This window comes from Pseudomonas sp. NPDC086112 (genome assembly GCF_044746425.1).
Lineage (GTDB): Bacteria > Pseudomonadota > Gammaproteobacteria > Pseudomonadales > Pseudomonadaceae > Aquipseudomonas.
Window position 1 is genome coordinate 275 of sequence record NZ_JBIVCD010000013.1, and the last position, 57,671, is coordinate 57,945.

General features: G+C 58.7%; 50 protein-coding genes (1 of these 50 cut by a window edge). 33 read left to right on the plus strand and 17 right to left on the minus strand.

The genetic code is table 11. The features are described from left to right. From metG to ACIPLA_RS11925, 8 genes are all read left to right on the plus strand, one after another. On the plus strand, window positions 1–1,488 hold a 1,488-nt coding region (metG, locus tag ACIPLA_RS11890; protein WP_401173243.1), incomplete at its 5' end, for a methionine--tRNA ligase. Between the two features lie 129 nt (window positions 1,489–1,617). Continuing rightward, complete coding sequence (locus tag ACIPLA_RS11895; RefSeq protein WP_401173244.1) at window positions 1,618–2,187, plus strand: Rnf-Nqr domain containing protein; 570 nt, start codon at window positions 1,618–1,620, stop codon at window positions 2,185–2,187. After that, window positions 2,184–3,191 carry an electron transport complex subunit RsxB gene (gene rsxB / locus ACIPLA_RS11900; RefSeq protein WP_401173245.1) on the plus strand — a complete coding sequence of 336 codons (1,008 nt, stop codon included), beginning with the start codon at window positions 2,184–2,186 and terminating at the stop codon, window positions 3,189–3,191. Before ACIPLA_RS11895 ends, rsxB begins: the two co-directional genes overlap by 4 nt. Next, window positions 3,178–4,170, plus strand: coding sequence for an RnfABCDGE type electron transport complex subunit D (locus ACIPLA_RS11905; protein ID WP_401173246.1), 993 nt, complete (start codon window positions 3,178–3,180; stop codon window positions 4,168–4,170). The genes rsxB and ACIPLA_RS11905 overlap by 14 nt, the downstream gene beginning before the upstream one ends. Then, entirely contained in the window at window positions 4,167–4,778 is a 612-nt protein-coding gene (locus ACIPLA_RS11910) for an RnfABCDGE type electron transport complex subunit G (protein WP_401173247.1), read from the plus strand. Before ACIPLA_RS11905 ends, ACIPLA_RS11910 begins: the two co-directional genes overlap by 4 nt. After that, entirely contained in the window at window positions 4,771–5,361 is a 591-nt protein-coding gene (locus tag ACIPLA_RS11915) for an Rnf-Nqr domain containing protein (protein WP_401173248.1), read from the plus strand. The genes ACIPLA_RS11910 and ACIPLA_RS11915 overlap by 8 nt, the downstream gene beginning before the upstream one ends. Window positions 5,362–5,386: 25 nt before the next feature. Continuing rightward, window positions 5,387–6,025 carry an endonuclease III gene (gene nth, locus ACIPLA_RS11920; protein ID WP_007938911.1) on the plus strand — a complete coding sequence of 213 codons (639 nt, stop codon included), beginning with the start codon at window positions 5,387–5,389 and terminating at the stop codon, window positions 6,023–6,025. A 108-nt stretch (window positions 6,026–6,133) separates the two neighbouring features. Further along, window positions 6,134–6,313, plus strand: a complete 180-nt coding sequence (locus tag ACIPLA_RS11925; RefSeq protein WP_007898493.1) for a PA3496 family putative envelope integrity protein — start codon at window positions 6,134–6,136, stop codon at window positions 6,311–6,313. A gap of 86 nt (window positions 6,314–6,399) precedes the next feature. Here the strand turns inward: ACIPLA_RS11925 and ACIPLA_RS11930 are convergent, their stop codons facing one another. Continuing rightward, window positions 6,400–7,026 carry a response regulator transcription factor gene (locus ACIPLA_RS11930; RefSeq protein ID WP_008069501.1) on the minus strand — a complete coding sequence of 209 codons (627 nt, stop codon included), beginning with the start codon at window positions 7,024–7,026 and terminating at the stop codon, window positions 6,400–6,402. A 549-nt stretch (window positions 7,027–7,575) separates the two neighbouring features. Here ACIPLA_RS11930 and ACIPLA_RS11935 point away from each other — a divergent pair. Beyond that, complete coding sequence (locus ACIPLA_RS11935; RefSeq protein WP_401173249.1) at window positions 7,576–8,157, plus strand: hypothetical protein; 582 nt, start codon at window positions 7,576–7,578, stop codon at window positions 8,155–8,157. A gap of 175 nt (window positions 8,158–8,332) precedes the next feature. Here the strand turns inward: ACIPLA_RS11935 and ACIPLA_RS11940 are convergent, their stop codons facing one another. After that, entirely contained in the window at window positions 8,333–9,550 is a 1,218-nt protein-coding gene (locus tag ACIPLA_RS11940; RefSeq protein ID WP_123358038.1) for an argininosuccinate synthase, read from the minus strand. A 129-nt stretch (window positions 9,551–9,679) separates the two neighbouring features. Next, on the minus strand, window positions 9,680–10,588 hold the full coding sequence (locus tag ACIPLA_RS11945) for an OmpA family protein (protein WP_123500686.1): 909 nt from the start codon (window positions 10,586–10,588) through the stop codon (window positions 9,680–9,682). Between the two features lie 157 nt (window positions 10,589–10,745). Here ACIPLA_RS11945 and pyrC point away from each other — a divergent pair, with 157 nt between their 5' ends. Continuing rightward, a complete protein-coding gene (gene pyrC, locus ACIPLA_RS11950; RefSeq protein WP_192345602.1) occupies window positions 10,746–11,792 on the plus strand; it encodes a dihydroorotase in 1,047 nt (348 codons plus the stop codon). Then, a complete protein-coding gene (gene rnt / locus ACIPLA_RS11955; protein ID WP_008069497.1) occupies window positions 11,789–12,466 on the plus strand; it encodes a ribonuclease T in 678 nt (225 codons plus the stop codon). Before pyrC ends, rnt begins: the two co-directional genes overlap by 4 nt. 119 nt (window positions 12,467–12,585) lie before the next feature. Here the strand turns inward: rnt and ACIPLA_RS11960 are convergent, their stop codons facing one another. Further along, complete coding sequence (locus ACIPLA_RS11960; RefSeq protein WP_007898510.1) at window positions 12,586–13,188, minus strand: peroxiredoxin; 603 nt, start codon at window positions 13,186–13,188, stop codon at window positions 12,586–12,588. A 325-nt stretch (window positions 13,189–13,513) separates the two neighbouring features. Here ACIPLA_RS11960 and ACIPLA_RS11965 point away from each other — a divergent pair, with 325 nt between their 5' ends. Both ACIPLA_RS11965 and bfr read left to right on the plus strand, forming a co-directional pair. Continuing rightward, window positions 13,514–13,732: a bacterioferritin-associated ferredoxin gene (locus ACIPLA_RS11965; RefSeq protein WP_123500682.1), complete on the plus strand. Its 219-nt coding sequence runs from the start codon at window positions 13,514–13,516 to the stop codon at window positions 13,730–13,732. 199 nt (window positions 13,733–13,931) lie between these two features. Further along, complete coding sequence (bfr, locus tag ACIPLA_RS11970; RefSeq protein WP_123500680.1) at window positions 13,932–14,405, plus strand: bacterioferritin; 474 nt, start codon at window positions 13,932–13,934, stop codon at window positions 14,403–14,405. Between the two features lie 240 nt (window positions 14,406–14,645). Here the strand turns inward: bfr and grxD are convergent, their stop codons facing one another. The 3 genes from grxD to ACIPLA_RS11985 all read right to left on the minus strand — a co-directional run bounded on the left by grxD (window position 14,646) and on the right by ACIPLA_RS11985 (window position 17,618). After that, the gene (gene grxD / locus ACIPLA_RS11975) at window positions 14,646–14,987 is read right to left on the minus strand and encodes a Grx4 family monothiol glutaredoxin (protein ID WP_007898513.1); all 342 of its coding nucleotides are present in this window, start codon (window positions 14,985–14,987) and stop codon (window positions 14,646–14,648) included. A 97-nt stretch (window positions 14,988–15,084) separates the two neighbouring features. Continuing rightward, window positions 15,085–17,193 (minus strand): molybdopterin oxidoreductase family protein, encoded by a 2,109-nt coding sequence (locus tag ACIPLA_RS11980; RefSeq protein ID WP_401173250.1) that lies wholly within the window; start codon window positions 17,191–17,193, stop codon window positions 15,085–15,087. Window positions 17,194–17,327: 134 nt separating this feature from the next. Continuing rightward, a complete protein-coding gene (locus tag ACIPLA_RS11985) occupies window positions 17,328–17,618 on the minus strand; it encodes a hypothetical protein (protein WP_007898515.1) in 291 nt (96 codons plus the stop codon). Between the two features lie 405 nt (window positions 17,619–18,023). Here ACIPLA_RS11985 and argF point away from each other — a divergent pair, with 405 nt between their 5' ends. Both argF and ACIPLA_RS11995 read left to right on the plus strand, forming a co-directional pair. Beyond that, window positions 18,024–18,944, plus strand: a complete 921-nt coding sequence (gene argF, locus ACIPLA_RS11990) for an ornithine carbamoyltransferase (protein WP_032830187.1) — start codon at window positions 18,024–18,026, stop codon at window positions 18,942–18,944. Next, a complete protein-coding gene (locus ACIPLA_RS11995) occupies window positions 18,941–20,050 on the plus strand; it encodes an ABC transporter ATP-binding protein (protein WP_218399014.1) in 1,110 nt (369 codons plus the stop codon). The genes argF and ACIPLA_RS11995 overlap by 4 nt, the downstream gene beginning before the upstream one ends. A 110-nt stretch (window positions 20,051–20,160) precedes the next feature. On the opposite strand, the gene ACIPLA_RS12000 is transcribed toward ACIPLA_RS11995, so the two are convergent. Further along, window positions 20,161–20,943, minus strand: a complete 783-nt coding sequence (locus ACIPLA_RS12000; RefSeq protein ID WP_401173251.1) for a PhzF family phenazine biosynthesis protein — start codon at window positions 20,941–20,943, stop codon at window positions 20,161–20,163. A 110-nt stretch (window positions 20,944–21,053) separates the two neighbouring features. Further along, entirely contained in the window at window positions 21,054–21,524 is a 471-nt protein-coding gene (ybaK, locus tag ACIPLA_RS12005; RefSeq protein WP_218399012.1) for a Cys-tRNA(Pro) deacylase, read from the minus strand. A gap of 370 nt (window positions 21,525–21,894) precedes the next feature. Here ybaK and ACIPLA_RS12010 point away from each other — a divergent pair, with 370 nt between their 5' ends. The 11 genes from ACIPLA_RS12010 to ACIPLA_RS12060 all read left to right on the plus strand — a co-directional run bounded on the left by ACIPLA_RS12010 (window position 21,895) and on the right by ACIPLA_RS12060 (window position 34,442). Further along, on the plus strand, window positions 21,895–22,746 hold the full coding sequence (locus tag ACIPLA_RS12010) for an MIP/aquaporin family protein (RefSeq protein ID WP_123500668.1): 852 nt from the start codon (window positions 21,895–21,897) through the stop codon (window positions 22,744–22,746). A gap of 76 nt (window positions 22,747–22,822) precedes the next feature. Further along, on the plus strand, window positions 22,823–24,328 hold the full coding sequence (glpK, locus tag ACIPLA_RS12015; protein WP_218399011.1) for a glycerol kinase GlpK: 1,506 nt from the start codon (window positions 22,823–22,825) through the stop codon (window positions 24,326–24,328). Between the two features lie 83 nt (window positions 24,329–24,411). After that, a complete protein-coding gene (locus ACIPLA_RS12020) occupies window positions 24,412–25,167 on the plus strand; it encodes a DeoR/GlpR family transcriptional regulator (protein ID WP_007898523.1) in 756 nt (251 codons plus the stop codon). Window positions 25,168–25,492: 325 nt separating this feature from the next. After that, entirely contained in the window at window positions 25,493–27,031 is a 1,539-nt protein-coding gene (gene glpD / locus ACIPLA_RS12025; protein ID WP_401173252.1) for a glycerol-3-phosphate dehydrogenase, read from the plus strand. A gap of 425 nt (window positions 27,032–27,456) precedes the next feature. After that, window positions 27,457–28,371 carry a glutamate/aspartate ABC transporter substrate-binding protein gene (locus ACIPLA_RS12030; RefSeq protein ID WP_123500663.1) on the plus strand — a complete coding sequence of 305 codons (915 nt, stop codon included), beginning with the start codon at window positions 27,457–27,459 and terminating at the stop codon, window positions 28,369–28,371. A gap of 193 nt (window positions 28,372–28,564) precedes the next feature. Further along, window positions 28,565–29,311 (plus strand): amino acid ABC transporter permease, encoded by a 747-nt coding sequence (locus tag ACIPLA_RS12035; protein WP_008069477.1) that lies wholly within the window; start codon window positions 28,565–28,567, stop codon window positions 29,309–29,311. Then, window positions 29,311–29,982 carry an amino acid ABC transporter permease gene (locus tag ACIPLA_RS12040; protein ID WP_008069476.1) on the plus strand — a complete coding sequence of 224 codons (672 nt, stop codon included), beginning with the start codon at window positions 29,311–29,313 and terminating at the stop codon, window positions 29,980–29,982. The genes ACIPLA_RS12035 and ACIPLA_RS12040 overlap by 1 nt, the downstream gene beginning before the upstream one ends. Continuing rightward, entirely contained in the window at window positions 29,979–30,713 is a 735-nt protein-coding gene (locus tag ACIPLA_RS12045) for an amino acid ABC transporter ATP-binding protein (protein ID WP_008069475.1), read from the plus strand. The genes ACIPLA_RS12040 and ACIPLA_RS12045 overlap by 4 nt, the downstream gene beginning before the upstream one ends. A gap of 164 nt (window positions 30,714–30,877) precedes the next feature. Then, entirely contained in the window at window positions 30,878–32,779 is a 1,902-nt protein-coding gene (locus ACIPLA_RS12050; protein WP_401173253.1) for an ATP-binding protein, read from the plus strand. Continuing rightward, entirely contained in the window at window positions 32,776–34,104 is a 1,329-nt protein-coding gene (locus ACIPLA_RS12055) for a sigma-54-dependent transcriptional regulator (RefSeq protein WP_401173254.1), read from the plus strand. The genes ACIPLA_RS12050 and ACIPLA_RS12055 overlap by 4 nt, the downstream gene beginning before the upstream one ends. Before the next feature lie 8 nt (window positions 34,105–34,112). Beyond that, complete coding sequence (locus ACIPLA_RS12060; protein WP_177318853.1) at window positions 34,113–34,442, plus strand: GlpM family protein; 330 nt, start codon at window positions 34,113–34,115, stop codon at window positions 34,440–34,442. A gap of 96 nt (window positions 34,443–34,538) precedes the next feature. Here the strand turns inward: ACIPLA_RS12060 and ACIPLA_RS12065 are convergent, their stop codons facing one another. Both ACIPLA_RS12065 and ACIPLA_RS12070 read right to left on the minus strand, forming a co-directional pair. Further along, complete coding sequence (locus ACIPLA_RS12065) at window positions 34,539–35,447, minus strand: hypothetical protein (protein WP_401173255.1); 909 nt, start codon at window positions 35,445–35,447, stop codon at window positions 34,539–34,541. Then, window positions 35,444–36,139: a hypothetical protein gene (locus ACIPLA_RS12070; protein ID WP_192345594.1), complete on the minus strand. Its 696-nt coding sequence runs from the start codon at window positions 36,137–36,139 to the stop codon at window positions 35,444–35,446. Before ACIPLA_RS12070 ends, ACIPLA_RS12065 begins: the two co-directional genes overlap by 4 nt. Before the next feature lie 618 nt (window positions 36,140–36,757). Between ACIPLA_RS12070 and ACIPLA_RS12075 the strand changes: the two genes are divergently transcribed. Beyond that, on the plus strand, window positions 36,758–37,114 hold the full coding sequence (locus tag ACIPLA_RS12075) for a DUF6124 family protein (protein WP_192345593.1): 357 nt from the start codon (window positions 36,758–36,760) through the stop codon (window positions 37,112–37,114). Between the two features lie 153 nt (window positions 37,115–37,267). Here the strand turns inward: ACIPLA_RS12075 and ACIPLA_RS12080 are convergent, their stop codons facing one another. Continuing rightward, the gene (locus ACIPLA_RS12080; protein WP_401173256.1) at window positions 37,268–38,302 is read right to left on the minus strand and encodes an alpha/beta fold hydrolase; all 1,035 of its coding nucleotides are present in this window, start codon (window positions 38,300–38,302) and stop codon (window positions 37,268–37,270) included. Window positions 38,303–38,554: 252 nt separating this feature from the next. On the opposite strand from ACIPLA_RS12080, the gene ACIPLA_RS12085 reads away from it, so the two are divergent. Further along, window positions 38,555–44,128, plus strand: a complete 5,574-nt coding sequence (locus ACIPLA_RS12085) for a hypothetical protein (protein WP_401173257.1) — start codon at window positions 38,555–38,557, stop codon at window positions 44,126–44,128. Window positions 44,129–44,342: 214 nt separating this feature from the next. Here the strand turns inward: ACIPLA_RS12085 and metE are convergent, their stop codons facing one another. After that, on the minus strand, window positions 44,343–46,655 hold the full coding sequence (gene metE, locus ACIPLA_RS12090; protein ID WP_401173258.1) for a 5-methyltetrahydropteroyltriglutamate--homocysteine S-methyltransferase: 2,313 nt from the start codon (window positions 46,653–46,655) through the stop codon (window positions 44,343–44,345). Window positions 46,656–46,775: 120 nt separating this feature from the next. On the opposite strand from metE, the gene metR reads away from it, so the two are divergent. Next, window positions 46,776–47,693 carry a transcriptional regulator MetR gene (gene metR / locus ACIPLA_RS12095; protein ID WP_007898547.1) on the plus strand — a complete coding sequence of 306 codons (918 nt, stop codon included), beginning with the start codon at window positions 46,776–46,778 and terminating at the stop codon, window positions 47,691–47,693. 122 nt (window positions 47,694–47,815) lie between these two features. Here the strand turns inward: metR and ACIPLA_RS12100 are convergent, their stop codons facing one another. The 4 genes from ACIPLA_RS12100 to ACIPLA_RS12115 form a co-directional block, all read right to left on the minus strand. After that, window positions 47,816–48,313, minus strand: a complete 498-nt coding sequence (locus ACIPLA_RS12100) for a GNAT family N-acetyltransferase (RefSeq protein ID WP_401173259.1) — start codon at window positions 48,311–48,313, stop codon at window positions 47,816–47,818. A 1-nt stretch (window position 48,314) separates the two neighbouring features. Then, a complete protein-coding gene (locus ACIPLA_RS12105; RefSeq protein ID WP_008072313.1) occupies window positions 48,315–48,953 on the minus strand; it encodes a LysE family translocator in 639 nt (212 codons plus the stop codon). A 23-nt stretch (window positions 48,954–48,976) separates the two neighbouring features. Beyond that, window positions 48,977–49,411, minus strand: a complete 435-nt coding sequence (locus tag ACIPLA_RS12110; RefSeq protein WP_218399001.1) for an NUDIX domain-containing protein — start codon at window positions 49,409–49,411, stop codon at window positions 48,977–48,979. 187 nt (window positions 49,412–49,598) lie between these two features. Then, on the minus strand, window positions 49,599–50,957 hold the full coding sequence (locus ACIPLA_RS12115) for an HD domain-containing phosphohydrolase (RefSeq protein ID WP_218399000.1): 1,359 nt from the start codon (window positions 50,955–50,957) through the stop codon (window positions 49,599–49,601). A 255-nt stretch (window positions 50,958–51,212) separates the two neighbouring features. Here ACIPLA_RS12115 and ACIPLA_RS12120 point away from each other — a divergent pair, with 255 nt between their 5' ends. The 4 genes in view from ACIPLA_RS12120 to ACIPLA_RS12135 are tightly spaced (at most 46 nt apart) and all read left to right on the plus strand, a layout consistent with a single transcriptional unit that may run on beyond the window. Next, window positions 51,213–53,519, plus strand: a complete 2,307-nt coding sequence (locus ACIPLA_RS12120) for an EAL domain-containing protein (protein WP_218398999.1) — start codon at window positions 51,213–51,215, stop codon at window positions 53,517–53,519. After that, window positions 53,516–55,390: a bifunctional diguanylate cyclase/phosphodiesterase gene (locus ACIPLA_RS12125; RefSeq protein WP_218398998.1), complete on the plus strand. Its 1,875-nt coding sequence runs from the start codon at window positions 53,516–53,518 to the stop codon at window positions 55,388–55,390. Before ACIPLA_RS12120 ends, ACIPLA_RS12125 begins: the two co-directional genes overlap by 4 nt. Before the next feature lie 46 nt (window positions 55,391–55,436). Then, complete coding sequence (locus tag ACIPLA_RS12130; RefSeq protein WP_218398997.1) at window positions 55,437–56,396, plus strand: cytochrome-c peroxidase; 960 nt, start codon at window positions 55,437–55,439, stop codon at window positions 56,394–56,396. Further along, a protein-coding gene (locus tag ACIPLA_RS12135; protein ID WP_218398996.1) for a DAHL domain-containing protein crosses the window boundary here: on the plus strand, window positions 56,393–57,671 show its 5' portion. It continues 533 nt past the right edge of the window; only the first 1,279 of its 1,812 coding nucleotides appear in the window; it begins with the start codon at window positions 56,393–56,395; the stop codon falls past the right edge of the window. Before ACIPLA_RS12130 ends, ACIPLA_RS12135 begins: the two co-directional genes overlap by 4 nt.

The window sequence follows — 57,671 nt, forward strand, 5'->3', positions numbered from 1 at the left end:
CACTTCTTCTTCAAGCTGCCGGACTTCCAGGAAATGCTGCAAGCCTGGACCCGCAGTGGCACGTTGCAAGAAGCCGTGGCCAACAAGATCGCCGAGTGGCTGGATGCCGGCCTGCAACAGTGGGACATTTCCCGCGATGCGCCGTACTTCGGTTTTGAAATCCCCGACGAGCCGGGCAAGTACTTCTATGTGTGGCTGGACGCGCCGATCGGCTACATGGCCAGCTTCAAGAACCTCTGCGCCCGCCGTCCGGAACTGGACTTCGACGCGTTCTGGGGCAAGGATTCCACCGCCGAGCTGTACCATTTCATCGGCAAAGACATCGTCAACTTCCACGCCCTGTTCTGGCCAGCCATGCTTGAAGGCGCCGGTTTCCGCAAACCGACCGGCATCAACGTACACGGCTACCTGACCGTCAACGGCCAGAAGATGTCCAAGTCCCGCGGCACGTTCGTCAAGGCGCGGACTTACCTGGATCACCTGTCGCCGGAATACCTGCGCTACTACTATGCCGCCAAGCTGGGCCGTGGCGTCGACGACCTGGACCTGAACCTCGAAGACTTCGTGCAGAAGGTCAACTCCGACCTGGTCGGCAAAGTCGTCAACATCGCCAGCCGTTGCGCCGGTTTCATCCATAAAGGTAATGCTGGTGTACTGGTAGCCGGCAACGCCGCGCCGGAACTGACCGACGCTTTCCTGGCCGCAGCGCCAAGCATTGCCGATGCCTACGAGGCTCGCGACTTCGCCCGTGCCATGCGTGAAATCATGGGCCTGGCCGACCGCGCCAACGCCTGGATCGCCGACAAGGCACCGTGGTCGCTGAACAAACAGGAAGGCAAGCAGGATGAAGTCCAGGCCATTTGCGCCCTGGGCATCAACCTGTTCCGCCAACTGGTGATTTTCCTCAAACCGGTACTGCCGCTGCTGGCCGCCGATGCCGAGGCGTTCCTGAACGTCGCCCCGCTGACCTGGAACGATCACGCCACCTTGCTCAGCAACCATCAGCTGAACGAGTTCAAACCGTTGATGACCCGCATCGACCCGGTAAAAGTACAAGCCATGACCGACGCCTCGAAAGAAGACCTGACCGCCAGCGCAACCGACACCGGCGACGCTGCGCCCGCCGGCAACGGTGAACTGGCCAAGGATCCGCTGTCGCCGGAGATCGAGTTCGACACCTTTGCCGCTGTAGACCTGCGCGTTGCGCTGATCGTCAAGGCCGAAGCCGTGGAAGGTGCCGACAAGCTGCTGCGCTTGACCCTGGACATCGGTGACGAGCAACGCAACGTGTTCTCCGGGATCAAGAGCGCTTACCCGGACCCGTCCAAGCTCAATGGTCGCCTGACCATGATGATCGCCAACCTCAAGCCCCGCAAAATGAAATTCGGGATCTCCGAAGGCATGGTGATGGCGGCAGGCCCTGGCGGTGAAGAAATCTACCTGCTGAGCCCCGACAGCGGCGCCAAGCCGGGTCAGCGCATCAAGTAAAGTTCTGCGGTAAACCGATCCCACAGTCGTGCCCGGCGCGACTGTGGGATTTTCATGTCTGGCCCACCCTCCTTCCTTGCCGGATAATGCCTAACCTTGTTAGACAGGCCTTCTTTTGCCGGCACGATCATGACCGAACTGCTTTTAACGCTTATCAGCGCTGCCCTGATCAACAACCTCGTGTTGCACTGGCCGCTGGGCGTCGATCCTGTGCTGGGCAGCGAGCGGCCGCAGGTCCATGCGCTGGGCATCGCGACGACGTGCCTGATGCTGATCGTCGGCGCACTTGGCTATGCGCTCTACCACTGGCTATTAGTGCCATTGGGGCTGACGTCGCTGCGTCTGTTCGTGTTCCTGCCGTTGAGCGTTCTGCTGATCGCCCCCCTGCTGAAGCTGCTTTCACGGTTATTGGTGAAGCTTTCATTTGATGGCCTCTGGCCCTTGCTGCTGGGGAATGCCGGGGTGCTTGGGCTGACGTTGCTCAACGCTCAAGACGACAAGGGAGTTTTCCACGCCATAGCCCTGAGCCTTGGCGCCGGATTGGGTTTCTGGCTGGTGCTGAGTCTGTTCAGCGACTTGCGCCAGCGCACACTCGACAACGATATCCCCCTGCCCTTTCGCGGCCTGCCGATCGAATTGATCGGCGCCGGATTGATTGCGGTGATTTTTCTCGGATTCAGCGGGCTGATCAAAACATGAGTCTGATTCAACGCATCGACGCCCTCTTGCCGCAGACTCAATGCGGCAAGTGTGGTCACCCCGGATGTAAACCCTACGCCGAAGGTATCGCCAGCGGCGAGCCGATCAACAAGTGCCCACCGGGTGGCAGCGAAACCATCGCGGCCCTGGCCGACCTGCTGAAAGTGCCGGTGCTGGAACTGGACGTCAGTCGCAGTTCGGCACCCGCGCAGATCGCTTACATCCGTGAAGCCGAATGCATCGGCTGCACCAAGTGCATCCAGGCCTGCCCGGTCGACGCCATTGTCGGCGCGGCGAAATTCATGCACACGGTCATCGTCGACGAATGCACCGGTTGCGACCTCTGCGTGGCGCCCTGCCCGGTGGATTGCATCGAGATGCATCCGTTACCGCTGGCCACGGTGCTGCCGATTGTCGGCGGGCTGGCGTTCAGCCCGGAGGAACAACAGGCCCGGGCCGCCAAGCGCAATCACGCGCGACGCCGATTCGAACAGCGCAATGCCCGTTTGCATCGCGAAGAGGAGCAGAAGCTCGCCGAACGCCAGGCCCGTGCCCAACGCGCCGTGCAGCACAGCGAAGTGACGCTCGACCCGGTTCAGGCCGCACTCGAGCGCGTCCGCGCACAGAAAGCCGCCAATGCCGATGCGGCACTGAAAAAGGCCAAGGTCGATCTGGCGATGAGTCGGGCGCAACTGAATAAATCGCTCAAGGCCTTCGGGCATCCGCCGACCTTCGAACAGCAATCGCAACTGATCGTGCTGCAACAGCAGTTCGAAGCCGCCGAACAGGCGCTGGCGCAACTGGAGAGCGGCGCACCGCCGGTTTCTGCGCCACCTGCCCCGGCAAAAGATGCCGAACTGAAACGGGCGAAGATCCAGTTGGCCATGCGCCGCGCCGAACTCAAGAAAGCTCAAACAAGCGAGGCGCCGGCCGAACAGATTGAAGCGTTGCAACATGCGCTCAGCGAAGCCGAGCGTCAGGTGGATGCCTATGCCGCCCCTTGAATCGGTGGACGAACGCCTTCAGCAAGCCATGAAGCTGGTATTGCTGGCCACCGTGCCGGGGATGCTGATGTTGTTCTGGCTGTATGGCTGGGGCGTATTGATCAACCTGATTCTGACGGCGGCAACCGCGTTGGCCGTTGAGGCCGCGGTGTTGCAGCTGCGCAAGCAACCGGTAAAACCGACATTGAGCGACGGCAGTGCGCTGGTCAGTGCGACCCTGTTGGCGCTGGCCTTGCCGCCTTATTGCCCGTGGTGGCTGACGGTCAGTGCTGCGGCGTTCGGACTGTTTTTCGGCAAGCACTTGTATGGCGGCGTCGGCAAGAATCCGTTCAATCCGGCGATGCTCGGTTTCGCGCTGGTCCTGGTGATGTTTCCCCAGCCAATGACCCATTGGCCGGCATCCCATGGCATGGATTTGTTCGGTGGGCTGCAACAGGTGTTCGGCTTCAGCTTCGGCCAGACACCCGATGCGTGGGCCCAGGCTACGGCGCTGGACAGTCTGCGAATCAACAAAAGCCTGACCATGGACGAACTGTTCGCCGGCAATCCGGCATTCGGCCGTTTTGGTGGCCGAGGCGTGGAATGGGTCAACTTGGCGTTTCTGGTTGGCGGTGCGTTTCTGCTACAGCGGCGGGTATTCAGTTGGCATGCGCCGGTCGGCATGCTCGCCAGCCTGTTCGTCATCAGCCTGTTGTGTTGGAACGGTACGGGCTCCGACTCTCATGGCTCGCCACTGTTTCATCTGCTCACCGGCGCGAGCATGCTCGGTGCCTTCTTCATCGTCACGGAACCGATATCCGGTGCAAAAAGCCCCACTGCCCGATTACTGTTCGGCGCCGGCGTGGGATTACTGACTTATCTGATCCGGACGTGGGGCGGGTATCCAGATGGCGTGGCCTTTGCGGTTCTGCTGATGAACCTCTGTGTACCGGCGCTGGAGCGGTTTGCCGCGTCCAGACAGGAGCAGGTTGCCCCATGAACCGAGCGACGAGCGTTGTGATCCTGGTAGTGCTGGCAGGCCTGGGGATGGGCGCGACTTACCTCGTGCAGCACACCAGTGCCGCGCGCATTGCCGCCGAACAACGCCTGATCGACAGCCGCCGGTTACTGGATCTGCTACCGCCCGACAGCTACGACAATCAGCCACTGGAACACCCCCTCGGTCTCGAAAACACTCGCCTGGCCAACAGCACACTGCTGGGTGGCTATCTGGCGTCCAAGGCCGACCAACCGAGCGCCGTGTTGCTGCGCAGCCAGACTCTGGGCTACGCCGGCTCCCTCGAATTGCTGATCGCCATCGACCGCCAAGGCCAGTTAGTGGGGGTCAAAACCCTCAAGCAATCGGAAACCCCGGGGCTGGGCGGCAAGCTCGCCGACTGGCCCAATGCCTGGCTTGAGGTGTTTACCGGCAAGTCTCTAACCGACCCCGATGACAATGGCTGGGCCTTGAAAAAGGACCAAGGGCAATTCGATCAGATTGCGGGCGCGACCATCACCTCAAGAGCGGTGATCAATGCTACCCATGACGCGTTACGCTACTTCGACGAACACCGGCAACCGCTGATCGGGAGCAGCGCCCATGAATAAGTCATCGACCCTGCAGAACTCGCTGATGCTTACGCCGTTGATCGGCGTTACGGATTCATTGGTAACGGCCCTGGGCCTGTGGCTGATGTTTGCTCTGGTATTCAGTGCTTACGGTGTGAGCATGGGCATCTTGCGCTCGCGACTGATTCCAGCAACACATTTGCTCGCCTGCCTCTTGCTGGCCGCCACGCTGACCAGTTGCGTGGAGCTTGCCACGCAAGCCTGGTCGCTCCAATGGCACCAGCATCTGGGTTTCTACACAGGATTGATCGCCTTGCAATGCGTCGTGCTTGAACACAACGGTTTTTTCCAGAGCCCACCGCGTGATCGACTGCGTCTGTGTGGCTTGTTCGGCGCCTTGATGGTGGGCTTGGGTCTGCTGCGTGAGCTTATCGGCAACGGAACACTCGGTAGCCATCTTTCCTGGATGGCCGGTGCCACGCAACCGGACTGGCAAGGCTGGACGCTGATCGTCGACGGTGGCCTGCATCTGGCCACACTGGCCCCTGGCGGGTTTATTCTGCTGGGACTATTGATCGCCGCACATCAAGCCTGGACCCGCCGCCCGGCGGCATCACATTGACCGCCTTCGAGGAAACGCATCGCCCATGAATGCCGCAAAACGTCTTGAAATTTTCCGCAGGTTTCACGAAGACAACCCTGAACCGAAGACCGAACTGGCCTACTCCTCACCGTTCGAATTGTTGATCGCCGTGATTCTCTCGGCGCAATCGACCGATGTCGGCGTGAACAAAGCCACCGCCAAACTGTTCCCGGTGGCCAATACGCCAGCAGCGATCCATGCCTTGGGCGTCGAAGGGCTGTCGGAGTACATCAAGACCATCGGCCTGTTCAACAGCAAAGCGAAAAATGTGATCGAAACCTGTCGCTTACTGGTGGAGCGCCATGGAGGTGAAGTACCGCAGACCCGCGAGGCACTGGAGGCTTTGCCCGGCGTCGGTCGCAAGACCGCCAACGTGGTGCTCAATACCGCCTTTCGTCAGCTGACCATGGCCGTGGACACTCACATTTTCCGGGTCAGTAACCGTACCGGCATTGCTCCGGGCAAGAACGTGGTCGAGGTGGAGCAAAAACTGATGAAGTTCGTGCCGAAGGAATATCTGCTCGACGCCCATCACTGGCTGATTCTCCATGGGCGCTACGTTTGCCTGGCCCGCAAGCCGCGGTGCGGCAGCTGCCGGATCGAGGATTTATGCGAATACAAGCAAAAGACCTCGGACGATTGAGGCTCTATTAGTTTTTTTGATTGATCGATTGAAAAAATCTTTTTTACCCGCCGGGAAATTGTCGATATAAGGAGCGCCAAAGGGCAGCCTTAGCCTGGAGTTAACCTTATGAGCACTGGCAAAGAGCAATTGGACGTAGAAGACGACTTCACCCCCGTTGAGGCCGATGACGCAGAGCCGGTAGTGGAAGTGGCAAAGACCAACCTGAGCAAACGCCGCACCATCGACAACCTGCTGGAGGAGCGCCGACTGCAGAAGCAATTGGCCGATTACGATTTTGACTTATGACACTTAAAAGCCTCCCGAAACGGAGGCTTTTTACTAAGTGCCGCCCCCTGACAAACACCTGTTCATCGCGCCAAATGCCGGCAGCTTCATACCAGGCCGTTGCGCTGGGCCAATTCAATCAGGTCGACCAGTGAGCGAGCATTGAGCTTTAACAGAAGACGAGTCTTATAAGTACTAACGGTTTTATTGCTGAGGAACATTCCGTCGGCGATCTCCTTGTTTGTCTTTCCTCGGGCCAATTGTTGCAGGACCATCATCTCTCGCCCGGACAAACGATCCACCATATCAGCTTCACTGGCATTCCCAAGACTGGAACGCACGGTATGCAGAGCCTGATTAGGAAAATAGCTGTAGCCTGACAGCACGGCTTTTATTGCACTGAGCAACTCAGTGAGATCCTGCTGTTTGCAAACATACCCGGCGGCACCCGATTGCATGCAACGCATGGAAAAATGCCCTGGCGCCTGGGATGTCAATATCAGTACTTTAAGAGGCATCGCCGTTGATGTCAGGCGCGCGATAACTTCCAACCCATCCAGTTTCGGTATTCCAATATCCAGTATGACAATATCCGGCATAAGATCACGGGCAAGTTGTAATGCGTCCACGCCATTATCTGTTTCTGCAATGACTTCGTAGCCATGACGTTCCATTAGCATACGTACCGCAAGACGAATGACGGGGTGATCATCCACGATCAGCACTTTATTCATGGGCAAGTCCAATTTTCGCTGTTCGAATTTTTAGAGCCCGCACCATAGCCTAGTCGTTTCACCCATGGCACACCGTCACCCTCGGCCACTCGCAGCGAGAGACATAGCCTACAAACAACACGGATTATTCCTACAAAAAATCATTGCCATACGAAGAAGCAGAGATTTTACTGACCGACTATTGTTCAGTGCTTCAGCAGTTTTTTTGTATCGACTTACAACCAAAAAACGACAAAAAAAACAGTATCGACGCATTAATCTACGATGCGCCGACTATTGAGCTACCCTTAAAAGTAACGGGTATTTTCCAGTACCTTCTTGCGCAATCTGGCTCAACAATCGAAAAAGCTCACACACCGTAACACTTGACCAATAACATAGCGCCATCAAAACAATTAAACAGCCATACCCGAACCTGCAACAATACAGCTACTATAACAACCTCACCACTCCAATAAAAACAGCTTAATACAACAGCAGAACAACCTGATATTAGTTATTACAACCATAAACCAATCGAGAAAAGACAATATTTAATGAGCATACAACATGATAAAACTCAAAAAAAGAATCACCAACCCCATGACAATTATTGCCCTATTTGCAGCACTGTCTGAAACATCGGCCGCCGTCTCCCTCCCCTTTCTCGACAATGAGGAGAGGGAACTCTATGTGTGGTTCCTGATCAGCTTTCCCTTTTACTTGCTTTTTCTTTTCTTCGTTACTCTCAACTTCAACTATCGATCGCTTTACGCGCCCTCCGATTTTATGAAGGGAAAGCATTTCATAAAAGCCATGGAGAACGTTCATCATCCGAGTAACAGCCCATCCAGCGTCGCGCCCGAAAGCTGGACCCGGCACCATGTAAACCTGCCTGACTCCCTAAAGGATCTGCACATCGTTGATGCACGGTGGATACACAAAAAAATGGCGTTCAGCGCCCTGATGGAGAGCATTCAGTACCCTGCGGACAATCCCGCACAAGTGATCGTATTTCTCACGTGTACCGATTCGGATAAATTGCTGAAGGCAAACACGCCCAAACATTGGAAACACATAAAGAAACGCAACAGCGCAACGTTCTGTATTTCTTACAATTTGAGCTCACAGGGCGTGACGATTATGGGCTAGGTATTGAACTGTCGCACATCAGAAAGGCAGCCCTTGAAGCAGATCAAGGACAGGAAGCAGAAGGAACGGTCAGCGGAAACAAGAAGAAAGCGAAACGCTATATGCAGCAGCCCCTCTTTCAAATTTGTGGCCTTGTCATCGACAAGGCCACAAATTCATTACCGACTCAAAGGTCTCAGAAAAGCTTGCGGCCCTTGTTCGCCGCGATACGCATACGCAGGGCGTTGAGCTTGATGAAGCCCGCCGCATCCGCCTGGTTGTAGGCGCCGCCATCTTCCTCGAAGGTCGCGATGTTGGCGTCGAACAACGACTCGTCGGACTTGCGGCCGGTGACGATCACATTGCCCTTGTACAGTTTCAGACGCACTACGCCGTTCACGTGGGCCTGGGAAGCATCGATCATCTGTTGCAGCATCAGACGCTCAGGGCTCCACCAGTAACCGGTGTAGATCAGGCTGGCGTATTTAGGCATCAGCTCGTCTTTGAGGTGAGCCACTTCGCGGTCCAGGGTGATCGATTCGATCGCGCGGTGAGCGCGCAGCATGATGGTGCCGCCCGGGGTCTCGTAGCAGCCGCGGGACTTCATGCCGACGTAGCGGTTTTCGACGATGTCCAGACGGCCGATACCATGTTCGCCACCGATACGGTTCAAGGTCGCCAGCACGGTGGCCGGGGTCATTTCGACGCCGTCCAGTGCGACGATGTCGCCGTTACGGTAGGTCAGTTCCAGGTACTGCGGTTTGTCAGGAGCGTTCTCCGGGGAGACGGTCCAGCGCCACATGTCTTCTTCGTGCTCGGTCCAGGTGTCTTCCAGCACGCCGCCTTCATAGGAGATGTGCAGCAGGTTGGCATCCATCGAGTACGGGGATTTCTTCTTGCCGTGGCGCTCGATCGGGATGTTGTGCTTTTCAGCATAATCCATCAGCTTTTCACGGGAGAGCAGGTCCCATTCGCGCCACGGAGCGATCACTTTCACACCTGGCTTCAAAGCGTAGGCGCCCAGTTCGAAACGAACCTGGTCGTTGCCCTTGCCGGTCGCGCCGTGGGAAATGGCGTCAGCGCCGGTTTCGTTGGCGATTTCGATCAAGCGCTTGGCGATCAACGGACGAGCGATGGAAGTACCCAGCAGGTACTCGCCTTCATAAACGGTGTTGGCGCGGAACATCGGGAACACGAAATCGCGCACGAATTCTTCACGCAAATCGTCGATGTAGATTTCTTTTACGCCCATGGCCTGTGCCTTGGCGCGGGCCGGTTCGACCTCTTCGCCCTGACCCAGGTCAGCGGTGAAGGTCACTACTTCACAGTTATAAGTATCCTGCAGCCACTTGAGGATCACCGAAGTGTCCAGGCCGCCGGAATACGCCAGAACGACCTTGTTTACGTCCGCCATGCCATCACTCCACGGGGTTCTACGGAAAGCCGTCAAGTCTACCGCTCATGCAGAATAATTTACAGAGGCGCGACAGCTTATGACGACGAAGCGACAGATTATGTCGAGCGAGCGACGGTTGCAGCGGGTTCAGGAGGTCTTCGCGCTGCCCGCGGAAGCAGTGGCTGGAGGCGCTGGTTGCTCGGTCGGCGCTACCCGTTCAAGGCGTACGGCGACCCGGCGGTTTTTCGCCCGATTGGCGGCAGTGTTGTTCGGTGCCAGAGGATAGCGCTCACCGTGAAAACGCAGGGTGATCTGCGATTCCTGGATACCATTGGCCTTGAAGAAATCCATCACGGCCAGCGCCCTGCGTCGCGACAGTTCGCGGTTGGTCAGGCGATTGCCGCTGTTGTCGGAATGGCCATCGAGTTCGATGTGGTTGACCGTCGGATCGGCTTTCATGAATTCCAGCATGACCTGCAAATGGGCCTTGGCTTGGGCGTCTAGATCAATGCCCTCCCCCGGAAAGCCGACTTCGGATTGCTTCACCTGTTCAAAATTCTGCGGCAGCAACTTGGCCACGCAACCCTGGTAGTCACTGTAGGCCTTGCTGAATTTGACCGGCAGCAGGCGGACTTCAGATACCCGCCCCTCGCCCGAGGAGTGTCGAACCACTGGGCTGCGACCGTCCAGTAACCCGCTGATCAAGCGCCCGGCCTGAACTTGCGAGCTGTTGAACAGCACGTTGCCACTGCCGATTCGTACCGACCCCAGGTTGATGTCGCCACGCCCCGGCTGCCATGGCGCAGCGGCCGCCAGCAAGGTCGCGGAACCGCCACCGATCATCGAGTTGTAGGCCTTCAAGCGAAATGTCGCCTGTTCGCCGGCACGACGCACGAACTCTCCCGAGCCGAAATCGGTGATGGGTTGAGTCAGGCGGCATTCGAACTTGTCACCTTCGACCGTCCACTCGATGCTCTCCAGACGGGTCTGGAAAGTGAGCGCCATCGCAGGAAGGCTGGCAAACACACTGAGCAAGGCTAAATAACGCTGGCGCACGGGAGGCTCCACTGGCTTGTGCAACAAAAAGACCGACACACATATTTACGGCATACCTGTTGGATATCGGAAGCTTGCCGCAAAACTTGATAGCGAGTGCCTGCAAGAGTCTTTTCCGGTAGCATTCCCCTGAGTTTGACCCGCCTGGAATCCCCTCATGTCCGACCGCCTGACCCTGCTGCGTCCCGACGACTGGCATATTCATCTTCGCGATGGTGCTGTGTTGCCCAATACCGTCGCGGATGTCGCGCGCACCTTTGGTCGCGCCATCATCATGCCCAACCTGGTACCGCCGGTGCGCAACGCGGCTGAAGCCAATGGCTATCGCCAGCGGATTCTCGCCGCGCGTCCGGCCGGCAGCCGTTTCGAACCGCTGATGGTTCTGTACCTGACCGACCGCACCCAGCCCGAAGAAATTCGTGAGGCCAAGGCCAGCGGTTTCGTTCACGCCGCCAAGTTGTACCCGGCCGGCGCGACCACCAACTCGGACTCTGGCGTCACCAGCATCGACAAGATTTTCCCTGCACTCGAGGCCATGGCCGACGTCGGGATGCCCTTGTTGGTTCACGGTGAAGTCACCCGTGGCGATGTCGACGTTTTCGATCGCGAAAAAATCTTCATCGACGAGCACATGCGTCGAGTGGTCGAGCGTTTCCCGACCCTCAAAGTGGTGTTCGAACACATCACCACCGCTGACGCCGTGCAGTTCGTCAACGAGGCTTCGGCCAACGTCGGCGCTACCATCACCGCGCATCACCTGCTGTACAACCGCAACCACATGCTGGTGGGCGGGATTCGGCCGCACTTCTATTGCCTGCCGATCCTCAAGCGCAATACTCACCAGGAAGCCCTGCTCGACGCCGCCACCAGTGGCAGCGACAAGTTCTTCCTCGGCACCGACTCGGCGCCCCATGCCCAGCACGCCAAAGAAGCGGCTTGCGGCTGTGCCGGTTGCTACACCGCTTATGCCGCAATCGAGATGTATGCCGAAGCCTTTGAACAGCGCAACGCGCTGGACAAGCTCGAAGCCTTCGCCAGCCTCAACGGCCCGCGCTTCTACGGCCTGCCGGCGAATACCGATCGCATCACCCTGGTCCGCGATGAGTGGACCGCCCCAACCAGCCTGCCGTTTGGCGAGCTGACTGTAATCCCGCTGCGCGCCGGTGAAAAACTGCGCTGGCGCCTGCTGGAGGAACACGCGTGAGTGAAGACCATTTCGACGACGAACAGGACGGTCAAGGCAACGGAGGTGGTCCTCGTCATCCAATGGCTGCCAGATTCCGTGGTTACCTGCCGGTTGTCGTCGACGTAGAAACCGGTGGCTTCAATTCGGCCACCGATGCCCTGCTGGAAATTGCGGCGACCACCATCGCCATGGACGAAAAAGGCTTTGTGTATCCCGATCACACCTACTTCTTCCGCGTCGAGCCATTTGAAGGCGCGAACATCGAAGCGGCCGCTCTGGAGTTCACCGGGATCAAGCTCGATCACCCGTTGCGCATGGCCGTGAGTGAAGAAGCAGCCCTGACTGATATTTTTCGCGGCATCCGCAAGGCCCTGAAAGCCAACGGCTGCAAACGGGCGATTCTGGTCGGGCACAACAGCAGCTTCGATCTGGGCTTCCTCAACGCCGCTGTCGCACGCCTGGACATGAAACGTAACCCGTTTCATCCATTTTCCAGCTTCGATACCGCGACCCTCGCAGGTCTGGCCTACGGTCAAACCGTATTGGCCAAGGCCTGTCAGGCCGCCGATATCGATTTCGACGGTCGCGAGGCTCATTCGGCTCGCTACGACACCGAGAAGACTGCCGAGCTGTTCTGCGGCATCGTCAATCGCTGGAAACAAATGGGCGGCTGGGAAGACTACAACGACTGATCTGTTACTAATCGATGGCGAGGGAGCTTGCTCCCTCGCCATCGATGAACAGCATGGGTTTATCCCGCCCATAAAAAAACCGGCCTTATCAGCCGGTTTTTTTATGCCTCGAACGTGCCTTACAGCGCAGCAGCGTTCTCGGTCAGGTAAGCCGCAACACCTTCGGTGGAAGCGGTCATGCCTTTGTCGCCTTTTTTCCAGTTGGCAGGGCAAACTTCGCCGTGCTCTTCGTGGAATTGCAGAGCGTCGACCAGACGGATCAGCTCTTCGATGTTACGGCCCAGCGGCAGGTCGTTGATGATCTGCGAGCGGACAACGCCTTTGTCGTCGATCAGGAACGCGCCACGGAAAGCCACGCCGCCTTCGGACTCAACGTCGTAGGCCTTGGCGATTTCGTGCTTCAGGTCGGCCGCCATGGTGTAGCGAACTTCGCCGATGCCACCATTGTTGACCGGGGTGTTGCGCCAGGCGTTGTGGGTGAAGTGCGAGTCGATCGAAACGGCTACCACTTCCACGTTGCGTGCCTTGAAGTCAGACATGCGGTTGTCCAGAGCGATCAGCTCGGACGGGCAAACGAAGGTGAAGTCCAGTGGGTAGAAGAACACCAGGCCGTATTTGCCTTTGATGGCCGAGGACAGGGTGAAGCTGTCTACGATTTCGCCATTGCCGAGTACGGCCGGTACGGTGAAGTCAGGGGCTTGTTTGCCTACGAGTACGCTCATTGGATATCTCCTGGTGTAATAACGTTGAAGAACAGGGTTCATGCCAGCCTGCCACCCTCGGGCGACAGCCCTGTGACACAAACCTGCTTCGCAAAAGGCCGACCATCATACACCGCGTTTTTCACCTGTCCTTAGCGCCTTAATGGTTTTTTTCCTGGAAGGTAAAAAGACCGCTGCTATATTTTTCTCCTGACAACGTGAGAAGAAACCGTTCGTCAGTCACATGCCCTTATGACGAAAACCTTTCAGAAACCACTTTGACAATCATTCTCGTTAACATTAAGATCCATCGCAATTGAGTCACAACCAGCGACGGTTTTCACTTATGTATGTCTGCCTCTGCACTGGCGTCACCGACGGTCAAATCCGCGATGCAATCTATGAAGGTTGCTGCAGCTATCGGGAAGTACGTCAAGCCACCGGCGTTGCCAGCCAATGCGGTAAATGCGCCTGCCTTGCCAAGGAAGTGGTCCGTGAAACCCTGGGCAAACTGCAATCGGCCCAGGCGTCGATCCCCTACCCCGCAGAATTTACCGCCGCATAATGACCGTATTACAAAGAACCGGACTTGATGTCCGGTTTTTTTATGTCTGAAAATCAACCGCTTAGGCACTAGACGCGGAACACAAACATTCTTATTCCGATTAATTTTCATTTAAGTTTCAATAACTTAGGTTTGACACTCTTAATTACGCGGCTCAAACTCTGCCTTATAGACAGCTAATACAGGGCAGGACCCCATCATGAAAGGCGACATTACAGTCATCCAGCATCTCAACAAGATCCTTGCCAATGAGCTGGTCGCGATCAATCAATACTTTTTGCATGCGCGCATGTATGAAGATTGGGGTCTGAACAAGCTCGGCAAGCACGAGTACCACGAATCCATCGACGAGATGAAGCACGCCGACAAGCTGATCAAGCGCATCCTGTTCCTTGAAGGCCTGCCGAACGTCCAGGACCTGGGCAAGCTGAACATCGGCGAACACACCAAGGAAATGCTTGAGTGTGACTTGAAGATCGAACGCGACGGCCATGCCGATCTGAAAGTCGCTATCGCTCACTGCGAAACTGTTGGCGACTTCGGTAGCCGTGAACTGCTCGAAGACATTCTTGAATCCGAAGAAGAACATATCGACTGGCTGGAAACCCAACTGGGCCTGATCGATAAAGTCGGTCTTGAGAACTATCTGCAGTCGCAGATGGGCGAAGAGTAAATGCTACGCCGCTAATCGCGACGCAATAAAAAGCCCCGCTCTCTTTTATAGAGGCGGGGCTTTTTTATGTGTGCTGTCTCGTCCTGAAACGGGTGTAAACCTATTTCAGGACGAGACACGCCTTTGTAGGAGCGAGCGGGCGGCGATCCGACTTGCCCGCGAAGAACGATAACGCGGTGTTACTGATAAACCGCATCATCGTTCTTCGCGGGCAAGCCTCGCTCCTACACAGGTACCGAATCAGGCGTCGGTCTTGTTGGCCGCAGCAGCTTCCACAGCGGCTTTGATCGTCGCTTGCAACGAACCGTCAGCAGCCATTTCAGTCATGATGTCGCTACCGCCGACCAGTTCACCACCGACCCACAATTGCGGGAAGGTTGGCCAGTTGGCGTACTTTGGCAGGTTGGCGCGGATTTCCGGGTTCTGCAGGATGTCCACATAGGCAAACTTTTCGCCACAGGCCATTACAGCCTGAGCGGCTTTCGCGGAGAACCCACACTGTGGGGCATTCGGCGAGCCTTTCATGTAAAGCAGAATGGTGTTGTTGGCAATCTGCTCTTTAATCGTTTCGATGATATCCATGGAGCACCTCGGCTGAACTTTCCGACTCAGTGGTCGGCACGGTGGCGCATTGTAACGGAAACCCGAGCGCCATGCTCGGCCTCCCCGACAGTCATGTTCACGCTGCCGCCACGGTCACCGGCACGCCGTTCAACGCCGCATTACCCGACAACTCATCGAGCTGACATTCGTCAGTCAGGTCATTGGCGCTGGAGCCGGGTTGACCGCTGGCAATCGTCATCTGCACACCCGGTCGCGCATGACCCCAACCGTGAGGAAGGCTGACCACACCTCTCATCATATCCAGGCTGGCGACCACTTCAACCTCGATCACCCCGACCCGCGAACTGACGCGCACTCGTTGCCCATCGTGGAGCCCGCGGCTGGCCAGGTCATCCGGGTTCATCAGCAGTTGATGGCGCGGTTTGCCCTTCACCAGACGGTGATAGTTGTGCATCCATGAGTTGTTGCTGCGCACATGGCGGCGGCCGATCATCAGCAGCTCATCGGCAGCCGGTGCTTGTAGCGCCGCGAAGCGCGCCAGGTCGGCGAGAATCTCGACAGGCGCTGCCTGGACTCGCTGATTGGCCGTTTTCAGGCGTGGCGCCAGGTTGGGTTTGAGCGCCCCGAGGTCGATACCGTGAGGATGATCGAACAAGGTCGCCAGCGACAGTTTGTGTTCCGAAGCGTCGCCATACAGGCCCATCCGCAGCCCTCGGTCGATCATCTGCGCTGGCGCGATGGTCGGTTTCAGTTCCTTGCCGGTCCTGGTCGCAAAGGCTTTGGCCAGCCCCACGAAAATTTCCCAGTCATGCAGCGCACCTTCGGGCTTGGCCAGGATCGCCCGGTTGAAGCGGGTGACGTTGCGCACCGCGAACATGTTGAACGTGGTGTCGTAATGATCGTTTTCCAGCGCCGAAGTCGACGGCAGGATCAGGTCGGCATAACGCGTGGTTTCATTGATGTACAGGTCGACACTGACCATGAACTCCAATCCGTCCAGCGCCTGTTCCAGTTGCCGGCCATTGGGCGTGGACAGCACCGGATTGCCCGCCACGGTGATCAGCGCGCGGACCTGCCCTTCCCCTTCGGTAAGCATCTCTTCGGCCAGCGCCGATACCGGCAGCTCTCCCGCGTATTCCGGACGCCCGGACACGCGACTCTGCCACCGGTTGAAATGCCCGCCCGAGGTCGATGCCACCAGATCCACCGCAGGCTCGGTGCACAACGCACCGCCCACCCGGTCGAGGTTGCCGGTGACCAGATTGATCAGTTGCACCAGCCAATGGCACAGGGTGCCGAAAGCCTGGGTCGAAACCCCCATGCGCCCGTAGCAGACCGCTGTCGGCGCTGCCGCGAAGTCCCGTGCCAGTTGGCGGATCTGCTCGGCGGGCACCGCGCACAGCGGGCTCATGGCCTCGGCGGTGAACCCTGCGATCGCTTCACGCACCTCATCCAGGCCATCGACCGGCAAATGACTGTCGCAGGTCAGACTTTCAGCGAACAAGGTATTGAGCAGCCCGAACAACAGCGCCGCATCGCCGCCGGGGCGTACGAACAGATGCTGGTCAGCCATCGCCGCCGTCTCGCTGCGACGCGGATCGACCACCACCACTTTGCCGCTCCGGGCCTGAATCGCCTTAAGGCGCTTCTCGACATCCGGCACGGTCATGATGCTGCCGTTGGAGGCCAGTGGATTGCCGCCCAGGATCAGCATGAAATCGGTGTGATCGATGTCCGGGATCGGCAGCAGCAAGCCGTGGCCGTACATCAAATGACTGGTCAGGTGATGGGGCAACTGATCGACCGATGTCGCGGAAAACCGGTTGCGGGTTTTCAGCAGGCCGAGGAAATAATTGCTGTGGGTCATCAACCCGTAGTTATGCACGCTGGGGTTGCCCTGATAGACCGCCACCGCGTTCTGCCCGTGACGCTCCTGAATCGCCGCCAGGCGTTCGGCTACAAGACTGAAAGCGTCTTCCCACTCGATAGGCTGCCATTCGCTGCCTGTTCGCAGCATCGGCTGACGCAGGCGATCCGGATCATTTTGAATGTCTTGCAGGGCAACCGCTTTGGGGCAGATGTGCCCACGGCTGAAGGTGTCCTGCGGATCACCCTTGATCGAGTTGATCTGTACGCCGCTGCCTTCGACCTCAGAGGTTTCGATGGTCAGGCCGCAGATGGCTTCACACAGGTGGCACGCACGGTGATGGAGAGTCTTGGTCATGGCCAGTCTCTGTTTTGTTCTGGGCGGGCAATAGCGGCCGCGGGAACAAAACTATGGCGCGCGATCCGCCCCTTTGCCAGCGACGTTCGTCTTGTGAATCGGCGACTATCAGGCCAGCCGATGGCAGCAAGGGATCAGTTCGATGGCAGACTCGGCGGCGCCTGCAACTGGATCTCCTCGATGGTTTCGATCTGCTCATGGGCAACATGCACGCCGGTGAGCTCGCCGATCAGTCGCCAATGTTCGTCGAGCCCGGCGCTGACGGTCGCCATGCGGTCGATCATGCGCCGGCCAGCTACCTTCGTGACTTCGTCTTCACTGCGCAACAGCTCGAAAGACATCGAGGTCATGGAAGCAGTGAGGTGGGTCAGGGAGCGGGCCGTAAGGCCGAGTAGCTCCATCAACAGCTGTTCTTTCGATTCCATTCCAAAGGCTTCCTGCGTCGCTCGTGCACTAGTTATAACCCAGCACTTTGCTTTAGCAAATGTTTCGGACAAGACACGTTGCCCACCAAAGGCCCGAATGACAGGTCAAAAACCGACCGTCAGCGTGTCGCCCGCGCCCTGTTTGATTGCCAAGCCCGGCGAGCCCGGTGTACAAATGGTTGGCTGCTGTCAGGAAACAGGCTTCAAAAGCGCTACTGCGGTCACCCGTAGCCCCTCTGAAATCCTCTAAACACCGTAGCCCATTGGAAAAACGCGACATTTAATGTCAATATCGCGCCTTCCCCTATTTCGTCGCCCCGTGCGGCTTACGCCGCAGGTCTCGCCCGTTTTTCAGTTAAACAAGGCTTTGAGTATCTGCGGTCTGTTGCAAAAAGGTAGTCAATGATGAGCGCAAGGCACTTTCTCTCCCTGATGGATTGCACGCCCGAAGAGCTGGTCAGCGTGATCCGTCGAGGCGTTGAGCTCAAGGACCTGCGTAACCGCGGCGTACTGTTCGAGCCTTTGAAAAACCGCGTCCTGGGGATGATTTTCGAGAAGTCCTCGACCCGCACCCGCATCTCGTTCGAAGCCGGCATGATCCAGCTCGGCGGCCAGGCGATATTCCTGTCGCCACGCGACACCCAATTGGGTCGCGGCGAGCCGATCGGCGACTGCGCCATCGTCATGTCGAGCATGCTCGATGCGGTGATGATCCGTACCTTTGCCCACAGCACCCTGACCGAATTCGCCGCCAATTCCCGCGTGCCGGTGATCAATGGCCTGTCCGATGACCTGCACCCCTGCCAATTGCTGGCCGACATGCAAACCTTCCTCGAACACCGTGGTTCGATTCAAGGCAAGACCGTGGCCTGGATCGGCGATGGCAACAACATGTGCAACAGCTATATAGAAGCGGCGATCCAGTTCGACTTCCAGTTGCGCATCGCCTGCCCGGAAGGTTACGAACCCAACCCTGAGTTCGTGGCTAAAGCCGGCGATCGGGTGACCATCGTCCGCGACCCGCAGGAAGCCGTGCGCGGCGCGCACCTGGTGAGCACCGACGTCTGGACCTCCATGGGCCAGGAAGAGGAAACCGCCAAGCGCCTGAAGTTGTTCGCACCGTTCCAGGTCAACCGTGCCCTGCTCGACCTGGCCGCGCCGGACGTGCTGTTCATGCATTGCCTGCCGGCCCACCGTGGTGAGGAAATCAGCCTCGACCTGCTCGACGACTCGCGTTCGGTGGCCTGGGATCAAGCCGAAAACCGTCTTCATGCACAAAAGGCCTTGCTCGAATTCCTCGTCCCGCCTTCGTACCACCACGCATGAGCCAGCCATTACTGCTGAACCTGCGCAACCTGGCCTGCGGTTATCAAAACCAGCGGGTTGTGCAGAACCTCAACCTGCATTTGAATGCTGGGGATATCGGTTGCCTGCTGGGGTCTTCGGGCTGCGGCAAAACCACCACCCTGCGGGCGATTGCCGGCTTTGAACCGGTGCACGAAGGTGAAATCCAGTTGGCGGGCGAGACCATCTCCAGCGCCGGCTTCACCCTTGCCCCGGAGAAGCGCCGGATCGGCATGGTGTTTCAGGATTACGCACTGTTTCCGCATTTGAGCGTGGCCGAGAACATCGCTTTCGGAATCCGCAAGCATCCGCAAAAGGATCGCATCACCGAAGAGCTGCTCGAACTGGTCAACCTGAAAAACCTCGGCAAGCGCTTCCCCCATGAGCTGTCCGGTGGCCAGCAGCAACGTGTGGCGTTGGCCCGCGCCCTGGCGCCGGAACCGCAACTGCTGTTGCTCGACGAACCGTTCTCTAACCTCGACGGCGAATTGCGACGCAAGCTCAGTCATGAAGTACGCGCCATTCTCAAGGCGCGCGGCACCAGTGCAATCCTGGTGACCCACGATCAGGAAGAAGCCTTCGCGGTCAGTGACCACGTGGGCGTTTTCAAGGAAGGTCGCCTGGAGCAGTGGGACACGCCCTACAACCTCTATCACGAACCCCTGACGCCATTCGTGGCCAGTTTCATTGGCCAGGGTTACTTCATTCGCGGCCAGTTGAGCAGCCCGGAGTCGGTGCAGACCGAGTTGGGTGAATTGCGCGGCAACCGTGCCTACACCTGGCCAATCGGTTGTGCCGTGGATGTGTTGTTGCGTCCGGACGATATCGTCTATGCGCCGGACAGCCCACTAAGGGCACAGATTATTGGCAAGAGCTTCCAGGGGGCATCGACTCTGTACCGCTTGCAGTTGTCTACGGGCGCGCAGCTGGAGTCGATTTTCCCGAGTCATGCCGATCATCTGGTCGGTGCTGAAGTAGGCATTCGGGTGGCGGCTGAACACTTGGTGCTGTTCCAGGCGAACGGCAGCACGGCGGCGCAGATACCGGTGATCGAATCCGGTGTTCGGCGGTACAGCACCGCCAGCTGACACCAGAATCTGTAGGAGCGAGGCTTGCCCGCGAAGGCGTCGTGCCAGTCAATGATGATGTCGACTGACACGACACCTTCGCGGGCAAGCCTCGCTCCTACAAAAAAAAATCATCCGAGCATTAATTTGCCGCTCGCAACCAGCGTTGCATTCCCGCCAATACTGACCCGATCCCCTTCCAGCTGGCAGAACAACTCCCCGCCTCGCGCCGAACACTGATAAGCCGTCAGACTCGACTTGCTCAAGCGTTCCGACCAATACGGAATCAGGCTGCAATGGGTCGACCCGGTCACCGGGTCTTCGTTGATGCCGATTGCCGGGGCAAAGTATCGCGACACAAAGTCATGCTTGCTGCCCTTGGCGGTCACAATGGCGCCCAGCCATGGCAGTTTTGCCAGCGCAACCATGTCCGGCTGACAATCGAGCACCGCTTGCTCGGACTCCAGTACCACGAACAATTCTTTCGAACCCAACACATCGACTGTTTTCACACCCAAGGCGCGCTCGACATCCAGGGTCACGCCCACTTCTGTCGGCACGATGGCCGGGAAATCCAGCCACAAGCGCTCGCCCTCACGGCTGACACTCAGCGGGCCAGACTTGCAGATGAAGTCCAGTCGCTCGACCGGTTCCTTATAGATTTCGAACAGAACATAGGCGCTGGCCAGGGTCGCATGGCCGCATAACGGGACTTCGGTGGTGGGGGTAAACCAGCGAATGTGCCAGACAGGACCCTCACGCACCAGAAACGCGGTTTCGGCGAGGTTGTGTTCGGCGGCGATTTTTTGCATTAACTCATCGCCGAGCCAGGTATCGAGCCGGTACACCATCGCCGGGTTGCCACTGAACGGCCGATCACTGAACGCGTCCACCTGATGAAACTCTAGCTGCATGCCATTTCTCCCTTTTTCAGGTCGACGAGCATGAAGCCACGAAGAGCCCTTCACCAGTGACAGAACGAATCAATTTCCACCATACAGGCTGAACGCCCGAGGCCTTCTGTTCAGGGGCGACCGATATCGGCGAACTTCGCCTGGGTGTGTTCGGCCAACACAGCGGGCGCCAGTTCCACTTCCAGTCCACGCCGTCCGGCGCTGACGAAGATGCTGGAAAAAGGCTGAGCCGAACGATCAATAAAGGTACGCAGACGCTTCTTCTGCCCGAGTGGACTGATGCCGCCTAACAGATAACCTGTCGAGCGCTGTGCAGCTGCGGGATCGGCCATTTCGACTTTCTTCACACCAGCGGCCTGGGCCAGCGCCTTCAAATCCAGACTTCCGACGACCGGCACCACTGCCACCAACAATTCCCCCTTTTCGCTGGCCGCCAGCAATGTCTTGAACACCTGCGCCGGGTCCAACCCCAGTTTTTCCGCGGCCTCCAGACCATAGGACGCTGCCTTCGGATCATGTTCGTAACTGTGCACGCGATGTTCGGCACGAACTTTTTTCAACAAATCCAATGCGGGGGTCATGGCAGCTCCAAGCTTGGCGGCAGAAGAAAAATACTGCGCAGGATTCTAGGTCATTGATCGATAAAAGGCTCTATTACAACGCTATTTCAAAAGCTTTGCCGGGCTACTGTGCCGTTCGTCCACGGTCGGCCTGCCTGATGAACGATGCGGTCATTCACGTGACTAATAGTTGAAATGTGACCGACAGTTCACTTTCGACCTTTGACAGCAGCGTTTCTTGTCTATATTTTTTCGAATCTGAATACTGTACGAATGTCTCACCGCAGCACTCAGCAGTAAGCCGAACACAGGATGGGGATCCTGCCTCGGTGAAAATCGCGCTTTGACTTTGATCAAAAAGCGCCAGACAACAACAAAAAAGAGGTTTTCAATGACAACTGCTTTACAACAACCGTCGCTCTCGAGCCAATGCATGGCCGAGTTTCTGGGTACTGCACTGCTCATCTTTTTCGGTACCGGCTGCGTTGCCGCGCTCAAGGTGGCGGGTGCCAGCTTCGGACTGTGGGAAATCAGCATCATCTGGGGGGTGGGCGTCAGCATGGCGATCTACCTCACCGCCGGCGTTTCCGGCGCGCACCTCAATCCTGCCGTGAGTATCGCGCTGAGCATTTTCGCTGACTTCGAAAAGCGCAAACTGCCTTTCTATATCTTCTCCCAGGTGGCCGGCGCCTTTTGCGGGGCCTTGTTGGTTTACACGCTGTACAGCAACCTTTTCTTCGATTTCGAACAAACTCACCAAATGGTTCGTGGCACCCAGGCCAGCCTTGAATTGGCGTCGGTGTTCTCCACTTTCCCGAACCCTGCCCTGACCACTGCCCAGGCCTTTTTGGTTGAAGTGATCATCACCGCCATATTGATGGGCGTGATCATGTCGTTGACCGATGACAACAACGGTCTGCCCAAAGGGCCACTGGCGCCGTTGCTGATCGGCCTGCTGATTGCCGTGATTGGTAGCTCGATGGGCCCGTTGACCGGTTTCGCGATGAACCCGGCCCGAGACTTCGGTCCTAAACTGATGACTTTCTTCGCCGGCTGGGGTGAAATTTCCTTCACTGGCGGGCGCGATATCCCGTACTTCCTGATCCCGATTTTTGCACCGATTGTCGGTGCCTGCCTCGGTGCTGCAGCTTATCGCGGGCTGATTGCCCGTCATCTGCCCAGCGCCATACCTGCTACAAAGGATGCAGTACCGGCCATTGACGGCAAACCAAGAACGTCTTGAAACCGTTGGCGCGTGATCCTGCCCATGGGGTGCCGCGCCTGACCTCACTTCCTAATTTTCGTCCAAGGCAATCGACATGACCGACATACAGAATAAGAACTACATCATTGCCCTCGATCAGGGTACGACCAGCTCCCGCGCGATCATTTTCGACCGTGACGCGAACGTGGTCTGCACCGCCCAGCGCGAATTCGCGCAGCATTACCCGCAAGCCGGTTGGGTCGAACATGACCCGATGGAAATCTTCGCCACCCAAAGCGCCGTGATGGTCGAGGCCCTGGCTCAAGCCGGCCTGCATCACGATCAGGTCGCAGCCATCGGCATCACCAACCAGCGCGAAACCACCGTGGTCTGGGACAAGACCACCGGCCGCCCGATCTACAACGCGATCGTCTGGCAGTGCCGGCGCAGCACCGAAATCTGCCAACAGCTCAAGCGCGATGGTCACGAGCAATACATCAGCGACACCACTGGCCTGGTCACCGATCCGTACTTCTCTGGCACCAAGCTCAAGTGGATCCTCGACAACGTCGAAGGCAGCCGTGAACGTGCGCGCAAGGGTGAACTGCTGTTCGGCACCGTAGACAGCTGGCTGATCTGGAAATTTACCGGCGGTAAAGTACACGTCACCGACTACACCAACGCCTCGCGCACCATGCTCTTCAACATCCACACGCTGGAGTGGGACGCGAAGATGCTGGAAGTCCTCGACATCCCGCGCGAGATGCTGCCGGAAGTTAAATCCTCGTCCGAGATCTACGGCCACACCAAAAGTGGCATCGCCATTGGCGGTATCGCCGGCGACCAGCAGGCGGCCCTCTTCGGCCAGATGTGCGTCGAGCCAGGGCAGGCGAAAAACACCTATGGCACCGGTTGCTTCCTGCTGATGAACACCGGCGACAAAGCGGTGAAATCCAAACACGGCATGCTCACCACCATCGCTTGCGGCCCGCGTGGCGAAGTGGCCTACGCCCTGGAAGGCGCGGTATTCAACGGTGGCTCCACCGTGCAGTGGTTGCGTGACGAGTTGAAAATCATCAACGACGCCCACGACACCGAATACTTTGCCAACAAGGTCAAGGACAGCAACGGCGTGTACCTGGTACCCGCCTTCACCGGTCTGGGCGCTCCCTACTGGGACCCGTATGCCCGTGGCGCATTGTTCGGCCTGACGCGCGGCGTACGCGTGGATCACATCATTCGTGCCGCGCTGGAGTCGATTGCCTACCAGACCCGCGACGTCCTGGACGCCATGCAGCAGGATTCCGGCGAACGCCTCAAGTCCCTGCGCGTGGACGGCGGCGCAGTCGCGAACAACTTCCTGATGCAATTCCAGGCCGACATTCTCGGGACGCAGGTCGAGCGTCCGAAAATGCGCGAAACCACCGCGTTGGGCGCGGCTTACCTGGCGGGTCTGGCGTGCGGCTTCTGGGGCAGCCTGGACGAGTTGCGCGGCAAGGCAGTGATCGAGCGCGAGTTCGAACCGACACTGGACGAAACCGCGAAGGAAAAACTCTACGCCGGCTGGAAAAAAGCGGTCAGCCGCACTCGTGATTGGGAACCGCATGAGGGTGCTGAATAAGCCAAGGTCGGGTTCTAACTGGTAGGGAGCAGATTCCTGCGGCATCATGGGCAAATTTTGCACGGCAGCCCAAAGGAAGCCCCATGAATCTGCCTCCCCGTCAGCAGCAAATCCTCGAACTGGTCCGCGAACGCGGCTATGTCAGCATCGAGGAAATGGCCCAGCTGTTCGTCGTTACACCGCAAACCATCCGCCGCGATATCAATCAACTGGCGGAAGTCAATCTGTTGCGCCGCTACCACGGCGGCGCAGCCTACGACTCCAGCGTCGAAAACACTGCCTACGCCATGCGCGCCGATCAGATGCGCGATGAAAAACAGCGTATCGGCGAAGCCATTGCCGCTCAGATTCCCGATCACGCCTCGCTGTTCATCAACATCGGCACCACCACCGAATCCATCGCTCGGGCGCTGCTCAACCACAACCACCTGAAGATCATCACCAACAACCTGCATGTGGCCTCGATGCTCAGCGCCAAGGACGATTTCGACGTGCTGCTGACCGGTGGCAACGTGCGGCGTGACGGTGGCGTGGTCGGTCAGGCGAGTGTCGACTTCATTAACCAGTTCAAGGTCGACTTCGCCCTGGTCGGCATCAGCGGCATTGATGAAGACGGCAGTTTGCTGGACTTCGATTATCAGGAAGTGCGGGTATCCCAGGCGATCATTGCCAATGCCCGGCAGGTGATTCTGGCCGCCGACTCCAGCAAATTCGGGCGCAATGCCATGATTCGCCTGGGGCCGATCAGCCTGATCGATTGCCTGGTCACCGATCAGCAGCCCTCGCCAGCCTTGGCGCAGTTGCTAAGCCAGCACAAGATTCGGTTGGAGGTTGTTTAACCCCGAAGGTGGTTAAACAACCTGTAGGAGCCAGGCTTGCCGGCGAAGGCACCCTTGAGTACGACTTCGCCGGCAAGCCTGGCTCCTACAAGGATTGCGTAAACCTTGTGGGAGCGGGCTTGCCCGCGATGACGGCCGCATTCGCCACACACCTCTAGCGCTCCGCCGCACGTCTAAATGTTCGTAAATTTTCCTTTAACCGCCTTTCGATCAGTATTTTCAATCGAAGTTGACTGGCTGTGCGCGTCTTTATGGGCTAGTATTTTCGTAAATGAACATTAATGTTCGAATTCCAATATAGAAAATCAAAGCCCGAGGCCAGCCGATGCCCACTTCTACCTTGCCTACGCCCCCTCTCGCCGAGGTTTACGATATCGCCGTCATCGGTGGTGGGATCAATGGCGTGGGGATCGCAGCGGATGCCGCCGGTCGCGGTCTTTCGGTATTCCTTTGCGAAAAGGATGACCTGGCCAGCCACACTTCGTCCGCCAGCAGCAAGCTGATCCACGGCGGCCTGCGCTATCTCGAACATTACGAATTTCGCCTGGTGCGCGAAGCCCTCGCCGAGCGCGAAGTGCTGCTGGCCAAGGCGCCGCACATCGTCAAGCAGATGCGTTTCGTGCTGCCGCACCGCCCGCACCTGCGTCCGGCCTGGATGATCCGCGCCGGCCTGTTCCTTTATGACAATCTGGGCAAACGGGAAAAACTCGAAGGTTCGAAAAGCCTGAAGTTCGGCCCGGACAGTGCACTGAAAAGCGAAATCACCAAAGGCTTCGAATATTCCGATTGCTGGGTCGATGACGCACGCCTGGTCGTACTGAACGCCATGGCCGCCCGCGAGAAAGGCGCCCACGTTCACACCCAGACCCGCTGCGTCAGTGCCCGTCGCACCAAGGGCCTGTGGCATCTGAACCTGGAGCGTGCCGATGGCAGCCTGTTTTCGATCCGCGCCAAAGCGCTGGTCAATGCAGCCGGCCCGTGGGTCGCCAAGTTCATCCGTGATGACCTGAAGATGGAATCGCCGTATGGCATCCGTCTGATCCAGGGCAGCCACCTGATCGTGCCGAAGCTATATGAAGGCGAACACGCGCACATTCTGCAAAACGAAGATCAGCGCATCGTCTTCACCATTCCGTACCTGAATCACTTCACCCTGATCGGCACAACCGACCGTGAGTACACCGGCGACCCGGCGAAAGTCGCGATCACTGAAGGCGAAACCGATTACCTGCTCAAAGTGGTCAACGCCCACTTCAAGAAGCAAGTCAGTCGCGGCGACATCCTGCACAGCTATTCCGGTGTTCGTCCGCTGTGCAACGACGAATCCGATAACCCGTCTGCCGTCACCCGCGACTACACCCTGGCATTGTCGGGCAGTGGCGAAGAAGCGCCGCTGCTGTCGGTGTTCGGCGGCAAACTGACGACTTACCGCAAACTGGCCGAATCGGCGCTGGCGCAACTGGCCCCTTACTTCGCGCACATCAAGCCGAGCTGGACGGCCAGCGCCACCCTGCCCGGCGGCGAAGACATGACCACCCCGCAGGCCTTGAGCTCGCGGATCCGCGACAAATTCGACTGGGTGCCCACCGAGATCGCCCGACGTTGGGCCACCACTTACGGCAGCCGCACCTGGCGCATGCTCGAAGGTGTAGAAAGCCTTAATGATCTGGGCGAACACATCGGCGGCGGTCTCTACACTCGCGAAGTTGATTACCTGTGCAGCGAAGAATGGGCGACCACCGCCCACGACATTCTGTGGCGCCGCACAAAGCTTGGGCTGTTCACTACCCCGGCGGAACAGCAGAAGCTCGAAGATTACCTGAACAAGCTCGAACAGAACCGCAGCAAGATCGAAGCGGCCTGATCGGGAATCCGGTGAAACGAAGCCCCTGAATCTCATGATTCAGGGGCTTTTTCATAACCCGCAAGACTGTAGGAGCGAGGCTGCCCGCGAATGGATCACCGCGGTCTGCCTGGAGCACCGCGTTATCGTTCTTCGCGGGCAAGCCTGGCTCCTACAGGTTGAGGGGGATTCATTCGGTTTTCCGAACGCGACTTGCCAGTCGATTCGGTAAACCGGATCGCCCAATAGAAAATTCAGCGCCATAAATATTTAATAGCCTTATAAATCAATAGCTTGATCTATATCGCCTGGCCTGGCACGAGTCATGCTCTACACTCTTGGACGAATGTTCGTTGCGCCACCCCTTCAGGAGCCGGCAAGCATTCGAAGCACCAAAAAGGGCCGATGAACTGGCTCCATATAAAAACAATGTCGAGGAAAATTTGATGCGCATCGTTCCCCATCTCCTGGGCGCAGCCATTGCTGCCGCTCTGATTAGCACTCCAGTTTTCGCCGCCGAACTCACCGGCACACTGAAGAAGATCAAAGAGTCCGGCACCATCACCCTCGGGCATCGTGACGCTTCCATTCCGTTTTCCTACATCGCGGACGCTTCCGGCAAACCGGTTGGCTACTCCCACGATATCCAGCTGAAAATCGTCGAAGCCATCAAGAAAGACCTGGACATGCCCAACCTCCAGGTCAAATACAACCTGGTGACCTCGCAAACCCGTATCCCACTGGTGCAGAACGGCACCGTGGACGTCGAGTGCGGTTCCACCACCAACAACGTCGAACGTCAGCAGCAAGTTGACTTCTCCGTTGGCATCTTCGAAATCGGCACCAAGCTGCTGGCCAAGAAAGATTCCCCATACAAAGACTTCGCCGACCTCAAAGGCAAGAACGTCGTGACCACCGCCGGCACCACGTCCGAGCGCATCCTCAAGTCGATGAACGCCGACAAGCAGATGGGCATGAACGTGATCTCCGCCAAAGACCATGGCGAGTCCTTCCAGATGCTGGAAACCGGCCGTGCCGTGGCTTTCATGATGGACGACGCCTTGCTGGCCGGTGAAATGGCCAAGGCCAAGAAGCCGACCGACTGGGCCGTGACCGGGACTGCGCAGTCCAATGAGATTTACGGTTGCATGGTTCGCAAAGGCGACGCGCCGTTCAAGAAAGCTGTCGACGACGCCATCATCGCGACCTACAAATCCGGCGAGATCAACAAGATCTACGAAAAATGGTTCATGCAGCCAATTCCGCCAAAAGGCCTGAACCTGATGTTCCCGATGAGCGAAGAGCTCAAGGCCCTGATCGCCAATCCGACCGACAAAGCGGCTGACGAAAAGAAATCCTGATTTCTGACTAACCTTATCCCCTGAGAGAGCCTTTGCCCTTTCAGGGGTTGTCACTCCCTGCTGGCATTTTCTGGAAACACTCGAACCGGTGGCTGTCGAGCCGCTCGTGTGTGCCCGACCGTCACGGTTGGGCGGGAACGGAGCTTCCCCAGGCGGGCATTTGTACATCGAACGAATCCGAGGGGAGACCCTAATGAATTACAACTGGGACTGGGGCGTGTTCTTCAAGTCCACCGGCGTGGGCAGCGAGATTTATTTCGACTGGTACCTCTCCGGTTTGGGCTGGACCATCGCCATTGCCGTCGCAGCCTGGATCATCGCGCTGCTGCTGGGCTCGATTCTGGGCGTCATGCGCACGGTACCGAATCGCATCGTATCGGGCATCGCGACCTGCTACGTCGAACTCTTCCGTAACGTGCCGCTGCTGGTTCAGCTGTTCATCTGGTACTTCCTGGTGCCCGATCTGCTGCCTGCGGACATCCAGGAGTGGTACAAGCAGGATCTCAACCCCACCACTTCGGCGTTCCTCAGCGTCGTCGTGTGCCTGGGCCTGTTCACCACCGCTCGGGTTTGCGAACAAGTGCGCACCGGTATCCAGGCGCTGCCCCGCGGCCAGGAAGCCGCCGCTCGCGCCATGGGTTTCAAGCTGCCGCAGATCTACTGGAACGTGCTGCTGCCCCAGGCTTACCGCATCATCATTCCGCCGCTTACCTCGGAATTTTTGAACGTATTCAAGAACTCCTCCGTCGCGTCGCTGATCGGCCTGATGGAGCTGCTCGCGCAGACCAAACAGACCGCCGAGTTCTCCGCCAACCTGTTCGAAGCCTTCACCCTGGCCACGCTGATCTACTTCACGCTGAACATGAGCCTGATGCTGCTGATGCGTTCGGTCGAGAAGAAAGTCGCCGTACCGGGCCTGATTTCCGTAGGGGGTAAATGATGGAATTCGACTTCTCGGGCATCATTCCGTCCCTGCCGGGTTTGTGGAACGGCATGATCATGACCCTCAAGCTGATGGCCCTGGGCGTGATCGGCGGGATCATCCTCGGCACGCTCCTGGCGCTGATGCGCCTGTCCCACAACAAACTGCTGTCGAACATCGCCGGCGCCTACGTTAACTACTTCCGCTCGATCCCGTTGCTGCTGGTCATCACCTGGTTCTACCTGGCGGTGCCGTTTGTATTACGCTGGATCACCGGCGAAGATACCCCGATCGGCGCGTTCGCCTCGTGCATCGTGGCCTTCATGATGTTCGAAGCCGCGTATTTCTGCGAAATCGTCCGGGCTGGCGTGCAGTCGATCCCCAAGGGTCAGATGGGCGCTGCCCAGGCGTTGGGCATGGAATACGGCCAGATGATGCGACTGATCATCCTGCCGCAAGCGTTTCGCAAGATGACCCCGCTGCTGCTGCAACAGAGCATCATCCTGTTCCAGGACACCTCGCTGGTGTATGCGGTGGGCCTGGTGGATTTCCTCAATGCCTCCCGTGCCAGTGGCGACATCATCGGTCGCTCCAATGAGTTCCTGATCTTCGCAGGTCTCACGTACTTCACAATCAGCTTTGCCGCCTCGCTGCTGGTCAAGCGTCTGCAAAAAAGGTTTGCCGTATGATCTCTATCAAGAATGTCAACAAGTGGTATGGCGACTTCCAGGTACTGACTGACTGCAGCACCGAGGTCAAAAAAGGCGAAGTGATTGTGGTGTGCGGGCCGTCCGGTTCCGGCAAATCCACCCTGATCAAATGCGTCAACGCCCTGGAACCGTTCCAGAAAGGCGACGTGATCGTCGATGGCACATCCATCGCCGACCCGAAGACCAACCTGCCGAAACTGCGCTCGCGCGTGGGCATGGTGTTCCAGCATTTCGAACTGTTCCCGCACCTGAGCATCATGGACAACCTGACCATCGCACAGGTCAAGGTGTTGGGTCGCAGCAAGGAAGAGGCTTCCAAGAAAGCCCTGCAACTGCTCGAACGCGTCGGTCTTTCGGCCCACGCGAAAAAGCATCCAGGCCAACTCTCCGGTGGTCAGCAACAGCGTGTGGCGATTGCCCGTGCGCTGGCGATGGACCCGATCGTCATGCTGTTCGACGAACCGACCTCGGCGCTGGACCCGGAAATGGTCAACGAAGTACTCGACGTGATGGTGCAACTGGCCCACGAAGGCATGACCATGATGTGCGTGACCCATGAAATGGGCTTTGCGCGCAAAGTGGCCGACCGGGTGATCTTCATGGACCAGGGCAAGATCATCGAAGACTGCAAGAAAGAAGAGTTCTTCGGCGACATCACCGCCCGCTCCGACCGCGCGCAGCATTTCCTCGAGAAGATTCTGCAGCACTAAGAAAGGCACCGCTCCCCAACTGTGGGAGCGGGCTTGCTCGCGAAGGGGCCATTACATTCAACAATGATGTTGGCTGACACACCGCTTTCGCGAGCAAGCCCGCTCCCACATTGGGCCGGTGGTGTCTTGGATATTTGTGTTGTGGTTGACCCAAGGCATCTGTGATGAAATGCGACTCCACTCTCTATCGCGCCGCGCCGCCATCACTCGCCGTGAAACCCCGTTTGATTCGCCATCTGTTCCTGCCGCCGCTGGTCATCGCCCTGATGATCGGATTGGGTTACATCGGCTTCTGGGTCAGTGAACACTACGGAATTCGCAGCCTTAGCGAGAATGGCCAGCGTCAGTTGGAACTGCACGCCCGCGCCGTCGAAAGCGAAATCAGCAAGTACACCTACCTGCCCAGTCTGCTGGAACTCGAATCCAGTGTTTCAAAGCTGTTGGCCGACCCGTCTCCGGAACTCCGGCAGACGGTCAACGAATACCTTGAAGGCCTGAACCGGCGCAGCCGCAGTCGGGCCATTTATGTGATGGACACCACCGGTCGCGTACTGGCCACCAGCAACTGGCGCGATGTCGACAGTTATCTGGGTGAAGACCTGTCCTTCCGCGCCTATTTCCAGAATGCCGTGCGCGGTCAGCCGGGGCGTTTCTACGGCATCGGCAGCACCAGCGGCGAACCCGGCTATTACCTGGCGCATGGTCTGGAAGAGCACGGCAAGATCATCGGGGTCGCCGTGGTCAAGGTCCGCCTCGAAGCCATGGAAGAACGCTGGCAGCGTGCGCGCCTGGAAGCCTTCGTCAGCGACGAGAACGGCATCATCATTCTCTCCAGCGATCCGGCGCGGCGTCTTAAGTCGGTTGTGCCATTGAGCGAGGAAACCAAGGAAAAACTGGCCCGTAGCCTGCAGTACTACTGGTTTCCGCTGAACGAGCTGCAACCGCTGGCGCGGGAGAAACTGGCTGAAGGCGAGGAAAAACTGACCTTCCCCGCCAACAGCGAATTGATGTCCGAAGAAGAGAACATCAGCTACCTCTCGCAAACCCGGCCGCTGAGCGACACCCCATGGAATTTCACCCTGCTCACCCCCCTGCAGGATTTGCGGCGTGAGGCGATCAATCAGGGGATTCTGGTGGCGGTGGCGTTTGCCCTGGTGGCGTTTCTGCTGATCGCCTGGAACGAGCGGCGCAAGGTGATCGCCACCCGCCTCGCAGCGCGGGAAGCCTTGCAGGAAGCCAACAATCAACTGGAGCGTCGGATTACCGAACGCACCACCGACCTGCGCGCCAGCAACGAACGGCTCAAGGGCCAGATCCGTGAACGCCGGCAGGCGGAAGAGACGTTGCGCCGCGCCCAGGATGAACTGGTCCAGGCCGGCAAACTGGCGGCCATCGGTCAGATGTCCACCAGCATCGCCCACGAATTGAACCAGCCACTGGCCGCCTTGCGGACCTTGTCCGGCAATACCGTGCGTTTTCTGGAACGCGGCCAGCTGGATGTGGCCAGCACCAACCTCAAGACCATCAATGAACTGATCGACCGCATGGGCCGGATCACCGCCAGCCTGCGTTCCTTCGCCCGGCGCGGTGATGACAAGGGCCAGGCCAGTTTTGGCAAAGCCGTGGACGCTGCCCTGCAATTGCTGGGCAGCCGGATGGAAAGCGCGCACCTGCAATTGCACCGCGACCTTGAAGACGTACAGGTGCAGATCGACCAGACCCGTCTGGAGCAGATCCTGGTCAACCTGATCGGCAACGCGCTCGACGCCATGCAGTCGCAGCCCCTGCCGGCGTTGTGGCTCGAAGGCGAGGAGTTCGATGGCAAGTATCGTCTGCGGGTACGCGACAACGGCCACGGCATCGATGCCGAAGCGCGCAAGCATCTGTTCGAACCATTCTTCACCACCAAACCCGGCGAACAAGGCCTGGGCCTCGGCCTGACGCTTTCCGCCAGCCTGGCCGCCGCCACTGGCGGGCATCTGGGTGTCGAACACCCGGCCAGCGGTGGTACCACCTTCGTTCTCAGTTTACCGTTGGTAAGCCCCACTCCCGCCGAGCCAATATGAACAACGACCTTAGTGTGCTGATCGTCGAAGACGACCCCCATGTCCTGCTCGGCTGCCAACAGGCGCTGACCCTGGAAGACATTCCCTGCGTGGGCGTCGGCAGCGCCGAAGAAGCGCTGGAGCGGGTCGGCGATAACTTCGCCGGCATCGTCATCAGCGACATCCGCCTGCCGGGCATCGATGGCCTGGAATTGCTGACCCGGCTCAAGGCCCGTGATCGCAGCCTGCCGGTGGTGCTGATTACCGGCCATGGCGACATCTCCATGGCCGTCGGCGCGATGCAAAAAGGCGCCTACGACTTCATGGAGAAACCCTTCTCCCCGGAGCGTCTGGTGGACGTCGCCCGCCGTGCGCTGGAGCAACGCAGCCTGGCGCGGGAAGTGTCGTCGTTACGTCGACAGCTGTTCGAGCGTGACTCCCTCGAAGGCCGGATCATCGGGCGCTCGCCGGCCATGCAGAACCTGCGAGAACTGATCGCCAACGTCGCCGACACCTCGGCCAACGTGCTGATTGAAGGCGAGACCGGTACCGGTAAAGAATTGGTTGCACGCTGCCTGCACGACTTCAGCCGTCGGCACACCAAACAGTTCGTCGCGCTGAACTGCGGTGGCCTGCCGGAGAACCTGTTCGAAAGTGAAATATTCGGCCACGAGGCCAACGCCTTCACCGGTGCCGGCAAGCGGCGGATCGGCAAGATCGAGCACGCCGACGGCGGCACGCTGTTCCTCGATGAAGTGGAAAGCATGCCGCTGCCGTTGCAGATCAAACTGCTGCGGGTGTTGCAGGAGCGCACCCTCGAACGCCTCGGTTCGAACCAGAGCGTCGAGGTGGATTGCCGGGTGATCGCCGCGACCAAGTCCGATCTGGATCAATCGAGCAAGGCCGGCGAGTTTCGCAGCGACCTGTATTACCGCCTGAACGTGGTAACCCTGGAACTGCCGCCGCTTCGCGAACGCCGCGAAGACATCCTGCAATTGTTCGAACACTTTTTGCAGCAGTCATCCCTGCGCTTCGACCGCGCGGTGCCGGAACTGGACAACCAGACCCTGTCGAACCTGATGAGCCACGACTGGCCAGGCAACGTGCGCGAATTGCGCAACGTCGCCGAGCGTTTCGCATTGGGCCTGCCGGCCTTCAAAAAAACCGGCGCCAGCGGCAGCAACCAGGGCCTGGCCTTCGCCGAAGCGGTGGAAGCCTTCGAACGCAACCTGCTCAGCGACGCCTTGCAGCGCAGTGGCGGCAACCTGACCCAGGCCAGCCAGGAACTGGGGATGGCCAAGACCACGCTGTTCGACAAAGTGAAGAAATACGGGTTGAGCCACTGATGGACCTGATGTTCAAAGCAACCCTGGGCGCGGCGGTGGTAGTGATCCTCGCCATGTTGGCCAAGACCAAAAACTATTACATCGCAGGCCTGGTGCCGCTGTTTCCGACCTTTGCGCTGATCGCTCATTACATCGTCGGCAAGGGGCGTTCGCTGGATGATCTGAAAACCACCATCGTGTTTGGCATGTGGTCGATCATTCCGTACTTCGTCTACCTGGCGACCTTGTATGTGATGGTCGACCGGATGCGGCTGGAGGCTTCATTGGCGGTGGCGGCGGTGGCGTGGTTGATGGCGGCAACGGTGCTGGTGACGGTGTGGGTGCGCTTTCAATCCTGACCACAATTCCCTGTAGGAGCCAGGCTTGCCGGCGAAGGCGTCCTTGAGAGCGCCTTCGCCGGCAAGCCTGGCTCCTACAGAAAAGCGCATTGGGCATTACTGACCGTAAACCTTCTGCAACTGCGCTTGTGTCAATGCATCTTCAAACGGCACCGGCACTGACTTCACCGCCCCGTAAAGGTTGCGATAACGCCAATAGTTACCGTTGTTGGCCAGTTGATAACCACGCTCGACCACTCGCTGGCCATCAAGCACATATCGCAAGGTTTCCTGGGCTGCCGCTGGCGGTGCCGGCTGCATCAGGTCGGTGGACAAAACGCGCATCGATTCGTCGATACACTCGTCGAGCACCGCCGTGACCTTCGCCAGATCGAGGCTGCCGTCGTCGATGCATTGCTTGCCGCAACGCCGAATCGGCTGGCTGACCACTTCGATCCGCATGCGATACAACGCCGAACCGGCAATGTCCTGGACTTGCACCTGGTTGACCAGCACGAAACTGCCGCGATCGGGAGTAAGCATCAGTTTGGGCTCTATCACCAGGCGCGCGGTGACCTGCCCTTCTCCCTGTTTGAACCCGGCCACTTGCGAAGCCTGTTGATAGCGCTTTTGCAGACGCTCCTGCAACGGAACGCCTGCAAGTAAGTCGGCCATCGGTCGCGCCTCCTTGAGCGCGGTTTTTTCCGCATCGTGCTGCAAGCTGCCGCTGCCCATTTGGGTGTTGATCAGGCTGGCGACCAACAGGCCGGCAAGCCCGGCAGTATTGCCCGAACTCGCCACCAGATTATGACTCGACGACGCAGCCTTCAAAGCCGCCTGGGAGTCGATCACGGTGCTGGCACCGACAAAGGATGGCGGCAACTGCACATCGACCTTAAGCCCGTGGGCCTGGACGTAAGGCAAGGCACTCTGGTCCTTGAAACCGGCCTCGGGAGCCGGTTTTTGCGCACACCCCGTCAGCACCAGCAGGGCCAGCGCACCGGCCACTGTGGGTAAGCGCTTCATTGCGCGAACGGGGTAATCATTTGCTGACGGCTATTGTCCACAGCCTGATAAAACGCGTTGGACAGGTTGGTATAGGTCGGCTCGTCCCACTCGCCCTGGGCGGCTTGCGTAGCGACAAAGGGTTTGAACCACAGCAGTTTGTTGTCTGCCAGATCGATCACCATGCCCTGCCCGCCCACCTGCGCCATCGGCACGCTGGTCGGCACGATGCTGTAGTAGCTGCGGGTAGCGCCGGTGGCGTAAACATTCACCAGCAGCAGACGATCGACACCGTAGGCGGCCTTGACCGGGGTCATGTCCCGCGTCATGTAACCTTCGCGGAAACTGGTTTCCTTATACATCTTCAGGTCGAACGGCTCGTTGATCCGCTTGGCTTTGTAACCCTTGGCCTGCAGCTTGGCGACAAGGACATCGGGCAAGGTATTGAGGTCGCCCACTTGCCATTTTTCGACGTTGTCACTGAGCTTGTTGTTAACGCCCTTGTTGATGGCGTAATCGAGAATCCCCTGATTGCCGGTCAACGCCAGCACCGGTTCCGGCACCACGGTGATCGCCACGCCGATAGTCGGCTCCTTGGCATCCCAGAATTGATGGTCCAGCGGTACGGGAGGTTGCACGTGAGCACAGCCAGTGAGGGCCAGGCAGGCGAGCAATGTCAGTGCCGCCCAAGTGCGTAGAGCGTGAAGAGTCATGGATCAAGTCCCTATGATTATTAACGATGTTGCCTATGTCGGCAGCGTCGGCAAAAACCGTAGTGGCACATTGATATATTTTTCGATTCGGCGGTTCTCAGTGGATTTCGAACGATACACTTGCAGGCACCGGGGTAGCAGCTATTGCAGTGTTCCCCCTGTGGGAGCGGGCTTGCTCGCGAAGGCGTCGTGTCAGTCGATATCTGCATTGACTGAAGCACCGCATTCGCGAGCAAGCCCGCTCCCACAGGGGATTTCGGGTGTTTGGGAGGGCGTGTTTAGTTTTGTTTAGTGTTACTTCCTGAAAGCTACAGCGTCTTGCGCCGTCGCCTACAACCACGTCAGAATCCGCCGGCTTGTGCGCCTGGAGGCCCGTCGGTAACTTGGTTCGTGTCACTGATTCCCAGTGATCGGGTTTAGTAGCCCGGCATTTCTTTCCGGTCGCATAAGTGTCATCCAGTCAGGCATTCGCCTGCACTTGATGGTGGCTGTGCGCATGGTGCCCTCGGGCGCGCCGGTTTTGACTGGTGGCCGGTCTACTAACTTGCGCACAGCTGCCTCCCCATTCCGTTTAGTAGCGAGATGAGTTGCAGCTCTACTAACAGGAGTACCAGTTCAATGTTCAAAATCACTCCAAACCCACCGGAAACCGACGACGTTTCCCCATACGAAACCCCAGGCTCCAAAAAGCTCAACGAAGCCGCCGACCGCGCCCTCGATTACTACCTCAAACCGGTCATCCCCAAAGACACCCCACGCAAACCCAGCACCCTTTACTTGGTCGCCCCCGACGCCAATGACGAAACCCTGCTGGTCAACGCCTGCGAATCGCTGGCGGCGGCGAGCGTGATGTTGAGTGATTTCGCGGGGCAGCTGAACGGCCCGCAACGCAACACCGTGCTCGGCATTCAGAACTCCGTCATGCTGGGTGAACTGGCGGTGAACCGGATGCTGGATAACTTCGTTCCAACGTAATTGGCGACCTGACTGACCAATGAGGTTCAACTAACACAGAAGCTCAAATGTGGGAGCGGGCTTGCTCGCGAAGGCGGTGTGTCAGTCGACATCTGCTTTGACTGATACACCGCCTTCGCGAGCAAGCCCGCTCCCACAGTTTGGATTTGGGTGTTACAGAAGATTGTGTTCGGCCACTGGATCGATTTGTGCCCAGTGTGAGGTGTCTTCGCGGTGGGCCTGCAAATACGGCAACACCGCCGCCAGCAACGGCGCCTTGAACGCCTCCTGAAAACGATGGGCCAACCCCGGGATCAGCTTCAACTGACTGCCGCGAATGTGCGCCGCCAGGTGTACGCCGTGCATCACCGGCAACAACGGATCGGCGGTGCCGTGAACCACCAGCGTCGGCACTCGCAGTTGGTTAAGCAACGCCACGCGGCTCCGTTCAGCGAGGATCGCCATGATCTGGCGCTTCACGCCCTCCGGGTTGAACGCCCGGTCATAAGACTGCGCCGCCTGCTGCAACAACGCCTGCCGGTCATCGCTCACCGCCGGGCTACCCAGTGCCGCCAGCAAGTCGGCCTGTTGCTCCAGCGCCACGTCACGATTCGGCGCACCACGTCGCGCGAGCAACTGCACCAGCGCCGCACTCGGCGCCGGCAAACCTTCGGCCCCCGAGCTGGTCATCAGCAGGGTCAGGCTCTCGACACGCTGCGGTGCCATGGCCGCCATATGCTGAGCGATCATCCCGCCCATGCTGGCGCCCAGTACGTGGAATTGCTCGACGTGCAAGGCATCCATCAACCCAAACGCATCGTCTGCCATGTCGGTCAGGGTGTACGGCGCCGATACCGGCATGCCGAGTTTGTAGCGCAGCACTTCGAACGTCAGGTTGGCGTCGACCGGCGCCTGCCGCCAGGTCGAGAGGCCGACATCGCGATTGTCATAGCGGATCACCCGAAAACCCTGCTGACACAGCGCAACCACCACCTCGTCCGGCCAGTGAATCAACTGCCCGCCCAGGCCCATCACCAGCAACAACGCAGGGTCCGAGGCACGACCAATGCTCTGGTAGGCCAGGCTCACCTGCTCCAGATCGACACGCTCGGTCGGAACATTGACATCGCACCGCGAAGCCGCCAGGGACGACAGGCTGAACAATAAAGCGGCCAGAAAAGTGGCCGCCGATAACAATAAAGCACGCATGAAAAACACCGAAACGCAGAACTCCAGTAGAGCGCGAGTCTGATGAAGTTTGTTCAAGCGCGCTGCCACAGTTACGTGACAGTTTGATGAAGATTGCCGAGCGGTCATCGCGACAGGTCGATTGCATGAGGTGCGTTCGATCACATCCGCCTCTGATGCGATAACTATTTACCGCCACCGTCCCCGAGAACTTTCCTTAAATGGCTCGCAAATGGAGTGGAACCGCCGCTCCTCGCACCGAGCCATGTTGATATGACCGATAGACTTCTTTTCGACCTCCCCAACCCGGCACCGATCCTCATACCTACCCCATCCGCGCTGCCGCCTCTCTACGATGAAAGCCTGTTTCTGCATGCTTCGGCACGCTGGCGCGAAAGCAGCGAGGGCTTGCGCGAGCTTCTTGCCGCCAGTCCGGGAATGCGTGAGACGCTCACTCAACTGTTGAAACAGAAACTCGATCTGGCCGGGCAACAAGCTGGCTTGCTCTTCGTCGCCACACAGGAGCATCCGCAACGGTTTGTCAGCTTCACCGATGCCTGCGCCTTCGTCCTGCAACACCCGACCCTGGAGACGACGCTCGATGAGCGCTGCCACGTGACCGGTCTGAGTCAGACTCATCCCCTGTCGAACCTGACGCCACTGCAATTGCTCGAACGACTCAAGACACTCAACCCTGAACAGTCGCACAGCGAACGCTGGGCAACCTACTGGGACACGCGCGCCCCCGGCACTGCGGTATCGCGCAAACAACGGGCAATACAACTTTACCGTCAGCATTTCGAAGCGAGCCTTCAACTGGCATTCGCCCAGAGAACCCTGACGGCGGAACAGCTCAAACCCCTGTTGTTGATCATCGATCCGCCCCTCGGTGCTCTGACGCTGGACGGCCAGCCTGTCCATACCGAGCAATTGGTCCTGGTATTGAGCAACCTCAGCAGAGTCGAACTCCCAGGCGCATGGGTCATCACCACAGGCGAGGCGGCCAGCGGCAGTCAATGGCTGTATCTGCCTTGCCGGCCCGTCGCAATTCAACTTTTCAGTCAACGCAGCGACATGGAGGCCTGGCTTCTCCGACAGGCACTCGTCCCGCCCGGCTTGCCCACCGATAACGTTCGCTTTGAATACACCGCCAAAACCGACCCCATGGGCGTGGGCGCAAGCGACCTGTTTGCGGCGTGCCAGCCGGCTCAGGTCAGCGCGTTACGCCACGCAACCCGCGACAAGCCCGGGTTGGCCGAGCACGGTGCGCAATCCCTCGCCCTGGCTGACCAGGTTGACCAAGAGCGCGGCAAGACTGCCATTCTCGCCTCACCCCCCAAGCTGGAAACCGCCGATGGCGACACTGTGGCCGGTGAACAGCCACTGTTTGGCAGCCTATATGCGGACATCCCCTTGTCACTGCGCAGGGCCGCGCTGAACAAGCAGCGCGATGCGCTCGAAACATTGGTGGCAGAGGTAGGAGATGGCCAGGGCCTGCAACCGTTCAAGGACTCGCTCAAAGCGTTGGAAACCGCCGAAGAAGCCGCAGACAAGGCCGCCTCTGCGTTGCTTTATCGATCGCGCCCACTGGATGTGGTCACGTTCCAGCAGGCGTTCACCGCCCTGCACAGCGCCCATAAGGCTGGACTGCACGCAGAAGCCAGGCTCCAACTGGCGCTTAAACAACTCAGTGAGGAGGAGTGCAGCCTGCTCAAGGCCTTGCTGGACACTCCCGATCATCCAGGTCCGGACCCGGTCGCGGCCAGCCTGACCCTATCGATGACCGAACAGAGCGGTGACGAAACCACGGTCACCGCCCAGGAACTCAACGGCGCATTTATCGTCACCCGAGCGGATGCGCTGACCGATGCCAATTCGCCGCACAGCGTGCTGCTCTACTGGTCTGGCACCGGCGGTGGTCTGCAACGATTCGCCAACCGTCGTGAGCTTGAACGCCAGGTATTGCAGATTCATCAGCAGGACAATGCACTGACGTTGCATCTGAATAAAATTCCTGGCGACGCGCTGACGTACGGGCTGAACCAACTGACCAGCGACTTCGAAGAACAGGCCGGCGCGCTACGCCAGCGTCACGCCGAGCCGGCCAAGGCCGCGCAGCGTGCCAAACGACTGGAAATCTTGCGTAAACACGCCCGCGCCACGTTGCAGGTTCCGGTGCATGCCGCCAGGAACCTTGCTTTCGCCCACCTGCAAGAGCAAGACCGCAGCAATATCCTCGCCTCCAACCTGCCAAATTGGCTCAGTGCACTGCCCGAGATGGACCGTACCAGGCTCAAGCGACTGATCGAGGCGTACATCACGGCGATGCAACGCAGCCACGAACTGCTAACAGTCGCCCTGGAACCCCGTGACGACTTCACCCGCAAACACTTGCACGCCCGTCTGCGCAAGGATTTCGCGATCAAGGGCCGTTTCGACGTGAAGCTCGACTTGCCCGATTCGGTGAAATGGGCAAAGCATCTCGATGCCGCTCCCGGAGCGCCAGGAACCCCGCAAAAACTCGTGCTGATTCCAAGTGTGACGCGCAGCAGGATGTCTCTCGAGGACCTGGCCCAACACAATATAGACAACACACCGTCGATGAACCTGGAACCCCTTTCCCTGCGATTGAGCTTCATGCAGGTGGAGGTTACTGCGGCGAACATGTCAGAAGCCCAAGCCCTGAAAAGCGGCATCACCCGTGATTATCTGATGAGGGTCCTGCCGGAACTCGACTTGCCCAAGGCATACGAAACGCTGATCCGCGACGCGTTCACAGGGGCGGCCACCGAGTCCGTCTTCAGCAAAGAGCATCGCCGCGAGAGCCTGATCGAGCCCTGGGCTCTGATGCTCAAATTGCAGGGTGAGACCGCCCTCTTGCAAAAGCAGATCGACCAAAACGACCTGCAAGTCCTGAACATCGCCATCGACGCCGACACTCCCCAAGCCTGGCGCACCGATGGCAAGCGCATCGTATTGCTGCCGGCCCACTTGAGCGTGGGTGGCAAGGACACACCCAATGAAGGCCCCGTGACTCTGTCTGGCGTGAACTTCATCGAGGAACAGGTCAGCGGGGTCACCCTGCTATACCTGCCCGACAGCCCCGATGGCCAATTCCTGCGCCGTTACGACAGCCTGGAAACCGCTCGCAAAGCCCTGTTCAACCTGTGTCTGCATGACAAATGGGTCGGCTACCTGGCTGGCCGGGCCTTACAGGGCGACGTACGAGCCCACGAAATCCGCATCAAGCAGAGCATGCTTAAACACTTCGACGCGTTGATCGGAGTCGGCTTGCGTTGGCCGGCGACCACCTCGTTGGCGGCCCACCTGGTCAATGCTCATATGGGTCGCCTGATCGAAACTCATCGCGGCACCTCCCGCGCCAACGACGCGCTGTACATGGAGCGTTACGCACTGAAAGGCCCGCGCGCCTTCAACTACATAAAAATGGCTTTTGGACTGGTGCCTTTCGTCGGGACCGCTATCTCACTCTACGATGTCTGGATCGCCGCGAACCAGGCGGTGGCGGCCTTTTTACGCGCAGACGTGGGTGACGGCCTGGCGGAGGTCGAATCGGTGCTGTTGTCATTGATTGACGCGGCCATGGATCTGCTCCCCGGTGAAGTTGCAGCCTCGGCGCTTTCCCGGACAGCCCGCTCCGTCACGCGCGCGCGCCAGCTGCATAAGTTGGGCACAACGGCGGCCGCGATACAGGTGCCCTCGATGCGTCAGGCCCGGCATGTGGCCGAACGCTTCGCCGGTTACGAGTATGAGCAGCCAGTCTCCCTGTCGGGACTGCAGCCGGCAACCCAGGGGACCTATCGCAATATCTACCGCCATGCCGAGGGTGATTTTATCGTGCGTCAGGGACGGATTTTCCAGGTCGAGCGCAGCAAGGACTCACGCAACTGGCGCTTGAGCGGCAATAGTCAAAAAACCTACAAACAGCCCATCGCGCTCGATGAAGCAGGCCACTGGGATACTTATTTCGGCGTTTATGGCGTTACGTTCGAAGGCGGGGGACTCGGTGGCGGCAACATGCTTGGGCACTTGGCGGATACGCTTGATCCGGTATGGCCTCAGGCTCTGCGCGAACGGTTGCCTCGCTGGTGGAGCGACCATGCTTATCGTCGCCATCATGCATTGACCGTAGAGGCCGACAGACTCGCCTTGCAATTCGATACCCAGGTAAAGCGCACCAAAGCCGCCCTGCAAGCCTACAACGCCAATCTAGAGCGTCCCAAGGCGCTGATGCGCGAAGCTGAGACAGCCTGCATCGCCGATATCGAGTTAGCCAAACAGCACTACCAGACGCTGGCAGATCTGTTTCCACTCAGCCACGGCAACAAAAAGCGCGCGCTTGTGCAAATCCAAAGCGATGACGCGGCGTTACTGACCGACAGGTACAAGCAACAATTGTTCTTTGCCAATCATCGAATCGATCCCCTGCTGAACAGCATTGATGCGCTGATAGAGAGCCTTGACACATTGCCCGCTACAGCGCTCTCCGACCGGCTGCGGGTGCTGGGGGATATCCGGAAGCTGCGGCTGGAAACGATTAAACAACTCGACACCATCAAGGCCCAAATGGGGGACCTTAACTATTGGTACGAGAAAATTACCGTCAAGGCACACAAAGCCCAACTGACCCAGGAAGTCACAATGCTGAACGGGCGTCTCAGCGAGGCAAATCTCCTTTACTTGAGAACCGGTAACTTGCTGGAAATGGTGACACGCTATGACACCGCCAACGATGTGTCCTGGTTCTGGCTCCAAAGCCAGGCGCAAGTGAAAAGAGCCCAAGTCGACCGCGCCCTGTTCACCCAGTTCAGTCTGCCGGAAGTCAATGTTACCAAGGCTCAGCGTAACCAGATCCTCCAAGAGTGCATCGAGTACTACAGTCAATTTCGTCGGGATATGAATGCCTGGACTGCCAGCTATCCTCAGCATTTTCATCTGGATGACGTGCCGTCATTGATGGACGGCATCGCGAAAATGGCCGAGAGAGCGCGCAAGGCGCTTGATTTGCCTGCCCCGACTATTCCAGGGCGCAGCAACAAAAAAGTGTTCACCACTGAAGGCGACCAATTGTTGATCGGGGTGGAGCGCTGGGAAACGACTACACAAAAGCGGCAATACATCCTGACGGGACGAAGTGGGTACATGGAAATCTGGGAACAAGGGAGCAACGGCAAATTCCGCCTCTTGAACCCACAGCCACAGCCATCTCACTCCATTCGCAGAGAACTTGAACCGTTAGTGGCAGATGCCCGACACCGATTGCAATCGCAAGCAACCTACCAGGCCAGGGTTCAAGCCTACGCGGATCAAGACATGCTCCCGGTGGACCTCGAGCACATGATGGTCAGTGAGGCGAATGAACTCACACGCCGCGCTCTTGGCATCGAGGACATTGCCCCAGGCAATGCCCTTGTCCAGCAGCTACGCGACAAGGCCACCGAATTGATTGCCACCGGTCGCGCACTGCGAACCCGTCAGTCGCTGCTGATTAAAAAACCAACCGATGGCATGCTCGACGACCTCGTCACGCACCACGTGGTAGATATCCGTAAAACCAGCCCGATCAAAAACCTGGGCAAACGCTCGAATGGTCGAATTGACTATATGCAGGAATACGAAGTCTGGGACTTGACGCAAACACCAGCGAAAGTGCTGTGGTACGCCCACTTCCATTACAACAAGGCCGCACCTGCATTCGGCGCATTCGAGAAAGCCCACTTGAAATTACCGGAACATCGGTTTCTCACCCACGCGGACAACGCCGACCTGCCTTACGCCGATATCGGCAAACAATCTGCCGCGCTGCCACACTTCGAAAACCTCTGATGAAAAAAAAGGAGCGGGATTACCCCCAATGCCAGTCAGTTAAGGCGCAATCCATGTGGGAGCGGCGGTGCGACGATTCGACTTGCTCGCGAAGACGGCGGCACAGTCAACATTGATGTTGCCTGATACACCGCTTTCGCGAGCAAGCCCGCTCCCACAGGTTCCGCGCATTAACTGACTGGCATTGGGGATTACCCCGCTTCTTCCTGGGGCTTCACGCCAGCTGGCTACGCAACTGCCGTGCTGCCGCGACCATGTTTACCAGCGCTGCTTCGGTTTCCGGCCAGGCGCGGGTTTTCAAACCGCAATCGGGGTTGACCCACAACCGCTCGGCCGGAATGCGCTTCACGGCTTTGCTCATCAACTTGACCATCTCGGCCGTGTCCGGCACCCGTGGCGAGTGGATGTCGTAGACGCCCGGGCCGATGTCGTTGGGGTAGTCGAACGCTTCGAAGGCTTCCAGCAGCTCCATGTCCGAGCGCGAGGTTTCGATGGTGATCACGTCGGCGTCCATGGCGGCGATGGACTGGATCACGTCGTTGAATTCGCTGTAGCACATGTGGGTGTGAATCTGGGTTTCGTCGCGCACACCCGATGCACTCAGGCGGAAGGCTTCCACCGCCCAGTCGAGGTACTCCTGCCATTGCGCCCGGCGCAGTGGCAGCCCTTCACGGAACGCGGCTTCGTCGATCTGCACGATCTTGATGCCGGCGTTTTCCAGATCCACCACTTCATCGCGCAAGGCCAGGGCCAGTTGCTGCGCCTGAATTTTGCGCAAGACGTCTTCGCGCGGGAATGACCACATCAGCATGGTGACGGGACCGGTGAGCATGCCTTTCATGACTTTGTCGGTGAGGCTCTGGGCATAGGTGATCCAGTCGACCGTCATCGGTTTCGGACGGCTTAGATCGCCGTAGATGATCGCCGGTTTGACGCAGCGCGAGCCGTAGCTCTGGACCCAGCCGAACCGGGTGAACAAGTAGCCGTCCAGTTGTTCGGCAAAGTACTCGACCATGTCGTTGCGCTCGGCTTCACCGTGCACCAGCACGTCCAGGCCCAGGCGTTCCTGGATTTGCACGGCGTGGCGGATTTCGCTGTGCATGGCATCGGTGTAATCGTTGGCCGACAGCTTGCCTTGCTTGAAGGCCTGGCGCGCCAGACGGATCGATGCGGTCTGTGGGAACGAGCCGATGGTGGTGGTCGGGAACGCCGGCAGTTTCAGCCGTGCCTGTTGTTGTTCGATGCGCTTGGCAAACGGCGAGTGACGCTGGCTGTCCGCTGCGCCGATGGCGCTGATTCGGGCCTGAACATCCGCTTTGTGGATACGCGGAGACTGAGCGCGACTGGCCGCAATGGCGCGGCTTTCGGCCAGGGCGGCTTGCACCTTCGGCGCTTGCGGGTCGTTGAGAGCATCACGCAGCACGGCGATTTCACCGCACTTCTGCACGGCAAACGCCAGCCAGCTTTTCAGTTCCGGGTCGAGTGTGTCTTCACGGTCCAGGTCCACCGGGCTGTGCAGTAGCGAGCAGGAACTGCTGACCCACAAGTTATCGCCAAAACGCTCCTGAGCTGGCTGCAGTTGCGCCAGCACTTGCTCAAGCTCGCAGCGCCAGACGTTGCGACCGTTCACCAGACCCACCGAGAGAATTTTGTAAGTCGGCAGACGATCCAGCACCTGACCGAGTTGATCCGGCGCGCGCACCGCGTCGATGTGCAAGCCTTGCACTGGCAGGCTGACAGCCAGGCCGAGGTTGTCTTCCAGGCCACTGAAGTAAGTCGCTACGAGTTTTTTCAGCGGCGAGTATTGAAGGATGTGATAGGCGCGTTCGAAGGCGTTTTTCCAGGCCTGTGGCAGGTCGAGGGTCAGGATCGGTTCGTCGATCTGCACCCACTCCACGCCTTGGGCAGCGAGGCGACCGAGAATTTCGCCGTAGATTGGCAGCAGGCGCTCCAGTAGATCGAGCTTGTCGAAGTCATTGCCTTTGGCCTTGCCCAGCCACAGGTAAGTCAACGGGCCGATGATCACCGGTTTGACGTTGTGGCCCAGGGCTTTGGCTTCATCGACTTCGTCGAACAGCTGTTCCCAGCTCAGTTTGAACTGTTGATCAGCGGTGAATTCCGGGACCAGGTAGTGATAGTTGGTGTCGAACCACTTGGTCAGTTCCTGAGCGTATTGCGCCTGGGTATGTTCGCCGCCGCAGCAGGCTGCGGTAGCGCCACGGGCCATGGCGAACAGGGTGTCGAGGGTCGGCAGGCCACGTTTATCTTTGGCACTGTCAAAACGCTCCGGGATCACGCCGAAGGTCAGTGAGTGAGTCAGCACCTGGTCGTACCAGGCGAAGTCGCCCACGGGCAGCAGGTCGATGCCAGCGTCTTTCTGCAATTGCCAGTGGGTGGCGCGCAATTGGCGGCCGACGCTTTTCAATGCGTCCTGGTCAAGATCACCCTTCCAGTAGGATTCGAGGGCTTTTTTCAGTTCGCGGTCAGCGCCGATGCGCGGAAAACCAAGTGTGTGGGCCAAGGCCATGGTAAGAGCTCTCTCTATAAAGGACGCTATAAAACATGGTGCTATTGTCGACAGCTCACCCAACATGAGACAAACTCAACCTTTTCGTGTTGATCACAAGTTTTCCTCATGGAGCCCCCGGTGCTTGAAATCCGTCACCTGAAAACCCTGCACGCCTTGCGCGAAGCCGACAGCCTGGTGGATGCGGCCGACCGCCTGCACCTGACCCAGTCGGCGCTGTCCCACCAGTTCAAGGAACTGGAAGAGCGCATGGGCATGCCGTTGTTCGTGCGCAAGACCAAACCGGTGCGCTTCACCAGTGCCGGCTTGCGCCTGCTGCAACTGGCCGACGCCACCCTGCCGCTGCTGCGCGGCGCCGAGCGTGACATTGCGCGGCTGGCCGGCGGCACTGCGGGGCGTTTGCACATGGCGATCGAGTGCCACAGTTGCTTTCAGTGGCTGATGCCGACCATCGACCAGTTCCGCGATGCCTGGCCGGAAGTCGAGCTGGACCTGGCCTCGGGTTTCTCCTTCGCCCCGCTGCCGGCGCTGGCCCGAGGCGATCTGGACCTGGTGGTGACCTCCGACCCGCTGGAACTGGTCGGGATCACTTACGTGCCATTGTTCACCTACGAAGCCATGCTCGCGGTGGCTAACCAGCATCGCCTGGCGAGCAAGCCGTACATCGTGCCCGAAGATTTGCTGACGGAAACCTTGATCACCTACCCGGTGGAGCGCGATCGGCTGGACATCTTCACCCGCTTCCTGGAACCAGCCGACATCGAACCGGCCCAGGTGCGCACCTCGGAACTGACGGTGATGATGATGCAACTGGTGGCCAGCGGTCGCGGCGTCTGCGGCATGCCTCATTGGGCGCTGCATGAATACAGTTCACGGGGCTACGTGAAGGCTAAACGGCTGGGGGAAAAAGGCTTGTTCGCAACGCTCTACGCCGGCATTCGCGCCGACATGCTGGATGCACCCTACATGCGCGACTTTTTGCTGACGGCCAAGGACACGTCGTTTTCGACGCTGGATGGGGTTAGTGCTGTCCGATAGAGCGACCTATCTCCTGTAGGAGCGAGGCTTGCCCGCGAAAGCGGTGTGTCAGCCCACAGCAGTTCCGAATGTGAAACCGTCTTCGCGGGCAAGCCTCGCTCCTACAAGGGATCGGGGTGGTTTCAGAGCTCGCGCCACATGTGGATTTTGTCGAAGTAGTCCTCGCCCACCCGAACTGCCAGCGGCTCAAGGCCGAACTGCACGAAGCCGCAACGCTGATACAGCTTGAAGGCGGCTTCGTTGCCAGCGGTAACGGTCAGCTGGATCAGCTTCAGGCCCTGGTGAGCCTGGGCTTCAGCTAACGCAGCCTGAACCAGCTGATAACCGAGCCCGCACTGCCGAACCGCCCCTGAAACGTACATGCCGAACAACGTCGCCTTGTGCCGGGCCTTCTCCCGCGGCTCGAAGGCCAGGCCGACGATGCCCGCCAGCTCACCCTTCTCGAACGCCCCGAACACTACGTCCAGCTTGCCGGTCAGGCGCGATTCCCACCAACTCAACGGCATTACCGCGCGCTCGCGCACGCTGGACGTGAACGCCTGGGGATGCAAGTCATAGGCCTCAAGCATCAGCGCCCGGTAATCCAGGGCATGGCTGGCATCAAGCCGTTGAATCCACATTTCAGGCCACTCGCCGCTGCTCGAGCATCAAGCGCACCGCCAGCCCGGATAGCACGAAGCCCATGAAGTAACGCTGCATCGCCAGCCAGTTCGGGTTGTTGACGAACCAGGACGCGATGCCCGCGGCAAACAGCGCGATCAGCAGATTGACGCTGAAGCTCACGCTGATCTGGGTCAGGCCGAGGATGATGCTCTGGGTGAACACGGAACCGTGTTCAGGGGTAATGAACTGCGGAAACACCGACAGGTAAAACACTGCGATTTTCGGGTTCAGCGCGCTGGTGAGAAAGCCCATGGTAATCAGCTTGCGGGACGAGTCCGCCGGCAACTGCTGCGCCTCGAACGGCGAACGCGCACCGGGCTTGACCGCCTGCCAGGCCAGCCACAACAGGTACAACGCACCGGCCCACTTCAACACTTCATAGGCCATCGGCACTGCCACGAACACCGCGGTCAAACCCGCAGCGGCCGCGAACAGGTGCACTAAAAACCCCGCGACCACGCCGAGCAACGAAGTCACTCCGGCCTTGCGCCCCTGGCAGATTGAACGAGAGATCAGGTAGATCATGTTTGGCCCGGGCGTGAGTACCATCAGCAGCGCCGCCGCGGCGAAAATCAGCAAATCTTGAAGCGGGATCATGGGCATCCTCCGTCCTTGGACGATCAAGCGGTTTCGTTCAGTGAGGCTCGATAAAACGGCAATATCTGGTCCCGTGTCAATGGCGCCAGCATGACATCGCCGTCGGTGGCAGGATCGATCCAGCGCACTTCTTCGATTTCCGCCGCTGGGGAAACGTGTGAGTCGATGGTCAGCTGAAAGAGTTCGGCCTGTACGACATAACCCGGCTCATTGGCGGCCGGTGCCGAGAATTGCCCCAGGTAGGCGGCATGGGCCGGATCGATGACCAGTCCCAGTTCCTCTTCCAGCTCCCGAGCGAGGGCATGGACCGGTTGCTCATGGGCCTCGATCTTGCCTCCCGGCTGCATGAACGCCTGGGTACCGCGCTTGCGCACCAGCAGGGTGCGACCGTCGGGGCTGATCAGCAGGGCTGCGGCGATGCGGATGAGGCGGGGCGAAGCGGCGGATGGAAGCGTCATGGATCGTCATTGGCCTTGGGTAAAAGACGCAAGGATCACATGCGCGCCGGTTCTTCGTCACGCCGAAAAAACATCTGCTGCCCCCTGTAGGAGCGAGGCTTGCCCGCGAAGAACGATGACGCGTAATACCTGAAAAACCGCGGTGCATTCTTCGCGGGCAAGCCTCGCTCCTACAGGGCTGGAAAGCTCAGCTCGTCTCGAGAAGCGCGCCCTCCACTTCCTCCGGCACTTTCACAAAAATGCTGTACCTGGCACCTTCCATCGCCTCGAAAGCGATCAACTTCTCCACCAGCGGCCCATTCAACACCTTGCCGGCATTGAGCAGCAGCATGCCGTTGTCGGCATTGAGATTGCGCGCCAGGATCATGCCCGCCGCCAGATCCCGGGTGGTCAGCACCTTGACCGTCGGATCGGCCAGCGTCACGTCGCTCAGATAAGTGGCGCAAACCTGAATGAAATCCTCCACCAGTTCCGGGTCGTAGAGGCGACCGGCGTACTGGCGGATATACACCAGGGCTTCATCGCTGTTCATCTGCCGTTCGAGGATCAGCCCGCGCTGCAACTCGATGAAATCCACCGCCAGTTTCAGCAACCGCGAACCGAACGGAATCGCTTCGCCCTTGAGCCGATCCGGAAAACCGCTGCCGTCCCAACGCTCCTGGTGATGCAGGATCAGCCGAGCGGCATCCTTCATTGGGTCGAGCGTCATCAGCAGCGACTCACTCTGCTTCGGGTAACCCCGATAGCGCTCGCGGTCATTGTGATGCAGCAGGTCCGAGGGCGTGCTCATCATGCTGTCGGTCCAGCTCAACTTCCCGATGTTGTAAAGCGCCGCGGCCATGGTCAGGTCACGACTGCTGCCTTCGTCCAGGCCATGCAGTTTGCAGTACACCCGCACCAGTTCGATGATCTGCCGGTTGGTCTGTTTGGCGGGCGGCAGGCGCAGGTTGGCCAGCAACGAAAACACCTCGGTGCCCGTGACATAGCTGCGCTTGAGCTCTTCGTAGGCCAGGTCCAGCATGTCGGCGGTCTGCTGCAGCTCGCTGGTGCGGGCCGCGACGTGTTTTTCCAGGGTGGCGTTGAGCAGCTTCAGTTTCTCGTTCTGATCCCACGTCTCCTGCACCAGACGCAAGCGTTCACGCTCGGAATGCTGATAGGCAAGTGATTGTCGAAGGGTCAGCAGCATTTCCTCATCGTGCCAGGGTTTGCTGATGTAACGATGAATCTGCCCTTCATTGATGGCTTTGATAATGGCCGACGGATCGGCATAACCGGTCAGCATGATCCGGAGAGTGTCGGGGTAACGCTGATGGACATGAGCCAGCAGCGTGGCGCCGTCCATATTGGGCATGCGCGCGTCACTCATCACCAGATCGATCGGCTGCTGCGCCATGATCTCCAGCGCCTGAGCACCGCTGGTGGCCAGCAGTACCTCGTAGGGCTGACCGCGCAGCAGACGGCGCAGACTATTGAGAATCGACTCCTCATCGTCGACCAGTAGTAATTTGGGTTTATCGGTCACTGTCGTGGGGAGTTGCTCTTCCATGGCATTACCTCAAGAAAACGTGTGTCTTTATATCGCGCGCGGGGCGAATGTCCTGGCGTTCCCGAGCCTGACCTACAGGCTAGATGATTTTCAGCCCGACCCCGGAAATGATTCGTCTCAGTCAACCGGGCGAATTTCTGGCCGGGCGACTATGCTCAGATCACTCGGATCCAAACGATACCCGCTTCATCCTGCGATCAGGGAAGGGATACCCTCTATGAACTCATTGCACCAACCTGCTGTCGGTACAGGCGCATGTCAGTGAACACGCTGCTTGCGCGCATTAATCGTCGGATTCTCATTGTCGATGACACCGCGTCGATCCATGAGGATTTTGCCAAGATTCTCAGCCCGCCATCGATCGAAGACGACAGCCTGATCAGCGCCGAAAACGCCCTGTTCGGTACCCCTGCGTCGGTATCGTTGCAAAGTTTCGTCATCGATTCCGCGTTTCAGGGCCGCGAAGCGCTGGACAAGGTCGAGAGCGCACTGGCGAATGACTCGCCCTACGCGATGGCCTTTATCGACATGCGCATGCCGCCGGGCTGGGACGGTCTGGAAACCATCGAACGCTTGTGGCAAGTCGATCCCAAGCTGCAGGTGGCGCTCTGCACCGCGTATTCCGACTATTCCTGGGAAGACATCGCCGAGCGTCTGGAACTGGGCGATCGCCTGCTTATCCTGAAAAAACCCTTCGATGCCATCGAGATCCGTCAGATGGCCAGCGCATTGACCGCCAAGTGGCAAATGACCGAAGACGCGGCGCTGAAGATGTCCTTGCTGGAGCACGCGGTCGAAGAGCGCACCCGGGAATTGTCCGACGCCAACATCATCGTGCAGAACAGCCCGACCATTTTGTATCGGCTGCGGGGCGAACCGTCGTTCCCGTTGATGTACATCTCCCACAACATCACCAAATACGGCCACATCGCGGCGGCCCTGGTGGCGTCGGCCAATTGGGCGCAGGAGCTGATCCATCCTGACGATCAGGCAAAAGTCGATACGGCGATGGCCAGGGTACTGGACCGCCATGCGTCAGGTGCTTCCATCGAGTTTCGGATGCGCACCGGTGACGGGGACTGGCGCTGGGTCGAAAACCGCTATATCCCGGTGCGCGATGATGAAGGCCGCTTGCTGGAAGTCGAAGGCATCATCATCGACATCACCGAACGCAAACTGGCCGAGGAAAAAATCGCCCTGCTGGCCCGCACCGACGGGCTGACCGGGCTGGCCAACCGCGCGACGCTGATCGAGCGGCTGCACCAGGCATTCGCCGCCGCCCGGCGCGGGGCCACACCGTTCGCCATGTTTTACCTGGACCTGGATCATTTCAAACGGATCAACGACACCCTGGGCCATCCGGTGGGCGACCTGCTGTTGCAAGAGGTCGCCGGGCGCATAAAAAACTGCGTGCGCGAAAACGATGTGGTCGCCCGACTGGGTGGCGACGAGTTCGCGATACTGCAACTGGACGTCGGCGATCCGACCCAATCAGCGGCCCTGGCCGCCAAGGTCCGCGATGCACTGGTGCTGCCCTACTCCCTGGCCGGCAATGATGTGCGGGTTTCGGTCAGCATCGGCATCAGCAGCTATGCGCCGATCAGCCTCAGTGCCGACAGCCTGTTGACCCAGGCCGACATGGCGCTGTATCGCTCCAAGGAAAAAGGCCGCAACCAATACCACTTCCATTCCGAGGAGATCAATCAGGAAGTGGTCGAGCGCATGACCATCGCCAACGACTTGAAAACGGCCATCGAACACGACGAACTCGAACTGCGTTACTGGCCGGAAGTGGACCTGAGCAGTGGCAAGATCCTCGGCATGGAAGCACAAGTCAGCTGGAACCACCCTCAGCGCGGGTTGCTGGAAGCCCAGGCGTTTTTACCCGCGGCGGAAAAGACCGGCACCATCATCGCCCTCGGTCACTGGGTGCTGGAGCGCGCCTGTCGGCAAATGCGTCAGTGGCGTGACGAAGGCATGGCGCCACCGGTGGTGGCGATAAAACTGTCCCTGGCTCAACTCAAGAGTGGTCCCGAGCTGATCTATGACGTATTGCGCACCACCGCGCGTTGGGAACTGTGCCCGTGGGACCTGCGCTTCGATGTCACCGAGGCGACCCTGGCCCAGACCAAGTGGACGCATAACGATGTACTGCCGCGCCTGCGTGAGCTGGGGGTGAAAATCGCCATCGACGACTTCGGCACCGAATACTCCTCGTTCGATTACCTCAAGACTTATCAGGTCAATCACCTGAAGCTCGCCCAGACCTTCATCGACATGGCCGCACGCGACCCGGCCAGCGCGACGACGTTGCGGGCCATCATCAACTTCGCCCGCGATGTAGGGATCGGCATTATCGCCGAGGGCGTAGAAACCCAGGAACAACGCAGTTCGCTGATGGCCACCGGCTCACCCATGAACGCCCAGGGTCACTACTTCAGCCAAGCGGTCAGCAGCCAACAGGCTGCCGAGTTGCTGAAGGCCGGGAGCATCCTGCGTGCCAGCCACGCAACCGCAGCGATGCCGGATGACCCGCCGCGTGCCACGGAGGACAAGGAATGAAAACTCCGTTCGTCCAGGCTAACCGGCGCATCCTGATCATCGACGACACACCTTCGATCCATCAGGACTTTCGCAAGATTCTCGGCCCCGATACCGACGATGAACAAACCCTCGCCGGCACTGAAGCCGCGCTGTTCGGCAGCCCGCAGTCGGCACGACTGGTATTTCAGCTCGACTCCGCCTACCAGGGCGAAGAAGCACTCGAACTGGTCAAGCGCGCCCAGGCACAAGGTCGCCCTTACGCCATGGCGTTCACCGACATGCGCATGCCCCCGGGCTGGGATGGCCTGGAAACCATCGAACGGCTCTGGAAGGCTGATCCTCACTTGCAAATCGCGCTGTGCACGGCCTTCTCCGATTACACCTGGGAAGCCATGGCCGAGCGACTGGAGTTCGGCGATCAGTTGCTGGTGCTGAAAAAACCTTTCGACAGCCTGGAAATCCGCCAGATGGCCAGCGCCTTGACCTGGAAGTGGCAGATGGCGCAGGACGCGGCCATGAAAGTGCAAACACTGGAGCAAACCATCGAGGCCCGGGTCCATGAGCTGCTCAAGGTGTCGCACTTGTTGCAGTACGACGTATTGACCGAATTGCCCAACAGCACCTTGCTGGGCGACCGGCTGAACCAGTCACTGGCCCTGTCGCGACGCCATGACAAACAACTGGCGGTGATGTTTCTGGGGCTCGATCGCTTCAAGCGCATCAACAATGCCTTGGGTCACCCGACCGGTGACGAGATGCTCAAACGTGTCGGGCACAATCTGGTGGCCTGCGTGCGCGCATCCGACTCGGTGTTCCGTTACGGCTCCGATGAGTTTGTGGTGATCCTGGCTGACATCCATCACCCCCAACAGACCAAGGGCATCGCCGAAAAGCTCTTGAACGCCATACGCGCGCCTCAACACATTGCCGGCCACGACCTGAGCGTGACGGCCAGCCTGGGCATCAGCATCTATCCCGAGGACGGTTTCGATGCCATCGCGCTGATCAAAAAAGCCGAAACCGCGATGCGCAACGTCAAGGAAAGCGGCCCGAACGATTTCAGCTTTTTCATCGATGAGATGAACCAGCGCGCCCGGGAACAGCAGAGCATCGAGTCGGGTATTCGCCTGGCGCTGGAACGCAACGAATTTGTCCTGCACTACCAGCCCAAACTTGACTTGGGCAGTGGCAAGGTGGTCGGCGCCGAGGCATTGATCCGCTGGCAAAAGCCGGGGCAAGGCTGGGTTTACCCGACAGATTTTATCGGTGTGGCCGAGGACAGCGGCTTGATCGTACCGTTGAGCAAATGGGTGCTCGCCCAGGCCTGTCAACAAGCCTGCGCCTGGCAGGCGAAAGGTCTGCCGAAACTCTGCATGTCGGTGAACGTGTCGGCCATCGACTTCCGTCAGCGGGACTTTGTCAAAGGGATCGAACAGATACTCAAGCAAACCGGTATGGACCCCACCTTGCTGGAGCTGGAAATTACCGAAGGCGTATTGATGCAGAACGTCGATGCCACGATGCTCGCGCTGAATCGGCTCAAGGCATTGGGCGTACGGCTGGCTATCGATGACTTCGGTACCGGCTATTCGAGCCTGAGTTACCTGCAACGGTTTCCCATCGATGTGTTGAAAATCGACCAGTCATTCATTCGTGGCCTGAGCCGTGACAGCAATGACGCGGCCCTGGTCAGCGCCATCATCAGCCTGGGCAAGAGCCTCAAACTGACCGTCATTGCCGAAGGGGTGGAAACCCTCGAACAATTGAATTTTCTCAAGGCCCTCCAATGCGAGGAAGGCCAGGGTTATTACTTCAGCAAAGCCGTGGAGCCGGAGGCCTTCGTGCAATACCTGACGTCTGTGCAGTCCGCTCCATCCAGCCCCAAATGAATGATGTGCAACGACACCCAGGCCCCCTGCGCCAAGGAATCATAAGATGTCGAGCCCCTTCTACTACCTGCTTCTAGCGCCTCTACTCGGATGTTGTCTGATAGCCAACGGCGCACCGCTGGACGAACCGCTCAAACCCTTGCCCACGGTGCCCGAGCAGAATCCCTTGCAAGTCGAACTCGGTCGTCGGTTGTTCAACGAACCACGCCTGTCGGTCAACAACACCCTGTCCTGCGCCAGTTGCCATCGTCTGGAAAACGGAGGCGCCGACGCCCTGGCGTTTTCCATCGGCTTCAACGGCGCCCCCTTGACGATCAACACCCCCAGCGTGTTCAACGCAAGTCTGAATTTCCGGCAGTTCTGGAACGGCCGCGCCGATACCCTGGAAACGCAAGCCCACGAAGTGGTGCAGAGCCCCAGTGAAATGGGCAGTCATTGGGAGCATGTCGTTCAGACACTGACCGCCGACCCGACTTACAAAAGCGCATTCGCCAAGGCCTACCCGGACGGCGTGACCATGAACAATGTGCAAAGAGCCCTGGCCACCTATGAGCGCACGCTGATCAGCGCCAACTCGCGTTTCGACCAATATCTGCTGGGCAATACCGAGATTCTGACGACCGAGGAGAAGTACGGTTACCAGCGCTTCAAGGACTACGGCTGCATTGCCTGCCATCAGGGGGTCAATATCGGCGGCAACATGTTCCAGAAATTCGGGGTCATGGGTGATTACTTTGAGGTCCGGGGCAACCCCACCGAAGCCGATCTGGGCCGCTATCTGGTCACCAAGGCCGAAGAAGACCGCAACGTGTTCAAGGTTCCGAGCCTGCGCAACGTCGCCGTGACCGCGCCCTACTTTCACGACGGTTCGGCCAAGACCCTCGAAGACGCGGTAGACGTGATGTTCAAGTTCCAGCTCGGTCGCGTGCCCTCTGACCAGGACAAGACCTTGATCATCAAATTCCTCAAGACCCTGACCGGTGAATGGGGAGGCAAATCCTTATGAAAACGTACCACCGTCGCAACCTCTTGTTGCTCAGTGGCGTGGCCGTGTTGCTGGCCTCGACACTGCTGTTTCTGTACCTCAAATCAAGCTCCGACCAGACCTCGACGTACGCCGAGTCCCGGGACCTGATTGGCCGGATCAAACAGTTCAACGCGCAGTGGGAAACCGAGATTCTCAAGGCCAGGATTGCCATCAGCCACAACTACGACCCGCTGGTTGCACCGCTGACCGAGATGACACTCCTGTGGCAGCAGTTCGAGACCATGGAGTCCAGTCATGGTCGCAATGACTCGCCGATCTGGCGTGCCAGCCATGAGGCTTACCACGCCGCCATTCAGGAAAAAACCCGGCTGGTGGAGCAGTTCAAATCGCACAACGCGGTGCTGCGTAACTCACTGGCGTTTTTGCCCACCGCCGAAGACGACATTCAGGAACCGCTGACCCAACTGCTCGACGAAGACAAACTGCAACTACAGAACATCGCCACCGACACCTACGACTTGCTGCTCAGCAGCCTGGAGTTCGCCCAGGTCACCTCCGACGACAAAGCGGCCGATATCCTGGTCGGGCTGAACAAACTGCGGGTGAACAAGGAACGATTACCGGAGCAGTTTCATAGCCCGATCGATGTCTTGAGCAATCACATTGCGCTGATCCTGCGGGAACAACCCGTGGTCAATCGGCTGCTGGAAAATATCGAAGCCGTTCCCGTGGCCGCACGGCTGGACGACATGACTGCGCTGCTGAACAAGGATCAGCAGCAAACCGATGCAGCCAATCGGCGCTACCACCTCTACATGCTGGTATTTTCGACGCTGCTGGTGATGGTGCTGGTGTACCTGGCAGTTCGGCTGATGCGCAGCTTCGGGGAGACCCATCGGGTCAACAAGGAACTGCAAACTGCCAACGACGTACTCGAACAACGGGTCGAGGAGCGCACCCGCGAACTCAAGGATACCCAGAGCGAACTGCTCGACACCGCTCGCCAGGCCGGCATGGCTGAAATCGCCACTAACGTGCTGCACAACGTCGGCAACGTGCTCAACAGCGTGAACATCTCGGCCGATCTGGTCACCCGCAAGCTGCGTAACAGCAAGACCCAGGGACTGGGCAAGGCGATGCAGCTGATCAACGCGCATCAAGACGACCTGGGCTCCTTCCTGACCCAGGACGAGAAAGGAAAACTGCTGCCCGGTTACCTGAACCAACTGGTGGATGCCATTGCCCTTGAGCAACAAGGCATGGCCGACGAACTCGGGCAACTGAGCAAAAGCG

Coding starts and splice junctions, on each gene's coding strand:
- metE (WP_401173258.1), bottom strand. CDS start 46,655: ATGGCCTTGGCCCACACACTTGGTTTTCCGCGCATCGGCGCTGACCGC.
- ACIPLA_RS12120 (WP_218398999.1), top strand. CDS start 51,213: ATGTCAGTGAACACGCTGCTTGCGCGCATTAATCGTCGGATTCTCATT.
- ACIPLA_RS11925 (WP_007898493.1), top strand. CDS start 6,134: ATGAGCACTGGCAAAGAGCAATTGGACGTAGAAGACGACTTCACCCCC.
- ACIPLA_RS12050 (WP_401173253.1), top strand. CDS start 30,878: ATGAAATGCGACTCCACTCTCTATCGCGCCGCGCCGCCATCACTCGCC.
- ACIPLA_RS12010 (WP_123500668.1), top strand. CDS start 21,895: ATGACAACTGCTTTACAACAACCGTCGCTCTCGAGCCAATGCATGGCC.
- ACIPLA_RS12075 (WP_192345593.1), top strand. CDS start 36,758: ATGTTCAAAATCACTCCAAACCCACCGGAAACCGACGACGTTTCCCCA.
- ACIPLA_RS11960 (WP_007898510.1), bottom strand. CDS start 13,188: ATGAGCGTACTCGTAGGCAAACAAGCCCCTGACTTCACCGTACCGGCC.
- nth (WP_007938911.1), top strand. CDS start 5,387: ATGAATGCCGCAAAACGTCTTGAAATTTTCCGCAGGTTTCACGAAGAC.
- rsxB (WP_401173245.1), top strand. CDS start 2,184: ATGAGTCTGATTCAACGCATCGACGCCCTCTTGCCGCAGACTCAATGC.
- ACIPLA_RS11910 (WP_401173247.1), top strand. CDS start 4,167: ATGAACCGAGCGACGAGCGTTGTGATCCTGGTAGTGCTGGCAGGCCTG.
- ACIPLA_RS12085 (WP_401173257.1), top strand. CDS start 38,555: ATGACCGATAGACTTCTTTTCGACCTCCCCAACCCGGCACCGATCCTC.
- ACIPLA_RS11940 (WP_123358038.1), bottom strand. CDS start 9,550: ATGGCGGACGTAAACAAGGTCGTTCTGGCGTATTCCGGCGGCCTGGAC.
- ACIPLA_RS12065 (WP_401173255.1), bottom strand. CDS start 35,447: ATGAAGCGCTTACCCACAGTGGCCGGTGCGCTGGCCCTGCTGGTGCTG.
- ACIPLA_RS11935 (WP_401173249.1), top strand. CDS start 7,576: ATGATAAAACTCAAAAAAAGAATCACCAACCCCATGACAATTATTGCC.
- pyrC (WP_192345602.1), top strand. CDS start 10,746: ATGTCCGACCGCCTGACCCTGCTGCGTCCCGACGACTGGCATATTCAT.
- ACIPLA_RS11895 (WP_401173244.1), top strand. CDS start 1,618: ATGACCGAACTGCTTTTAACGCTTATCAGCGCTGCCCTGATCAACAAC.
- ybaK (WP_218399012.1), bottom strand. CDS start 21,524: ATGACCCCCGCATTGGATTTGTTGAAAAAAGTTCGTGCCGAACATCGC.
- ACIPLA_RS12020 (WP_007898523.1), top strand. CDS start 24,412: ATGAATCTGCCTCCCCGTCAGCAGCAAATCCTCGAACTGGTCCGCGAA.
- ACIPLA_RS11985 (WP_007898515.1), bottom strand. CDS start 17,618: ATGGAATCGAAAGAACAGCTGTTGATGGAGCTACTCGGCCTTACGGCC.
- ACIPLA_RS12115 (WP_218399000.1), bottom strand. CDS start 50,957: ATGGAAGAGCAACTCCCCACGACAGTGACCGATAAACCCAAATTACTA.
- ACIPLA_RS12045 (WP_008069475.1), top strand. CDS start 29,979: ATGATCTCTATCAAGAATGTCAACAAGTGGTATGGCGACTTCCAGGTA.
- ACIPLA_RS12080 (WP_401173256.1), bottom strand. CDS start 38,302: ATGCGTGCTTTATTGTTATCGGCGGCCACTTTTCTGGCCGCTTTATTG.
- ACIPLA_RS11995 (WP_218399014.1), top strand. CDS start 18,941: ATGAGCCAGCCATTACTGCTGAACCTGCGCAACCTGGCCTGCGGTTAT.
- ACIPLA_RS12000 (WP_401173251.1), bottom strand. CDS start 20,943: ATGCAGCTAGAGTTTCATCAGGTGGACGCGTTCAGTGATCGGCCGTTC.
- ACIPLA_RS11915 (WP_401173248.1), top strand. CDS start 4,771: ATGAATAAGTCATCGACCCTGCAGAACTCGCTGATGCTTACGCCGTTG.
- ACIPLA_RS12105 (WP_008072313.1), bottom strand. CDS start 48,953: ATGATCCCGCTTCAAGATTTGCTGATTTTCGCCGCGGCGGCGCTGCTG.
- ACIPLA_RS11905 (WP_401173246.1), top strand. CDS start 3,178: ATGCCGCCCCTTGAATCGGTGGACGAACGCCTTCAGCAAGCCATGAAG.
- ACIPLA_RS12100 (WP_401173259.1), bottom strand. CDS start 48,313: ATGTGGATTCAACGGCTTGATGCCAGCCATGCCCTGGATTACCGGGCG.
- ACIPLA_RS12040 (WP_008069476.1), top strand. CDS start 29,311: ATGGAATTCGACTTCTCGGGCATCATTCCGTCCCTGCCGGGTTTGTGG.
- ACIPLA_RS12130 (WP_218398997.1), top strand. CDS start 55,437: ATGTCGAGCCCCTTCTACTACCTGCTTCTAGCGCCTCTACTCGGATGT.
- ACIPLA_RS12110 (WP_218399001.1), bottom strand. CDS start 49,411: ATGACGCTTCCATCCGCCGCTTCGCCCCGCCTCATCCGCATCGCCGCA.
- ACIPLA_RS12060 (WP_177318853.1), top strand. CDS start 34,113: ATGTTCAAAGCAACCCTGGGCGCGGCGGTGGTAGTGATCCTCGCCATG.
- grxD (WP_007898513.1), bottom strand. CDS start 14,987: ATGGATATCATCGAAACGATTAAAGAGCAGATTGCCAACAACACCATT.
- glpK (WP_218399011.1), top strand. CDS start 22,823: ATGACCGACATACAGAATAAGAACTACATCATTGCCCTCGATCAGGGT.
- bfr (WP_123500680.1), top strand. CDS start 13,932: ATGAAAGGCGACATTACAGTCATCCAGCATCTCAACAAGATCCTTGCC.
- glpD (WP_401173252.1), top strand. CDS start 25,493: ATGCCCACTTCTACCTTGCCTACGCCCCCTCTCGCCGAGGTTTACGAT.
- ACIPLA_RS11980 (WP_401173250.1), bottom strand. CDS start 17,193: ATGACCAAGACTCTCCATCACCGTGCGTGCCACCTGTGTGAAGCCATC.
- ACIPLA_RS12030 (WP_123500663.1), top strand. CDS start 27,457: ATGCGCATCGTTCCCCATCTCCTGGGCGCAGCCATTGCTGCCGCTCTG.
- ACIPLA_RS12055 (WP_401173254.1), top strand. CDS start 32,776: ATGAACAACGACCTTAGTGTGCTGATCGTCGAAGACGACCCCCATGTC.
- argF (WP_032830187.1), top strand. CDS start 18,024: ATGAGCGCAAGGCACTTTCTCTCCCTGATGGATTGCACGCCCGAAGAG.
- ACIPLA_RS12070 (WP_192345594.1), bottom strand. CDS start 36,139: ATGACTCTTCACGCTCTACGCACTTGGGCGGCACTGACATTGCTCGCC.
- ACIPLA_RS11930 (WP_008069501.1), bottom strand. CDS start 7,026: ATGAATAAAGTGCTGATCGTGGATGATCACCCCGTCATTCGTCTTGCG.
- ACIPLA_RS11965 (WP_123500682.1), top strand. CDS start 13,514: ATGTATGTCTGCCTCTGCACTGGCGTCACCGACGGTCAAATCCGCGAT.
- ACIPLA_RS12125 (WP_218398998.1), top strand. CDS start 53,516: ATGAAAACTCCGTTCGTCCAGGCTAACCGGCGCATCCTGATCATCGAC.
- ACIPLA_RS12035 (WP_008069477.1), top strand. CDS start 28,565: ATGAATTACAACTGGGACTGGGGCGTGTTCTTCAAGTCCACCGGCGTG.